Source organism: Planococcus maitriensis (genome assembly GCF_003289925.1).
GTDB lineage: Bacteria > Bacillota > Bacilli > Bacillales_A > Planococcaceae > Planococcus > Planococcus maitriensis.
Genome location: NZ_QLZQ01000005.1, coordinates 1 through 57671, shown reverse-complemented (window position 1 = coordinate 57671; position 57671 = coordinate 1). Strand labels below are relative to the sequence as shown.

General features: G+C 48.8%; 56 protein-coding genes (1 of these 56 running past the window's edge). 12 read left to right on the top strand and 44 right to left on the bottom strand.

All coding sequences use genetic code 11. The annotated features are described in order from the left end of the window. A protein-coding gene (locus DP119_RS11765; protein WP_112233359.1) for a YdgH/BhsA/McbA family protein crosses the window boundary here: on the top strand, positions 1–969 show its 3' portion. Its footprint begins 129 nt before the window's first position; the window shows 969 of its 1098 coding nt (coding positions 130–1098); its start codon lies off the left edge, out of view; it ends in the stop codon at positions 967–969. A gap of 79 nt (positions 970–1048) precedes the next feature. Here the strand turns inward: DP119_RS11765 and DP119_RS11760 are convergent, their stop codons facing one another. The 7 genes from DP119_RS11760 to DP119_RS11730 all read right to left on the bottom strand — a co-directional run bounded on the left by DP119_RS11760 (position 1049) and on the right by DP119_RS11730 (position 8521). Further along, positions 1049–1954: an AEC family transporter gene (locus DP119_RS11760; RefSeq protein ID WP_167399226.1), complete on the bottom strand. Its 906-nt coding sequence runs from the start codon at positions 1952–1954 to the stop codon at positions 1049–1051. A gap of 61 nt (positions 1955–2015) precedes the next feature. Beyond that, positions 2016–3323, bottom strand: coding sequence for a 2-hydroxycarboxylate transporter family protein (locus DP119_RS11755; protein WP_112233357.1), 1308 nt, complete (start codon positions 3321–3323; stop codon positions 2016–2018). A gap of 353 nt (positions 3324–3676) precedes the next feature. Beyond that, positions 3677–4393, bottom strand: coding sequence for a response regulator (locus DP119_RS11750; RefSeq protein WP_101192073.1), 717 nt, complete (start codon positions 4391–4393; stop codon positions 3677–3679). After that, positions 4386–5999, bottom strand: coding sequence for a DcuS/MalK family sensor histidine kinase (dcuS, locus tag DP119_RS11745; protein WP_112233356.1), 1614 nt, complete (start codon positions 5997–5999; stop codon positions 4386–4388). The genes DP119_RS11750 and dcuS overlap by 8 nt, the downstream gene beginning before the upstream one ends. 140 nt (positions 6000–6139) lie before the next feature. Continuing rightward, positions 6140–6757 carry an NAD(P)-dependent oxidoreductase gene (locus tag DP119_RS11740; protein WP_112233355.1) on the bottom strand — a complete coding sequence of 206 codons (618 nt, stop codon included), beginning with the start codon at positions 6755–6757 and terminating at the stop codon, positions 6140–6142. A gap of 42 nt (positions 6758–6799) precedes the next feature. Further along, positions 6800–7765 (bottom strand): nucleoside hydrolase, encoded by a 966-nt coding sequence (locus DP119_RS11735; protein WP_112233354.1) that lies wholly within the window; start codon positions 7763–7765, stop codon positions 6800–6802. 159 nt (positions 7766–7924) lie between these two features. Further along, the gene (locus DP119_RS11730; RefSeq protein WP_112233353.1) at positions 7925–8521 is read right to left on the bottom strand and encodes a DUF4230 domain-containing protein; all 597 of its coding nucleotides are present in this window, start codon (positions 8519–8521) and stop codon (positions 7925–7927) included. A gap of 269 nt (positions 8522–8790) precedes the next feature. Here DP119_RS11730 and DP119_RS11725 point away from each other — a divergent pair, with 269 nt between their 5' ends. Further along, a complete protein-coding gene (locus DP119_RS11725; protein ID WP_112233352.1) occupies positions 8791–9540 on the top strand; it encodes an SDR family NAD(P)-dependent oxidoreductase in 750 nt (249 codons plus the stop codon). A 246-nt stretch (positions 9541–9786) separates the two neighbouring features. Here DP119_RS11725 and DP119_RS11720 read toward each other — a convergent pair whose 3' ends face one another. The 13 genes from DP119_RS11720 to yycF all read right to left on the bottom strand — a co-directional run bounded on the left by DP119_RS11720 (position 9787) and on the right by yycF (position 23121). Further along, positions 9787–11295 carry a DUF1846 domain-containing protein gene (locus tag DP119_RS11720; RefSeq protein ID WP_112233351.1) on the bottom strand — a complete coding sequence of 503 codons (1509 nt, stop codon included), beginning with the start codon at positions 11293–11295 and terminating at the stop codon, positions 9787–9789. A 775-nt stretch (positions 11296–12070) separates the two neighbouring features. Then, a complete protein-coding gene (locus DP119_RS11715) occupies positions 12071–12274 on the bottom strand; it encodes a hypothetical protein (RefSeq protein WP_112233350.1) in 204 nt (67 codons plus the stop codon). Next, on the bottom strand, positions 12274–13227 hold the full coding sequence (locus DP119_RS11710; protein ID WP_112233349.1) for a TIR domain-containing protein: 954 nt from the start codon (positions 13225–13227) through the stop codon (positions 12274–12276). Before DP119_RS11710 ends, DP119_RS11715 begins: the two co-directional genes overlap by 1 nt. A gap of 4 nt (positions 13228–13231) precedes the next feature. Further along, positions 13232–13702, bottom strand: coding sequence for a nucleotide-binding protein (locus tag DP119_RS11705; RefSeq protein ID WP_112233348.1), 471 nt, complete (start codon positions 13700–13702; stop codon positions 13232–13234). A 147-nt stretch (positions 13703–13849) separates the two neighbouring features. Then, positions 13850–14887, bottom strand: a complete 1038-nt coding sequence (locus DP119_RS11700; protein ID WP_112233347.1) for a hypothetical protein — start codon at positions 14885–14887, stop codon at positions 13850–13852. Between the two features lie 41 nt (positions 14888–14928). Beyond that, complete coding sequence (gene rlmH / locus DP119_RS11695) at positions 14929–15408, bottom strand: 23S rRNA (pseudouridine(1915)-N(3))-methyltransferase RlmH (RefSeq protein WP_112233346.1); 480 nt, start codon at positions 15406–15408, stop codon at positions 14929–14931. Between the two features lie 89 nt (positions 15409–15497). Beyond that, a complete protein-coding gene (locus DP119_RS11690; RefSeq protein WP_112233345.1) occupies positions 15498–15662 on the bottom strand; it encodes a CxxH/CxxC protein in 165 nt (54 codons plus the stop codon). A gap of 315 nt (positions 15663–15977) precedes the next feature. Continuing rightward, positions 15978–17180: a S1C family serine protease gene (locus DP119_RS11685; protein WP_112233344.1), complete on the bottom strand. Its 1203-nt coding sequence runs from the start codon at positions 17178–17180 to the stop codon at positions 15978–15980. 493 nt (positions 17181–17673) lie between these two features. Next, positions 17674–18462, bottom strand: a complete 789-nt coding sequence (locus DP119_RS11680) for an MBL fold metallo-hydrolase (protein ID WP_112233343.1) — start codon at positions 18460–18462, stop codon at positions 17674–17676. Positions 18463–18475: 13 nt separating this feature from the next. Next, positions 18476–19279 carry a two-component system regulatory protein YycI gene (locus DP119_RS11675; RefSeq protein WP_112233342.1) on the bottom strand — a complete coding sequence of 268 codons (804 nt, stop codon included), beginning with the start codon at positions 19277–19279 and terminating at the stop codon, positions 18476–18478. After that, positions 19266–20591, bottom strand: a complete 1326-nt coding sequence (locus DP119_RS11670) for a YycH family regulatory protein (RefSeq protein WP_240616429.1) — start codon at positions 20589–20591, stop codon at positions 19266–19268. The genes DP119_RS11675 and DP119_RS11670 overlap by 14 nt, the downstream gene beginning before the upstream one ends. Further along, on the bottom strand, positions 20582–22408 hold the full coding sequence (gene walK, locus DP119_RS11665) for a cell wall metabolism sensor histidine kinase WalK (RefSeq protein WP_112233341.1): 1827 nt from the start codon (positions 22406–22408) through the stop codon (positions 20582–20584). The genes DP119_RS11670 and walK overlap by 10 nt, the downstream gene beginning before the upstream one ends. A 5-nt stretch (positions 22409–22413) precedes the next feature. Next, a complete protein-coding gene (yycF, locus tag DP119_RS11660; protein ID WP_058382289.1) occupies positions 22414–23121 on the bottom strand; it encodes a response regulator YycF in 708 nt (235 codons plus the stop codon). Between the two features lie 550 nt (positions 23122–23671). Here yycF and DP119_RS11655 point away from each other — a divergent pair. Further along, positions 23672–23905 (top strand): hypothetical protein, encoded by a 234-nt coding sequence (locus DP119_RS11655; protein WP_112233340.1) that lies wholly within the window; start codon positions 23672–23674, stop codon positions 23903–23905. Here the strand turns inward: DP119_RS11655 and DP119_RS11650 are convergent. From DP119_RS11650 to rpsF, 9 genes are all read right to left on the bottom strand, one after another. Then, positions 23890–25176 carry a M23 family metallopeptidase gene (locus DP119_RS11650; RefSeq protein WP_112233339.1) on the bottom strand — a complete coding sequence of 429 codons (1287 nt, stop codon included), beginning with the start codon at positions 25174–25176 and terminating at the stop codon, positions 23890–23892. The two genes, DP119_RS11655 and DP119_RS11650, sit on opposite strands and share 16 nt — an antisense overlap. A 354-nt stretch (positions 25177–25530) precedes the next feature. Next, on the bottom strand, positions 25531–26817 hold the full coding sequence (locus DP119_RS11645; protein WP_112233338.1) for an adenylosuccinate synthase: 1287 nt from the start codon (positions 26815–26817) through the stop codon (positions 25531–25533). 144 nt (positions 26818–26961) lie between these two features. Further along, positions 26962–28317 carry a replicative DNA helicase gene (dnaB, locus tag DP119_RS11640; protein WP_112233337.1) on the bottom strand — a complete coding sequence of 452 codons (1356 nt, stop codon included), beginning with the start codon at positions 28315–28317 and terminating at the stop codon, positions 26962–26964. Between the two features lie 11 nt (positions 28318–28328). Continuing rightward, positions 28329–28778, bottom strand: a complete 450-nt coding sequence (rplI, locus tag DP119_RS11635) for a 50S ribosomal protein L9 (RefSeq protein WP_112233336.1) — start codon at positions 28776–28778, stop codon at positions 28329–28331. After that, entirely contained in the window at positions 28775–30751 is a 1977-nt protein-coding gene (locus DP119_RS11630) for a DHH family phosphoesterase (protein WP_112233335.1), read from the bottom strand. The genes rplI and DP119_RS11630 overlap by 4 nt, the downstream gene beginning before the upstream one ends. A 14-nt stretch (positions 30752–30765) precedes the next feature. Then, positions 30766–31719, bottom strand: a complete 954-nt coding sequence (locus tag DP119_RS11625; RefSeq protein WP_112233483.1) for a YybS family protein — start codon at positions 31717–31719, stop codon at positions 30766–30768. Between the two features lie 1064 nt (positions 31720–32783). Further along, positions 32784–33020, bottom strand: coding sequence for a 30S ribosomal protein S18 (rpsR, locus tag DP119_RS11615; protein ID WP_112233333.1), 237 nt, complete (start codon positions 33018–33020; stop codon positions 32784–32786). A gap of 52 nt (positions 33021–33072) precedes the next feature. Further along, on the bottom strand, positions 33073–33567 hold the full coding sequence (gene ssb / locus DP119_RS11610; RefSeq protein ID WP_058382281.1) for a single-stranded DNA-binding protein: 495 nt from the start codon (positions 33565–33567) through the stop codon (positions 33073–33075). Between the two features lie 51 nt (positions 33568–33618). Next, positions 33619–33906: a 30S ribosomal protein S6 gene (rpsF, locus tag DP119_RS11605; RefSeq protein ID WP_058382280.1), complete on the bottom strand. Its 288-nt coding sequence runs from the start codon at positions 33904–33906 to the stop codon at positions 33619–33621. A gap of 165 nt (positions 33907–34071) precedes the next feature. Between rpsF and DP119_RS11600 the strand changes: the two genes are divergently transcribed. Further along, positions 34072–34623, top strand: a complete 552-nt coding sequence (locus DP119_RS11600) for a DUF3267 domain-containing protein (protein WP_112233332.1) — start codon at positions 34072–34074, stop codon at positions 34621–34623. 67 nt (positions 34624–34690) lie between these two features. Here the strand turns inward: DP119_RS11600 and DP119_RS11595 are convergent, their stop codons facing one another. From DP119_RS11595 to rpmH, 15 genes are all read right to left on the bottom strand, one after another. Beyond that, positions 34691–35074, bottom strand: coding sequence for a gamma-glutamylcyclotransferase family protein (locus DP119_RS11595; RefSeq protein WP_112233331.1), 384 nt, complete (start codon positions 35072–35074; stop codon positions 34691–34693). Between the two features lie 128 nt (positions 35075–35202). Then, on the bottom strand, positions 35203–36303 hold the full coding sequence (gene ychF, locus DP119_RS11590; protein ID WP_112233482.1) for a redox-regulated ATPase YchF: 1101 nt from the start codon (positions 36301–36303) through the stop codon (positions 35203–35205). A gap of 80 nt (positions 36304–36383) precedes the next feature. After that, positions 36384–36584, bottom strand: a complete 201-nt coding sequence (locus tag DP119_RS11585; protein ID WP_068871157.1) for a DUF951 domain-containing protein — start codon at positions 36582–36584, stop codon at positions 36384–36386. 15 nt (positions 36585–36599) lie between these two features. Next, positions 36600–37460 (bottom strand): mechanosensitive ion channel family protein, encoded by an 861-nt coding sequence (locus tag DP119_RS11580; protein ID WP_112233481.1) that lies wholly within the window; start codon positions 37458–37460, stop codon positions 36600–36602. Between the two features lie 63 nt (positions 37461–37523). Beyond that, positions 37524–38237, bottom strand: coding sequence for a DUF554 domain-containing protein (locus tag DP119_RS11575; protein ID WP_112233330.1), 714 nt, complete (start codon positions 38235–38237; stop codon positions 37524–37526). A gap of 256 nt (positions 38238–38493) precedes the next feature. Continuing rightward, the gene (locus DP119_RS11570) at positions 38494–39327 is read right to left on the bottom strand and encodes a ParB/RepB/Spo0J family partition protein (RefSeq protein ID WP_112233329.1); all 834 of its coding nucleotides are present in this window, start codon (positions 39325–39327) and stop codon (positions 38494–38496) included. Then, entirely contained in the window at positions 39320–40081 is a 762-nt protein-coding gene (locus DP119_RS11565) for a ParA family protein (RefSeq protein WP_112233480.1), read from the bottom strand. Before DP119_RS11565 ends, DP119_RS11570 begins: the two co-directional genes overlap by 8 nt. A gap of 153 nt (positions 40082–40234) precedes the next feature. Then, on the bottom strand, positions 40235–41101 hold the full coding sequence (gene noc, locus DP119_RS11560; RefSeq protein WP_112233328.1) for a nucleoid occlusion protein: 867 nt from the start codon (positions 41099–41101) through the stop codon (positions 40235–40237). Positions 41102–41186: 85 nt separating this feature from the next. Then, complete coding sequence (rsmG, locus tag DP119_RS11555; protein ID WP_112233327.1) at positions 41187–41900, bottom strand: 16S rRNA (guanine(527)-N(7))-methyltransferase RsmG; 714 nt, start codon at positions 41898–41900, stop codon at positions 41187–41189. Between the two features lie 169 nt (positions 41901–42069). Continuing rightward, positions 42070–43953: a tRNA uridine-5-carboxymethylaminomethyl(34) synthesis enzyme MnmG gene (gene mnmG / locus DP119_RS11550; RefSeq protein WP_112233326.1), complete on the bottom strand. Its 1884-nt coding sequence runs from the start codon at positions 43951–43953 to the stop codon at positions 42070–42072. Between the two features lie 23 nt (positions 43954–43976). Further along, on the bottom strand, positions 43977–45362 hold the full coding sequence (gene mnmE / locus DP119_RS11545; protein WP_112233479.1) for a tRNA uridine-5-carboxymethylaminomethyl(34) synthesis GTPase MnmE: 1386 nt from the start codon (positions 45360–45362) through the stop codon (positions 43977–43979). A gap of 329 nt (positions 45363–45691) precedes the next feature. Then, positions 45692–46495, bottom strand: a complete 804-nt coding sequence (gene jag, locus DP119_RS11540; RefSeq protein ID WP_112233325.1) for an RNA-binding cell elongation regulator Jag/EloR — start codon at positions 46493–46495, stop codon at positions 45692–45694. Further along, a complete protein-coding gene (gene yidC, locus DP119_RS11535; RefSeq protein ID WP_112233324.1) occupies positions 46492–47271 on the bottom strand; it encodes a membrane protein insertase YidC in 780 nt (259 codons plus the stop codon). The genes jag and yidC overlap by 4 nt, the downstream gene beginning before the upstream one ends. A gap of 61 nt (positions 47272–47332) precedes the next feature. After that, positions 47333–47674 (bottom strand): ribonuclease P protein component, encoded by a 342-nt coding sequence (gene rnpA, locus DP119_RS11530; RefSeq protein WP_112233323.1) that lies wholly within the window; start codon positions 47672–47674, stop codon positions 47333–47335. Positions 47675–47763: 89 nt separating this feature from the next. Further along, complete coding sequence (gene rpmH, locus DP119_RS11525) at positions 47764–47901, bottom strand: 50S ribosomal protein L34 (protein ID WP_084632995.1); 138 nt, start codon at positions 47899–47901, stop codon at positions 47764–47766. A 490-nt stretch (positions 47902–48391) separates the two neighbouring features. Between rpmH and dnaA the strand changes: the two genes are divergently transcribed. From dnaA to DP119_RS15945, 8 genes are all read left to right on the top strand, one after another. After that, entirely contained in the window at positions 48392–49735 is a 1344-nt protein-coding gene (dnaA, locus tag DP119_RS11520) for a chromosomal replication initiator protein DnaA (RefSeq protein WP_112233322.1), read from the top strand. 170 nt (positions 49736–49905) lie between these two features. Beyond that, positions 49906–51042 (top strand): DNA polymerase III subunit beta, encoded by a 1137-nt coding sequence (gene dnaN / locus DP119_RS11515; protein WP_112233321.1) that lies wholly within the window; start codon positions 49906–49908, stop codon positions 51040–51042. A gap of 107 nt (positions 51043–51149) precedes the next feature. Continuing rightward, a complete protein-coding gene (gene yaaA, locus DP119_RS11510) occupies positions 51150–51389 on the top strand; it encodes a S4 domain-containing protein YaaA (protein ID WP_058382265.1) in 240 nt (79 codons plus the stop codon). Continuing rightward, positions 51379–52491 (top strand): DNA replication/repair protein RecF, encoded by a 1113-nt coding sequence (gene recF / locus DP119_RS11505; protein WP_112233320.1) that lies wholly within the window; start codon positions 51379–51381, stop codon positions 52489–52491. The genes yaaA and recF overlap by 11 nt, the downstream gene beginning before the upstream one ends. 6 nt (positions 52492–52497) lie before the next feature. Further along, positions 52498–52707, top strand: coding sequence for a hypothetical protein (locus DP119_RS11500; RefSeq protein WP_058382263.1), 210 nt, complete (start codon positions 52498–52500; stop codon positions 52705–52707). Positions 52708–52754: 47 nt separating this feature from the next. After that, positions 52755–54683, top strand: a complete 1929-nt coding sequence (gene gyrB, locus DP119_RS11495) for a DNA topoisomerase (ATP-hydrolyzing) subunit B (RefSeq protein ID WP_112233319.1) — start codon at positions 52755–52757, stop codon at positions 54681–54683. 30 nt (positions 54684–54713) lie between these two features. Then, on the top strand, positions 54714–57308 hold the full coding sequence (gene gyrA / locus DP119_RS11490) for a DNA gyrase subunit A (protein ID WP_112233318.1): 2595 nt from the start codon (positions 54714–54716) through the stop codon (positions 57306–57308). 155 nt (positions 57309–57463) lie between these two features. Further along, a partial coding sequence (locus DP119_RS15945; RefSeq protein ID WP_205853877.1) for a hypothetical protein occupies positions 57464–57671 on the top strand: 208 nt, incomplete at its 3' end.

The window sequence follows — 57671 nt, the reverse complement described above, 5'->3', positions numbered from 1 at the left end:
TCTGAAAAAAGTGGGGAACAGCGCAAAGATGGCTGGACCCATGATATTTATAAAAAAGAAATCGACGAAAACCAATTCGACACACTCGTTTCCAATCCGGAAGCACAAGAACCGGTCAGCGCCAGTTCAACCGATGAAACGAGCATCATCACCTATGAGGACGGCTATGATTCATACAATAATGTTTCCCAGCGCTATAAGCTCTATGGTGACAATTGGCAGCCATTGTATGAAGGCACCTTGCTCGATGGGGGGCATTCCGGGCATGCAGCTTCGACAAATGCGCATCACGTCCTTTTTTGGTCCCATGGCTGGGTCAACGGCGGCGGTGTAAACGACCTCGGTTCGGGCAAGGAAGTCATCGTCTCAACTGTTTCAAATGAAGGCGAAGTTTTGCATGACATCAAACTATCGCAAGCAGATGACCGCGACAGCTGGCCGATGCTTGCCGCTTCCGACGACAATGCGCTGCTCGTTTGGCAGCAATTCAATGACGATGCCAGCGAAGCCTCCCTCCGTTTCGCTGTTTATGATCCGGTTGCAAATGAACTGACTGTCACGCCGTCCGAATTATTGCCGCAAGTGAATTTTTATATCTACAGCGTCTCTTATGTGCCAGCGGCGAGCCAGTATGTCGTCGCGGCCCAGACGAATAGAGGCGGCACCTTGTTATTGCTTTCAAAAGAAGGGGAAGTCATCGACCAAATCGATGCCCCCCGCCTGGTCCGGGAAGCCGCCCCGGCCATAGAAGGAAATACATTGGTCTTCCCGCAGCTGCCCGCGAATTATTTCACCGTCCACGTTTCGGATGACCAGCTCCAGCTGAATTCTTCCGATTCATTGGATATCAGCTGGGGTACATCCGGCACCACCGGCGTGTTCCTCGATGAGCGGCGTGTGTATTTTGCGACTTTGGACAAAGAAGGCTTGCAGGAAGTGACGGTGGAGTTGGACGAAGCAGCTCAATAATTCCACGTACAAAAATAAGGAGCCATCCCTAAGCAACTCAGGGATGACTCCTTTTTATTTTCTCCAGACACTTGCCATTTTAAAGAATCAGCAGCAATGCCGGAATGGTAACGATGCTCGCCAAGGTGCTGACGAACATTGCGCTCGATACCATGTCCGGGTTCATATTGAATTTGATGGCCAAAAGCGTCGTCGTGGCAGCCGCCGGAGTTGCCGCAGAAATGAGCAACACCTTCGCTTCCAGCGACCCTCCCGGATACAGCCAGGCCAGCAGCACGAACGCGATCGCCGGGAACGCAGCCAATTTCAACACAGCCGCCGTCCCGATAAACTTCAGCACGGTCTTGATCTGAATCGATGCCAAGGTGATCCCGAGTAGCGTCAGCAGCACCGGCACCGCCGCCTGCCCGAGCAATCCCGTGGCATTGCCGAGCGCCTCAGGCACCCCGATGCCCGCTATTTTCAGAACCAGCCCGATCGTGATGGCAATAAATCCTGGCATACGGATGATAGTAATGAAAATCGCCTTCTTCGACACATCGTCATGGTTTGATGCATAAAAGATGCCAGCCGAATTCATCAGTAAGGATTGCATGACGACGTAAATAATAGCGATTGCCATCCCCTCGTCCCCGAAAGCGAAAAACACGATCGGCAAGCCGTAATTCCCGGTGTTCGGAAATGCGCTCGCGAGCATCATCGTATTGCGATACGACAGAGTCCACCCAAATACGATTCCAAGAAGCTTAATGAGCACGGCAAAGAGAGCGAATAACAATACGGCAAACAGCACAATTCTTCCTAAATCCCCCAAATCCAGCGAAGACGTCGTGACGGAATGGAAAAATAAGGCCGGGCTGAACACGTAGATGCACAAATCCGATACTGGCTTCTTTTCGATGTCCATGAATCGGCCAACAAAAAAGCCGATGCCGAGCAAAATAAAGACCGGCAAAATGACATTGATGATTTCACTGACAATCACGGCGTTCACTCTCCATCAGAAAGAGGGAAAGGATTTCTCCCCTCCCTCAGATTATAATTAATTAAATGAAAAACGGTATAAATATACTGGCCAATAATAAGATCAAGGCGCCGCCGAGACGGGACGAAATTTGAGCAAACGGCATCAACTCCATGCGTCTTGCCGCAGACAGCACCGCGACATCGCCCGTTCCGCCCATATTCGCCATGCATAGCCCTGCTGTGATGGCCGCTTCGATCGGATAGAAGCCCATGAATTTCCCGACGACTCCTGCTCCAACGACGGCACCGATAACGACTGCCAAGACAATGAGCACATATTGAATGCTCAAGGCATTCAGCACAGCTTCGAGATCCGTATACGCGACCCCAATGCCCACTAGCAAGGCGTTGGTCCAGTTGCGCGCCACGAACTCATACCACTGGCTCGCGCCTTCTACGATAATTTCCGGCATGACGTTGGCAACTTTGAGCGCTGCCACCAAAACGATCATGATCGCGTACGGATGAAGCGGGATAAAATCACCCAATAAGTTCCCTATAATATAGAACGACACCGCAGCCAAGACGCCGATGCCCATTTTCGCCAAATCGTAGCTAGGCGTTTCTTTTTTCTCATAATGAAAATTGCGGATCAGCTGGCCATTCCCCGTCAAACTCGGGTATTTATCGCCGATCAAGTTCAATACACTCGCCAAGATGATGGCGAAGACATTCCCGAGCGCCAAAGCTGGGACGAGTATCGATAAATAATAGCCAGGTTCATTGCCAAGCATTTCCGAATAGACTTGAGACATCGGCACAGCGCCTGCCCCCATACCGCCGCCCATGATCGGCATGGCGATGACAAGCACCGCTTCCTGGATGCTGAAGCCTAATACCATTCCGACTAAGGCAGCCAGTCCAACCGCTCCTGCGACCGCAGCAAGCAATGGCAAGGCGTAGCGGACGCCCGCTTTCACCAGGATCTTCGATTCCATTCCCAAAATACTGCCGGTAATCAAAGCCGCAATATAGAAGTTGAGGAAATCGCCGTCTTTCATGAATTCTGTAATTCCCACCGTCGTGCTTTCAGGCATAAGACCACTATAGACCATATAAGCGGATCCGAAAATAGCGACAATCGCGCCGCCTCCGAGGAACGTGCGGACGATTGGCATATGATTGCCGAACCAGCCCAATAATTCACCGAGCACCATGGTAATTAGCAACGCGCCGATCATGCCGGCCGGCAAGTTTTCGGTATACATCGCATAAATCGCAATAACCGCGAAAACTGCGAACCATAGAAACGGCATGTTAAAAATTGTGAATTTGTCTTTCAAATTTCTCGCCGGCAACTGCGGCGGAACCTTATTTGTTTCCTTCATCGTTGGACACCTCGTTTTCTTGAGCTTGCGCTATTCAGGTAAGCGCTTTCAATGTATTTCATATTTTAGACAAATTTCAGACAACTTCTAGCTTATGAAAGTATTGATTTTATTGTAATTAAAAAAAGCACCCGCATTGGCTGCTTTTTTTGAGTGTCGCGAAACCGTATTTTCCGAAGCTTATTGCTCGCTTTCCACGGGCTCGCGCCCAAGCCTCCTCAGCCGCTTCACTGCTTGCGGGGTCTCGGTCGTCTCGCTATTCCGTTGGAGTCGAGCAAACGCTTCTCCAAACACTCAGACATCTCACTGAACTATTAGATGACGCAATGTTTTCCAAAGCCCCACCTTAACCCTCAAAGATAAGGATCGAGACGATGTGCGTTTTCCGGCGCCACACGGTATTGATAGATAGGCCGGCCGACGCCGTAGGTCAAATCTTCCTGCAAATAGCCGATGGCGCTGAGGAATTTCAGGTATTTCCGGACGGAGACCCTGGAAATGTGGGCTGACTGCGCCAGTTCATCTGTTGAAAACACCGCAGCTTCGTTCGCCAGGATCACTTGCTGGATGGTCTGTAGCGTTCCTTTTGTCAGCCCTTTCGGCAATGATTGCACCGTGGCTGATGTAGAAGTGGCTGGCTGTTTTCTGCCGAGCAGGCTGTCGATTTCCTGCTGGCTGATTTGTTTATTATCGTTCAGTTTATGGAAATGTTTTTGGTATTGCAGCAGCGCTTCCTGGAAACGGCTGAACTCGAAGGGCTTGATCAAATAATCGGAAGCCCCGAGCCTCAAGGCGTGCTGGATTTGCTGGATTTCAGAAGCTGCCGTGATCAAGATGACGTCGAGATCCTGCTGTTGTTCGCGGAGCATCTGCAAAAATTCGATGCCGGTCAAGCCCGGCATGTGGATGTCGAGCAATACCAAATCGATGTCCGACTCCGCGAGGATCGCGATGGCCTGCTGGGCGTTTTCGGCGGCGCCGATCACCTCAAAGCCGTCCATGCGCCCGACAAATTGTCGGTTCAAGGCAGCCACCATTGGGTCATCTTCTACTATCATTACCTTAATCATCTGTTTCACCCCTTGCTTCATACGGCAGCACCAACTCGAATGTCGTACCTTCGTTTTTCTCGGAGGCCACTTCAATCGAACCTTCGAGTTGGTCTACGCTATTTTTCACCAAATGCAATCCGAATCCGCGGTGGTAGCCTTCCTTGCTGGAGACGCCTTTTGAGAACATCGTTTCCTGCAATTCCTCATCGATCCCCGTTCCTGTATCGCTGATCGTGATTGTCAGCAATTCATCGATATAGGAAAATGCGGCGTGCACCCGCTTTTGGTGAGTCGCTTGGACGTTATCGATCGCGTTGTCGACCACATTGCCGATGATCGTAATCAACTCGTGAGTGACCGCGGGGTCGTCCGGTTTTGGGATATCGGTCTCGCAGCTGATCATCAGTTCCACTTGTGCTTCTCTCGCGAAACTGATTTTCCCCAGGATAAAGCCTGCCAGCACCGGATCCTTGATGGAGCGCGTCACATTGCCGACTTCTACAGCCTGGTGGTCGACCAATTTTGCGATAAACTGCGAAACTTGCTCGTATTGCTCCATTTTAATCAAGCCGAGCAAGACATGCAGTTGATTCATGAATTCGTGGGATTGCGCCCGCAACGTTTCCGCATACATCTCGACGCCGGTCAATTGTTCGGCAAGCAAATCGATTTCCGTCTTGTCCCGGAACGTCACCATCGCGCCGATCACTTGACCGTTCACCACTAAAGGCACTTGGTTCGACAAGATCGACAGGCCATTGAGCTCCTGCTCTTCATCCAAAACGGTATGTTTTTCAAGCAATACACGGTGCGTGTTGAGGCCTGGCAGAAAGTCATGGATCTCCTTGCCGATCGGCTCACGGCCCGTGAAGCCCGCTTTTTCGAACAGCTCTCTCGCCGACCGGTTGGCGAGCATGATGCGTGAATGTTGATCGATCGCGATGACGCCTTCGTAAACGGAATGAAGCATCTGGTTGCGTTCTTCATGGATGCGCGCAATTTCGGGAGGTTCCAGGCCGAACAGGCTCTTTTTAATATATCGTGCCAAGTACAATGCGCCGATAATGCCGAACAATAAACCGCTTAACGACCCGATCCAAAGCGTCTTTTGATTTTGCCCGATCGCCGCTTCCACTTCCTCTAAGGAAATACCGACTGCGACCGCGCCGATTTGTTTATCGTCTTGATCAAACACCGGCGTGAACGCTCGGACCGATTGCCCGAGCGTCCCTTCCGCACGCGACGTGTATTCCTCGCCTGCTAGTACACGGCGTTCATCGCCCCCGGCAAACCCCTTGCCGATATTGTCCGGATTCGGATGCGATTTGCGGATGCCGTCCATGTCCATGACGACGACAAACAACACATCTGCGGCTTGTTGCACGGCCAACGCATAATCCTGTATATTCGCTTCCGCCGCTTCCCTCTCCAAGCCTTGGCGAATCACTTGCGACTCTGCGGCGGTCCGGGAAATACTGACGGCTTTATCTTCCAACTGCTGCTCGATCCGGTCGCCCGATGTATCGGCCACCAGCAGATTGGTGATCACGAGCGACACCAACACCACCAATAACACAAACAGGATAATGATCGTACTCAATTTAAATCGCGACAAAAACGCCATGATGCACCTCATTCTTTACTGCGGAAAAGTTCTTGTAAACAGATGTTTCTACTATAAGCCAAATCCGCCCTAAAGAAAATCGGGGGAATGAACCAAAAAACAGCCGCATGAAGAATGCAGCTGCTTGGCGTGTCGATGATTCACGTCGCAATCCCGATCGACTTGTTTTCGTACGCTGCATCTCCCAGCGTTTTCAAAATAAAATGTGCCACGTCTGCGCGCGGAATGGTCTTCGATTTGCTCGGCACGCTTTCTTCAGATTCCCGGTACTGCCCTGTAACATTCTCGTTGGTCAAGCCCATCGGCCGAACGATCGTGTAGTTCAGTCCTGCTTCTTGAATGGCATCGACAGCGGCGCGGTGATCGATTAACACCTGCTTCAGCACGCCCATCATCAACTTTCCGCCAATGCCCGGGAGTTCATCGTTAATTCCGGCAGACGCTGTGTAGACAATGCGTCTAACGCCCTGCTTTTGCATGCCCGCCACGATATTTTTCGCCATCGTTCGCAGATCATCCGACTTTTTCATGCCTTGATTCGAACCCAAACACGACACGACCACGTCTTGTCCGGCGATTGCTGCGGACACTTGTTCCACGTGGAACGCATCTCCCTGCACCACTGTTAGTTTGTCGCCTGTGACTTTTAATTTGTCCGGAGTCCGCACAAACGCCGTCACTTCATAACCGTGCTCCAATGCTTGCTCGACGACCGATCGGCCCACGCCGCCCGTCGCCCCGAATACGATGATTTTCATCACGCTTCACCTTGCTTTCTTATGAGTTGTCGAGCTGTCGAATCAACGAGATTCCACGCGATCCGAAATGACTTTTACGGCTTTCACGAATTCCGCAACGAACGCTTCCCGGTCCACACTATGCAAAACATGGACATTCGGCTTCTCCCCTGTCCGGTTCGTGAAATCCACTACTGTCGCTCCGGCAGTGATGCCTTCGAGCGATGCTTCCACAAAGCAGTCCTGTCCTTCGAACAACTCCGGTTTCAATAAATACATAACCGCACAAACGTCGTGGAAATGCAGCACCTGGTCGTAATTCTCCTCATGAAAAGGAGTTCTCTTGATAACATCCAAATAATGCGTAACGAGGCCATACGCCTTCTCCGCAAATTCCGTGCCGATAGCCAAAATGCCCTGAGCTTCCTCCAGCGTCACGAATGCTTTATGCGTCACATCCAAACCGCTCATGACGATCGGAACGCCCGAGCGGAAGACGATTTCCACCGCATGCGGGTCGACGTAAGCATTGAATTCAGCGGACGGCGACATATTGCCGCCCACTGCCGCTCCACCCATCCACGAAATGCGCTCGATTTTCGGCTTCACTTCCGGATGTGCCAATAATAAGGCCGCCACATTCGTCAAAGGGCCCGTTGCCACGATGGTCACTTTTCTTTCGCTCGCCAGCAAAGTCTCGAGCATCGCGGTCACGGCCGGCCGTTCGCTCACTGGCAAAGTCGGCGGCGGAAACTCAACATTGCCGAACCCGCTCTCCCCGTGGATCTCTTCCGCCATCTCGAGCTCGCGGAACATCGGCTGCTCCAAACCCCGCGCCACTTCTACCTGTGCGCCGATATAACTGAGGAAGGTGCGTGCATTATAATTCGTCTTATCCTGCGAAATATTCCCCGAACACGTCGTCACCAAGCGCACGTCCAACGCGTCATCATGCGCGAACGCCAAAGTGAGCATCATCGCATCGTCAATCCCCGGGTCCGTATCGATAATTATCGGCAATCTGGCCATCCCTGAAAACCACCTTTTCTCATCTATTGGTTTTGATTTTACGCTAGTCGGGGCTTGGAGTGAAATGATAGCGAATGTCTTCATTCGTCACTAAGTTGTGCATAATACAAAAAGAAGCAATCGAAGTTGTTAAACTCGATTGCTTCATGCTTATTTTTATTAATAAAATTCGATGGCGACCTCACTATACCCTTGCGCGTTCAAGAAATCAGTCAACAGTTCTTCTGTTCTCTGATCCGCCTCATCCAGTAAGCCTTGGTCGATTTTTTCTTCCTCAATCTGTTCCTTGTTTTCATTTACTTCATCAAAAACTTTCTGGGTAGGATAGTTTGAGAAGATATTGCCTTTGATATCTTCTACTGTCGTTTTTTCAGTATCTACTACATTATCGAGTATTTTAGCTTTCGGAATCCTGAGGGATATTTTTTCTTCCCCATCATCAGTTTTTATTTCTAGCCCCGAAAGGTCTGACCCTGCTTTCAAATATCCTGTATACTCGATTAACTTTATTGCCTCCACGAAATTGATATCCGTGAACGGAATATTTTTATTTTCACCTGTCCGGCTTACGATTGTGTATTTGTACTCATACTTTACTGTCGTCCATTCCGACAGTTCTACAATTTGCTCTTGGATCAAACCAGTTTGAGAGCTACTGTCGGCAGCGAATCCAAATAAATTTGTTTGCAGGAATGCAAACACCCCAATTGCCCCGATAACCAATCCCAATACTAAAGTTGCTGCTAACTTTTTCATGTTATATCCCCTTTGTTTATTCTCTATATTTAATAGAAAAACACTTTGTACTTACAGAATAATTTCAGAGATTTCAACAATCTCTTACACTATTATACATATTAAAAATTGAATAAATAGAAAAAAATAACATGGTAAATCATTTAATTATGATAAGTAGTTCTCCTTAGCCCTTGAGTAGCGATATCCAAATTTCCTACAGTGATCCGAATGCTATATACTGATTACAAATTCTTTATGACTTTACTATGACGTTTGGAGGAGATCAGATGATGTTCGAAAACAAAGTAGTGGTTGTTAATGGTGGAACGGATGGAATTGGCAAGGAAGTGGTTCGTTTCTTTTGCAAAGAAGGGGCTAGCGTTCATTTTACGGGAAGAGACAGCGGCAAAGGCTCTCAGGTGGGAAAGGAATGCGACGGGAAAGCTCATTTTTACGAAGTCCACAACGAAAACCCGGAAGAAATTGAAAGCTTTTTTAACACACTTGAAGCCGATGGGCGTACTGTCGATATTCTCTTCAACAATGCCGGTGTTCTCTCTATCGGAATGGGCCCATTGTCTCGCGTAAAGTTAGAGGACTGGAATCAGTTGATTGCCGTCAATCAAACGGCGATCTTCCTCTACATGAAATATGCTTTAGCCGTGATGGGCAAGCAAAAAAATGGCGTCGTGATTAATAATGCGGCGATCCTTGGAAACGATAAGGTCAATCCGATGCTGCCAGCTTATAGCGGAACCAAAGCAGCCGTTGTCGCGATGACCCAAAGCACCGCACTGCGCTTTGCCAATCAAGGAATCCGGGTTAACTGCATCTCCCCTGGCCCAACAGAAACCGACCTGGCCATTAAAGCATATGGCGGAAAAGAGAATTATGACAAACAATCACAGGGACACCCGAGAGGAAGCTACGGGAAACCAAGCGAGATCGCAGAAGTCGTGCTATTTTTAGCTTCAGATAAAGCATCTTATATAAACGGCGCGGAAATCGTTGTAGATGGTGGGTATTCTTTAAAATAAATAGATTTAGGAAACAAGATAGGATTAATTTAACCATTTACTGTAGAGAGCTTTATTTTCCTGTCGGATGAAGTAAAGTTGTTTTTTTACAGTCTTTCACAAGTAGCGCTGGATTGATTCAATAAAGCAAAAAGGTTCATTCTTCTCATTAAAAGAAGAATGAACCTTTTCAGTAAATGCTATAAATGAAAATACATCCGTCTCAGGCTTCTATGGAAGGAGAAAAAGGCAGGTGTTTTCTAAAATTTAATTGTAATACAGGTTTTCAGTTGGATATACCGGATCATTGGTGATGTCGATTCCAAGCTTCTTGAAGGTCTGTTCGTTTTCTCTATTCAATATAACCGTGGAATGGGCTTGGGTGTCTTTTAAATGTGGCAATTGCTTATAAGCCAGCTCTGAAGTAGGATTGGTGACCGCACTGATTGCCAGTGCAATGAGCACTTCATTGGCGCTTAATGTCGGGACGCGGCTATTCAAGTCATCGGTTTTCAACCGTTGAATCGTTTGTAGAATCATCGGCGACAACAAATCAATTTCATCGGAAATATTGGTCAATTTCTTCAACCCATTCAGAATCGCGGCTGCCGAAGCGTCCATCAAAGTGGTCGTTCGACCGGTGATCATCTCGCCATTCGGCAGTTCTATCGCAATTACGGCTTGTAAATTCGTGCTGTCAATTTGCGCTTGGATGGCTTTCGCATAATTACGGGCCGGCAATACAGGTGCCCGATCCTCTTTCTTTAAACCGGTCTCTTCCAGAATCACTTGCATGTGGCGTACACTGTCTTCATCGGCAAGCCCTTTTTTATAATCGTTCTCTACGACGAAACTGCGACGAATGATTTCCTGCTTGGCAGCTTCCTGAACCACGCTATCATCCGTGATGCCCGATTTCAGGCGATTAACCCCCATATCAGTCGGTGAGCTGTAAACAGACGCTTTGCCGGTAATCCTCTCAATAATCCGTTTGATGACAGGAAACGTCTCAATATCGCGATTGTAATTGACCGCAACTTTGCCGTATGCTTCATAATGATAATTATCAATCATGTTTACGTCTTTTAAATCGACGGTAGCCGCTTCATAAGCGATATTTACCGGGTGCTTTAACGGCAAGTTCCAAACCGGAAAAGTCTCAAACTTGGCATAGCCGGCTTCATTCCCCAATTTGTTCTCATGGTACATTTGGTTAAGGCAGGTGGCGAGCTTTCCGCTGCCCGGGCCAGGGGCCGTTACTACCACAATCGGCTTTGTCGTTTTAATATAAGGATTTGTCGCAAATCCTTCTTCCCCAAGGACCGCCTCCACGTTTGCCGGATAACCTTCGATTTCGCGGTGAATACAGACGCTAATTCCGCTTCTCTCAAGCTTTGTCATAAATACTTTGACTGTTGGCTGCCCCTGGTAACGGGTGATCAAGACACTGTTGACAGAAATGCCGTATGCCCGGTATTCATCGATTAAGCGCAGGACATCTTGGTCATAAGTGATGCCGTAATCTTCACGGACTTTGTTTCGTTCGATGTCTCCAGCGTAGACACAGATGATGATTTCCGCCTTTTCTTTCAGTGTATGCAATAGTTTGATTTTGGCATCTTCATCAAATCCAGGCAACACACGCTTGGCATGCTTGTCTCCGATCAATTTTCCGCCAAATTCCAAGTAAAGTTTATCGTACTGCTGCACCCGTTCCAGGATGTAGGCTGATTGTTCTTGCAAATATTTCTCCGAATCAAATCCAATTTTTTTCATTAATTTCAGTCCCGCCTTCTATGCTTCAAGTTTTCTCTTATCCAGTATATAAAAACGCATTAAGAGAAAGTACCAATAAAAATCTATCCTTTATCATTATAGATTTTTGAAAAAAAAAGTAAATCGGTCCAATTGCTTCATTGAGCGGCTTATCCTAAAAAGCGCAGTGGCCTCACCGAGGATACATTCAACTAAATTAACAGAACTCAAATCAATGTTAGCATATCCAAACGATGAAATTCCGCTTCTCTTGGATCGTTTCAATAACTGAATTAATTTGATTTATCGGTTTAAAGAAAGCATGACAATTCAGTTTAATAACCGGATTGTCTTTAGCAGTTGGACAAGTCATGTATAAGTTAGACTTTATTTAATAGGATACACCTCATTCACTTATGGTACGGCTCTTCGTAGTGTATCTAAGTGAGGTTTCTAAAGTATCAGTTGAGCAAAGGATTTAAAGACCTCTCAATTTTCTTTCTAATTTTTTTACAGCTCCTGTACTTTACAATTAATATTAATGAAAGACTTTTAAAAGTTATTATTTAAATGTCTTTAAACAGATACTATAAGCTTCCTCACTCACAACATTAAAAAATTAGCGTATCGATATATCCATCAAATAATTTTAAGTACTGTTTGTTGTAACTAAGAATGATATGAGAAATTAAAAAAGACATGAGTTTAGGAACAATACCTAGCTCATGTCCATCGAGCAACACAATTTATCGCATACAATTTAAAATTGTTTTTTTTAAAACTCTTAAGAATATAGTTATATAGTGTACAATTCTAAGTTAGGTTTTTTCGAAGCAACTATTCTTACATTTCCATTTGTATCACAAATAGTCGGTCCATCATATAATTTTACTTCAATTGGAGTATAGTTTACTTTATTACCTCTTGATGAAACTATAATTATGTCAGCATCACTATTAGTTTTCCATAGTTTATTTTTTGATCTCAATTTTCTTTTCATCAAGAACTCCTCCCTTTCAAAAGTAAATTTAAAATTGATATATAACCAGCATTCTTTTTTTCTAATTCTTTTAGTAAGTTTTCAAAATCTTTGCTAGAAATACTTCTTTTAGAATATATGTGTATAGTAAGAACTGAATTAACTCCTACAGAAACACAAAAAATATATTCTACAGATGAGCTTTCGTTTTCCTCTTTTATTCGATCCTTTTTTTCTCCTAAAGTTAATTCTTGTTTTTCGAAGCACTTTACTACAAACTTCTCAGAATCAGAAACCAAAAATCTATGATTGGATTTAATTTTCCCTGCACTTCCAATTTGAACTAACTCTTCGTCATTTAGAGTGAAAAGTGTAGCACCAAGAACCTTCGGATTGTATAGAAAATTATTATTAACATTAAAGCAATTTATTAAACAAGCAAGAAATGGATTATATATGTCTTTAGTACAATTATAGCTGTCAAGAGCTTCTCTTAAAAGATTTTTTTTATTTTCCAATACTAAGTAATCGTTTTCTGTTATTCTCTCATCAAGTTGGTTTACATATATGGAAATTGCGTGAGATGCAGGCCCAACTGAAGCTGTAATGTTTGGATGTGCTAAATCGTATCTTAGAGGTTCAAGACCATATAGATAACTAGAAATAGAGTCTATACTTTCACCTTCGGGCATTAAAATCGTGAACCTGTTTCTTCCTAATTGACCCTTCATAAATCCTATTAAGAAAATTATATCTTTATTAAACTCTTCCAAGTCTTTTTTTGTAAAAACTACTATTCCATATTCTACTTCTTTTAATTTTTCTGAAATAAGGTCTATCTTGTTCTGCATAGGAGAACCAACACATTGATTTTCTATAATTGTATGAGAAGATTCGGACAAAGATACTTGCACCGCATTTGCTAAGTGTTGTCCGTCTTTAGAACATCCAATAAAAATTAAAGGTTTATACATATATTTACCCGGTTTTTCGCTTTCCTAATCTGTCCATCTTGGTTTTTATTTGAGTAGTAGCAGCACCGACAGCCGCTTCAATGTTTGGATGTTCTGCGTCATACTTTGCAGGATTAAATCCAATTAAATCAGTTGGAAGATGAAAGTTCTTTCCTTGAGGAGTGATAAAATAGGTTCTTTCTTTTCCAATCCGTCCTATAAATAGACCCATTTCGAAAATCACATTATCTCTAACTGTTTCTTTAAGTTCTTCTCTCATGTTTAATACATCTTCTGGATTAAACACAAATATAGCAAAATCAAATTGGTCTAAGGCTTTGATTAAATCGTCTAGAGTTGTACTTGATGGTTCAAATATTCCTTGCGTCCAAACAGTGGAATAATAATTATGCTGTAAATTTAACTGAATAGAATTTGCGATTTGCAACCCTTCTACTGAAGAACCTATAAATACTGATGGCTTTTGGCTAGTCATTCTAGTCTCCTTTATATATGAAATTAATAATACTAAATATTAATTAGATAATTCTTTATTATTAGAGTACTATACTTAGATATGTTTATAAATAGAATAATTCAGTAATTTATAAATCGTATATATCTTTCCGAAAAATTTTTATATTCAAGAAATACCTGTACGTTGCAAAGTATTTTTCAGTAATTTCGAAAAGTTTTCAACATTCATTTCTACTCTAATTGTATTTTTATCTTTTTTCCAAAATTTTTTGTAATAGGGATAGTGATCATAAGACTTATAGGGATTTTTACAAAGATATAAGTACTTATTTTCTGTATGATCGATAATGGCAACGATTTCATCTTCTTCGTTGCCATTCTTTGAGACACCCATGAAAATTGTAGCATCAATATTTGGATAATTACTAGACCACAGCAAAAAAGATTCTTCCTCTGCTTGTTTTAGTTTTATAGTAATATCAGATTCAACATGAATATTAAATTCTAGAAGTTCCTTTTCATATTCACTGTTTACAAAATCACATGATTGAATAACTAAATCACACAATAATTTAAACTGTTCAGCCATTACACTTCTCCATATCCACTCTTCTACACGTGAACCATTTAAATAAGAAAGTTCGATTTCCCCTATAAGTAATTGATTTTCTGATAGCTGTCTAAATTCTAAAAAAAATGATTTTATAAATTCAAGAGTTCTATTTATTGCGCCAACTATGGTATGAGAATCTATGGGTTTTGAAATCCCCAAATGAGTTATTTGGTTTCTAAGTTGACCTATGCCAATCAAAGTTTCAAAATACTCTTCTTTCATACCACCAAAAATCACCTTTAGTCTTTTTATTGATTCTGAATAATCTATTGTATAAACTTGTGCGTCTGCTACTGTTAATGCTTCATAAAGTGGTACAACTATTTCATTTTCAAAATTAATATATTCTAATAAATTTGACTTAGAAGATATATCTGAATAAATAAGTAGTTCATTTACATCGCTCAAAGTCTTTTTTGTAAGAATTTCTACCGAATGATGGATATTTAATAAAGCAAGTTTCAAATAACTATTTTCATCAAATTCATATGCCGATGTATCAGTATCGTAATAATAATCTTGAAACTTATTGTAAAAATTGATTCCTATTTTTAATGAATTGATTCCGTTCTCTAAAAGATGGAATTCCACAGAAGTTTCTCCCCCTTTAAATATTCAACAAAAAACCTCACCTACTTATGATAAGGCTCACCCTTCATAATCCGGAAAGCCCGATATACCTGCTCCAGCAAGATCAATTTCATCAATTGATGGGGAAACGTCATCTTGGAGAACGACAATTTCTCATCCGCGCGCTTCAACACTTCGCCGTGGAGGCCGAGCGATCCGCCGATGACGAAGACGACTTTGCTGCGGCCGTAAGTCATGAGCGATTCCATGTCTTTGGCGAGCTGCTCGGAGGTCTTCATCTTGCCGTCGATCGCCAGCGCGATGACGTAGGCGTCCTGAGGGATCTTGGCGAGTATGCGCTCGCCTTCTTTCTTTTTGACGATGGCCATATCCGCTTCGCTCAATTGCTCCGGCGCTTTTTCGTCCGCGACTTCAATCTCCGTAATTTTTGCATAAGCCCCTAAGCGTTTTGCATATTCTGCAATGCCCGCTTTCAAGTATTTCTCTTTCAGTTTTCCGACGGTCACAATGGAAATGTTCACAACTTATCCCCCTTTACACGAAATTTACAAACAAGTTGCCCACAGACTTTATGCACATATCCACAGTCATTTCTACATCTTGTAGAATTTTATTTATCCGCCACAAGATACAACGCCTGTTCTTCACAGTAGTTGCACTTTGTGGATAACTTTTCGCTATCTGATAATTCCGTCAGTATAGGATAGCTTTCCGTTTTGGCAACAAATTCGTCAAGCCCTTGTCCCACATGCGTTTGGCAGCAATACAGCTCCATTTTTACGCCTCCTTCCGATTTCCGAATATTCCACACAGTTATACACATTTCGTTCCCTTTTATCCACAATCCATTTTAACAGATATAAAACACTACGGATAGCGAAGCTTTTATTGCCTGTGGATTGTTGACAATCGATTTTTAACAAAAAAGTTATCCACACGTCTTTTTCCCGAACATTTGCCCCATTCAGGCTAAAAATTCGGGCTCCGAAGTGTATAATATTCAGCTGATTTTTGTTTCTCCCTTTCATTTGCGGAAATGAAAAAAGCAGTTCCAACCGGTGAATAAAACACCGGTTGGAACTGCTGGATCTTACAATGTGGAATTATCGGTGAGTTCAAGCTCGAATTCGAGCAATTCGCCGTTCCGGTATGCTTTTACTTGCAGCATATCCCCGATTTGCTTTTCGTTGTAGAGATGCTTGCGCAATTCGATGATATCCTCGATAGCTTGCCCATCCATCTCGACGATGACATCGTATTGGCGCATGCCCGCTTCATCCGCTGCAGAAGACGGGACTACTGAGCTGACGACGACGCCCGCTGTGATGTCTTCCGTCAAATTCAACGTATCTTCACGGTATGCATTCGGCACTTGCGCCAAATCGATCAGCGTAATGCCCATTGCCGGGCGCACCATTTCACCGGTCGCTTCGAGTTGATTGATGACCGGCAGTGCCGAGTTGATCGGGATCGAGAAGCCGATGCCTTCGACTTGCGAAGTGGCGATTTTCATCGAGTTGATGCCGATCAATTGACCAGCCAAATTGACGAGCGCGCCTCCGCTATTGCCTGGGTTGATCGCCGCATCCGTCTGCAAGACTTCCGCTTGCCAGTCTTCCGTTCCGTCGCCGTCCAGGTCAACCGGCACTGCCCGGTCAGTGCCTGATACGACACCACTCGTCACCGAACCCGAGAATTCAAGGCCGAGCGGGTTGCCGATTGCGATGACCGCTTCGCCGCGCTTCAGCGCATCTGAATCTCCCAGTTCCACGACGTCCTGAACTTTGTCGTTGCTCATTTCAAGGACCGCCAGATCGGTCCAAATATCGCTGCCGACCACTTGCGCCTCGACTTTCGTCCCGTCGGACAATGTCACTTCGATGCCGCTCGCACCGTCGACCACGTGATGGTTGGTCACAATGTACGCGGTATCGCCTTCACTTTTATAAATGACACCGGAACCTGTTCCGACTGCCTGTTCTTGGCTTTGCGAGAAGAAATCCCCGCCTGTCTGGAGATTCGATACGCCAACCACCGCATCCGACGCCTCGTCGACCGCTTTCGTCACGTCGGTCGTGATATCGAGCGACGCGCCTTGCTGCTCCCGGTTTTGCTGCTGGATCTGGGTGCCGGAATCCGTTGAAACCGTCCCCGGCAATAAGCCCGGAGCCTGTGAAAACAACAGCCACATCAATAGCGCCCCGACCAGCACGCCGAAAATCCCTGCAAAGAAACTGCCTGAACGGCTCGGCTTCGGCTGCCTGCCGTTCGGCGTTTGATTGTAATAACCCATAGCCTCCATCCTCTCTTATGTCTCTCTTTTTATCATAAGATGTACCCGCTAAAATGCAAGCAATCCTCCCTGTATGAGTACGCTAGAAGATTGTCATTCAACTTACTTTGTACACTTTTAACTGGGTGATTGGCCGCAGCGTAGTAAGATGATACTTCCTACAATTGTTGCTGCGCTCTCTATATTCATTCCACACTAGCTGAGGGGAATGGAGGCGGCGACTCCTGCGGGAGCAGTGACGGAGCAACGCGACGGAGCGACATGAGCCGAAGACCCTGGACTGAGCGAAGCGAAGGAAGCGGCTGAGGCCATGCCCGCGGAAAGCGTCCGCCGCAATGAGCATCAGCGGCTAAATGCGAGAACGCGCCAGCTGCATGACCCACATCCTGTGGGCCGGAAATCGTCCACTTTCATGGACATCAGCGGCTATAAAAAAAGACTGCCCCACAAGCCGTATCTAAGGCTTCTGGGACAGTCTCTCCTCTACATCTATTCACACCACTACCAAAGGCGTCGCTTCGGTCGGAGACGTATCGAACAAATCGACGTAATCGCCGACGATGATGCCTTTCGTCTGCAGTGTCTGCTCGACGCTCATGCGCGCGAGGTCTTTCATATTGTTGTCTTTGCTCAAATGCGACAAATAGATGCGCGTCGGCTTCTCCGCGAGCACTTCCGACATCGCCACCGCCGCGTCTTCATTCGACACGTGCCCGACATCGCTCAGGATGCGCCGTTTGACCGACCACGGGTAGCGGCCCATCTGCAGCATGCCGATGTCGTGGTTGCTCTCGAACACATAGGCATCGGACGCGCCGATGATGCCTTTCATGCGGTCGCTGACATAGCCCGTATCGGTGATGAGCGCGAGCTTCCGGCCGTTCTCGTGGAACACGTAGAACATCGGGTCCGCCGCATCATGCGACACGCCGAACGATTCGATGTCGAGCCCGCCGAATGATTTCACCGTCTCCATATCGAAATGGAAACGCTGTTCGACCGGGATTTCCCCGACCAGCCCGTCCATCGCCGTCCAGGTTTTGGCATTGGCGTAGATCGGCACTTTATGCCGGCGGGCGGCGATGCCGAGCCCTTTAATGTGATCGCTATGCTCATGTGTGACAAGAATGCCGTCGAGCTTGCCCATATCGCGGCCGATGGAAGCGAATAACGACTCCAATTTCTTGCCGCTGAGACCCGCGTCCACTAAAAACGCATGCTCGTCGTTTTCTATATAGATGGCATTGCCAGTCGAACCGCTGGCCAATACACTGAAGCGCATAGTTAAAATCTCCTTACTCTGCTGTTTCCTCGTTCTGTTTGTTCAATTCAATGACACCATCCTTGATGGCATTGACGAAATGGTCCGCTTCCTCCCCATCGGAGTCCTTGACACGGATGCGCCAGGTCGGGACGAACATCTGCCGGTTCTCCGATACTTGCACATGCGTGGAATAGCCAAGTTCGGCTTCCACGATGCGGCTGTTGGTCGCCAGCAAGCTCTTCTGATACAAAGTGTGGATCGCCTGAAGCGGGGAAATCAATTTCTTCTGCTCTTCATTTTCGATGATATTGTCGAACAAGGTCTGCTCAAATCCGATAATCGCATCATTCTCATCCCAGAACACGGTCAATTGGCCGCCTTTGCTGTGGAATAGCGGGACCCCTGTGATTTGCTGGAAAAAGACGGCCTGGTTCTGGTCTTCATCGATTTTCCAGAGCGTGTATTCCGAGCTTTCCGGAACTTCTTCATCAATGAATGCCTGCAGCGCTTCTTCTTTATCGCCTTCTATGGCGACCGGCTCATCATAAGTGATTTGCAGCATACGTTCCTCCAGGACATTGGCGACACCGTCAATGTCCACTTCGGTTTCGGAGAACGATTTCGATTCGCCGCGTACATAAGGCTTATCTTCCGATGAATCCGGCAAGGCCGAATACGTGATATTATCGCCGCGCAATTTTTCATCGATGGTCGATTCCGGGAGCAGTTCAATCCGTTCCGCTTCCGTATAGCGGTCGATATATAGCGAATACAAGAAGACATTGAGGATCGAAAAGACAATGATGAAAATGGTTTTTGTTTTACTCCAATCCAAGCTTCACGCCTCCTACTGATTCGTCAGATAGCCGTGTCCATTTGCCATTCGTTTTATAATACCAAGCGGGCTGGAACGTAATCAAGGGGTCTTCCTCAGTCAATTCGTAGCCGATGGTCACCGCTTCAATCGTCGACAGGTCCATATCGAGGCGTGCCAAAGCTTCCATGACCGCTTCGCCAGACGCCATCTCGACCGGCCGGGTTTCTGCCACCGAATCGAGCAAGTAGGTCGGGCGGCTGTAGCGGAACGCTTGCTCGACCCCGTTGTCTATGCCCCATTCGACGTCGAGGCTCACCGCCGTCGTATTGCTGAAGACCGGCGAGCCGTCGAAGAACAATTGATAGCTGATTTGCTGGTTGGCCGACTTCATGCCGAAATATACGTATTGATCGGTCCAACCGCCATGTTCATTGACGAAGTTGACCGAGTTGAAGACGAGATCGGACGGAATCGCAGGATCGGAGGTTTCCGCTTTCGGCTGCACATAATTGATGCTTTTCTGGCTCTCCAGCTCGCGCATGATCGCGCCCGAGTCATCCGTAAATTCCTCGCTTTGCAGGTCCCCCGCAAATTCAGCGGTCGGGCTGTCCATGATGGCGTCTGCAAACGTGGATGCCGAAGTTTCTTCGAGCAGGTAATCAAAGCTCGTTTTTTCTAGCGGCTCTTCCGGCACGAATACCGGCAAGGTTCCGATACGCGGATCCGTGACATAATGATCGTACTCTTCTGATTGCTGCACGTAATCGCCGCGGAACGCTATCAGCTCCGTTTCCGCTACTTGCGCTTCATAAATCCGGCCAGAGCCGGTATTGATGAAGTAAATGACGGACTCGGGATCATCTTCTGTTCCCCACTCAATAACGACGCGGTTAAAGGTCGATTCCGGCAGATTATTGTCGGTGATGTCCATAATGACGTCAAATACAGGAAACGGCACGGCACCTGGATAATACAATACGGTGCGCCCCGGTTCTTGTAAGTATTGCTTAAGCACTTCTGTCCCCGCTTCTTCTTCGAATAGCTGGACATCGGAAATCTTCCATTGCTGGATGGTTTCCAGCATCGTCTCGATTTCCGTTTGGGAGAACGTGCCGGTCACTTCATCTTCGTGGTGATACAGTACTTTCACTGGCCGTACGACTTCATCTGCACTGCGCTTATCACCGATCGATACATCCACTTGCGTGGGCGTTTCAATCTCCTCAAGCGACGGGGTGAACGTCCAAATGGTGAAGGTCAGCGCCAGGCTGAGCAAAATCAGGAGAAATAGGGCAACGGATTTTACATGCTCCAAATACTTCAATCCCATTCACCTCCATCATCGATTTCATATGGCAAGGTGAAATAAATCGAAGTCCCTTTGCCGTACTGGCTTTCTGCCCAGATCGTGCCGCCGTGGGCATTGATCATTTCCTTCGAAATCGCAAGCCCAAGGCCCGTGCCGCCCATGGCACGCGAACGCGCCCGGTCCACACGGTAGAAACGGTCGAAAATACGCTCGACGTTTTCTTTCGGGATGCCCATTCCTTCATCGCTGATCGAAACGAGCAATTCGCCTTCTTTCTCGCGGACCGAAAAGCGTATTTTGCCGCCTTCCGGAGAATATTTCAAGGCATTGGAAATGATATTATCGATGACTTGCGTCAATTTATCGGTATCGATTTCCACGAAATACTGTGATTTCGGCACATTGCGTTCGAACGACACGTTCTGGGATTTCGACATCTCAAAACGGTCGATGATGCGGTTGAAGAAGACGCCGAATTCGACCATTTCGCGGCTCAACTCCGCTTCGCTTGAATCCATCTTCGACAATTTCAGCAAATCATTGACCAGGCGGATCATCCGCTCGGTCTCGGTCTGCGTAACGTTGAGGAAATTCGGCGCGAGATCGGGATCCTGCCACGCCCCGTCAGCGAGCGCCTCCAAATAGCTGCGCATCGTCGTGAGCGGCGTCCGCAGTTCATGCGATACGTTTGCCACGAACTCGCGGCGCTCCATATCGATTTTCTCCTGCTCCGTGTTATCGTGCAGGACGGCGATCAATCCGTTGACAAATCCGGTCTCTTTTTGGATGACCGAGAAGGTTGTGCGCAGAAGCGTCGCCTGATCCTGTGAGCTGATATCAAGCGTGATCGCATCGCGCATATCGATCAAGTCTTCGAATGTATAGGATTCATCCAAACCGAGCACCGTAGTGACCGGCCGGTTGATGACTGTTTCACGTGAAACATTCAATAATTGCAATGCCGGTTCATTAATTAAGATGATGCGCCCCCTGCGGTCGGTCGAAAGTACGCCATCCGTCATATTGGCAAGCACCGAGGCCAGTTTGCGCCGCTCGCTTTCCGTCGACTGCTGGGATTCCTGCAGCCGGTTCGTCAAGTGGTTAAAGGCCCGGGCCAGCTGGCCGATTTCATCTTCGCTGTAGACGCGTACTTTACGCGAGAAATTACCTTTTGCCATCGCCTGCGCTTGCCTGCGCATGTCAGCGATCGGCCGTGAAATCGTCTGTGCGACCAATACGCCCAGCACCGCCGTAATGACCAGCGCAATGGCTGTCCCGACCAGCAAAATCGAGTTGATGGAATCCATTTGGTTATAGACATTCTCGACTTCCGCCTTGACATACAGCGTGCCGAGCATCTCGCCCCCCACTGCCGTGATCGGCAAGGTCCGGACCCATACCCGCTCTTCCAGGTTGCCGTCGAGATATGTTTGCTCGAGCAGCGTCTCCCCGATAATGGAGCGGCGGATCTGGTCATCCGTCGAACGCTGGCCGACCAGCGACTGGTTCTCGCCGAGAGACGTCCCTAAAATCCGGTAGCGGTTATCGACCACACGGATTTCATTGATGTCCTGTGAATTAAAATTAGAAAGGACCGACCGGAGGCTCTGCTCGATGGTCAGGTCCTCTTCGGTCCGGTTGCGGATCATTTCCTCCCTCACGCTGAATTCGATGATTTCCATCCGGTCAACAATCGAATCCTCGAAATTCCCGCGCAGCGTTTGTTCGAGCTGCTCGGAAAAATAAAGGCCGATGATCTGCATCGCCAGCAAGATCAGCAAAATATAGATCAGTACAAATTTCACATGGATCGACTTAAAAAAACTAGTTTTCAGCATCCGGCTTACTCCTGTTCAGGGTTCCGCAGGTAGTAGCCGACGCCGCGACGCGTCACGATCCACGCTGGGTGACTCGGATTGTCTTCGATTTTTTCACGCAAGCGGCGAATCGTGACGTCCACTGTCCGCACATCGCCGAAATAATCATAACCCCATACCGTCTGCAATAAATGCTCACGCGTCATCACTTGGCCGATATGCTTCGCCAAATAATGCAAAAGCTCGAATTCACGGTGCGTCAATTCGATCGTTTCTTCGCGCTTCAACACCAAATACGCATCCGGCTGGATAGTCAACGACCCTACTTGGATATCGTTCGAGCCCACGCCTTCCTCTTCTGCCGGCACGACATTCTGGCGCCGCAGATTCGCTTTGACACGCGCAATCAATTCACGTGTCGAAAATGGTTTCGTCACATAATCATCCGCCCCGAGCTCGAGCCCCAACACTTTGTCGATCTCTGAGTCTTTTGCCGTCAGCATGATGATCGGAAAATCGAATTTCTTCCGCACTTCGCGGCATACTTCCATGCCGTCGCGGTTCGGCAGCATGATGTCGAGCAGCATCAAGTCCGGCTGAATTTCTTCCGCCACTTTGATCGCCTCGTCGCCATCATAAGCCACTACCACATTAAAGCCTTCTTTTTTCAAATTAAATTGCAGGATATCCGCAATCGGCTTCTCATCATCCACAACCAATATCGTTTTATTCATCTATCTTCTCCCCCTCTGCTTCCCATTTGTTCCACATGTACCAGCCGTTTTGACAATCTTTGCTATCCCTTACTTTATCATTATTTCAAGCATTTCGCACCTTTGGATGGTCACAGCGGGGTTCAGCGGCGCACGGGTTCTAGAGGCGTAAACGCCTGGTAAGGGTTTGCTTGTGGAAACTGTTTTTGCATTCTATTTGTGCTTCAGCTTCGTAGTCGCCGCCCTGCTTTGGGTTGGCCTCTTGCCATAAGCCAGGAAGAACGCCTGTCTTACGGCGTCGACTCACCCTTGTCGCCGGGCGGCTAAGAGATTGCATGGATCATTTCATGTTTAATGGGATTTGCTTCTTTACCTAGTTGCCGGCTAGTGGGGGAATCGCTTCCTGAGATGCGGCATCTGACAAATAAGTGTTTGAACTGAAATCACACTCTCTTCGATCCAAATGATATGAACTGCAAAATATGATGCATTTCCACACTTCACTTTAAATGAACTGAAGAAACGACCTCCCACTCTAAAACTAGAGACGGAGTGGAAGGGGGGCTGACGCATGTGGGACCAAGCGGGCTGGCGAGACAAACGTGGCGCGCCCTTTGCGGCACGTTGGCTCAACACCCGCCCCACGGCAAGCAGCCCCCTGCAACGCAGTCAAAAAGCGGAAGCTTTTCCACTCACTTCTTTTCACTTCATAAACTCCTGTTCACATCCACAGATTATCCATTTGAAATACAAAAAAAGCTCCCAGCACGCTGGAAGCTTCTTACTAGTTTATTTCTTCACATAATCCAACGGATCGCGGTCTTGGCCTTCGTAGGATAGCTCGAAATGCAGATGGATGCCCGTAGAGCGTCCTGTCGTGCCCATATCGCCGAGTTTCGTGTGCGGGGATACTTTATCGCCGACCTTGACGTCGATCGACGAGAGATGCGCATAGATCGTCTCATAGCCATTCTTATGGTCGACAACGACGCGGTTGCCAAATGTGCCGGCTTTACCGGCCTTGGCCACCGTGCCATGGTCGGCAGAGACGATATCGAGTGTATCGGGCCTTGCGATATCGATGCCTTTATGCGGGCGTCCCCAGCGCTGGCCTTTCTTGCTCGAGACGTAGCCGCCGTCTGCCGGCCACGTGAATTCGCCCGTGCCGATACCCGGCAATTCTTTCTCGCCTTCAAGGACAATTTTGTCCACCGGCTCTTTCAGGATTTTCTCACGTGTTTCGGAACGGCCGACGCGTTCGCCGTTGACTTCGCGTACGGCGTAGCTGACCGCTTTTTCGCCGCGCTTGCCTTTTTGGTCGACTTCCGTTTCGCCGATATAGACATCTTTGCTGTCTTTTTCGACCGTTTCGTAAGGCAGTTTCTTCAAGGCCTTCTCGGCTTTATTGACGAGCACATCCACGCCGAGCTCATCCGTTATGTGCTTCGCGGCTTGTTTCGGCTCCATCACTTGTTTCGGGTCGGTCTGCTTGGATAAGCCGTTGATCGGTTCCGAGAAAGAAATGTCGATGATGCGCGATTCGCCCGCTTTCAATTCAGGCAGTTCCGCTGCGTCTTGCTGCTCTTCGAATTGCTTGAGTTCCTCTTCCGTCAAAGCGGTTTGTTTCATGAGCTGGATGGTCTCTTCATAGGCTTTTCGGTCTTTTACATAGGCTGCCGCTTCGCCGTCGACTTGCAGGGCGAATGCTTCTGCCTTGATTGCCAATTGTTCGTCCAGCTGGCTGATGACCGCTTCGTCATCTTTCGGGCTCGATGCCACGGCTTGCTCGGTTAAGATGTTCAGCCCTTCACTCGGCGCGAGCCGCAAATTATCGTAGTCGCTTGAGGCCGTTTCCAATTTCTCATCGATCAATTCATCAATCGGCGCATCATCCGACACGGCTCCGAGGTAACTGGTGTTGTGATATATATGATAAACCGGCTCCAGGTTTTGCGGCTCATTCGGTTCGGCAAAAATCGTATTGGCGCCGAATGCACTGGCAGCTAAAACGAAGGCGGTGCCTATTTTCCATTTGCGCAGTTTCATCTTGTCTTTGTTCTGGTGATTCGCGTTCATGTTGCGGGTCTGGCTCCTTTCATGCTCCCGTAGAGGGTTCTTCCATTTTTTCAACTTCCCTACTCTACCACATCCGTTTTCAAAGGCTCATCCGATAAACTCATTGTTACAGAAGTGTTATCTAACAGACATTATTATCCAATTAATGGAATTATATTCTTTAATTCTTCAAATGAAGGCAAAAAACTTAGGATTTCCGCCCTTTTTTTCCATTTCGGCCCCGTTTCCTGTGACCTTATTGTCATAAACATCATCTAAGCCCATGAACCAGCTTTTCATTTGTGGCGAATTTGTAGCAAACGCAAAAAAGCCACCGCCCTCTTGAGAAGGAGGCAGTGGCTTTTAGGTATTCGATTAACGCCAAACGCTTTTGACGATATTGGTCTGGTTGCGGTCCGGGCCGACAGAGAAAATGGAAATCTGGACATCGGTCAATTGCGAGATGCGCTCCAAATAATGGCGGGCGTTCTCCGGCAATTCATCCAATGATTTGCAAGATGTCACATCTTCTGTCCAGCCTGGCATTTCTTCATACACCGGTTCGCAGTCGGCAAGCATGCGCAAGTTGGCCGGGTATTCCGTGATCAGCTCGCCTTTATAGCGATAAGCCGTACAGATTTTCACCGTTTCGAGGCCCGTCAACACATCGATCGAGTTGACGGTCAGGTCCGTCAATCCGCTGACGCGGCGTGCATGGCGCACGACGACGCTGTCGAACCAGCCGATGCGGCGCGGGCGTCCTGTTGTCGTGCCGAATTCCTTGCCGACTGTGCGGATCTGGTCGCCCACTTCATCGAACAATTCAGTCGGGAAAGGGCCATCGCCCACGCGTGATGTGTACGCTTTACAGACGCCGATGACATGTGAAATATTCGTCGGGCCTACGCCTGCGCCGATTGTGACGCCGCCCGCTACCGGGTTGGATGACGTGACGAACGGGTAAGTCCCTTGGTCGATATCGAGCATGACGCCCTGCGCGCCTTCGAACAATACGCGGCGGCCAGCGTCGAATGCATCGTTCAGCACTTTCGATGTATCGGTCACGTATTGGGCGATTTCCTGGCCGTATTGGTAATACTCTTCCAGGATCTCTTCGACCGTGAAGCCTTCTGTTTCATAGAATTTCTCGAACATGCGGTTTTTCTCTTTCAAATTCATCCGCAATTTCTCTTCGAACACGACATGGTCCAGAAGGTCCGCGATGCGGATCCCGACACGTGCCGCTTTGTCCATATACGCAGGCCCGATGCCTTTGCCCGTCGTTCCGATCTTGTTGGCGCCGCGGCGCGCTTCTTCCACTTCGTCTTGCTTGATGTGGTAAGGCAAAATGACGTGTGCGCGGTTCGAGATGCGCAAGTTCTCCGTCGTCACCCCACGGTCGTGAAGGCCTTTCAGCTCCTGTACAAGCGCTTTCGGATCGACGACCATGCCGTTGCCGATCACCGATGTCTTGTCTTTATAGAAAATCCCCGATGGAATCAAATGCAATTTATACGTTTCACCGCCGAAAATGATTGTGTGGCCGGCGTTGTTCCCGCCTTGGTAACGCGCGATTACTTCTGCGTGTTCCGACAGAAAATCCGTGATTTTCCCTTTTCCTTCGTCTCCCCATTGCGTTCCTACTACTACGACTGATGTCATCGTCCGCACCTCCGTTAGGCTTGTCGCCCTGTTTCAAACAGTCTTTATTGTATCAATAGAGTGCCTTGGCGTCAATATGAAATCAAAGAAAACACGAACATCGAAATGCATGGATGCATTTAATGTTCGTGTTTAATAGTTGCTTTAGAAATCGCCGCCGCCTTCATGGTCAGCCCAGTCGATGGTGACGAACTTATTGTATTCCTTCACGAACGCCAGCTTAACGGTGCCGGTCGGGCCGTTCCGCTGCTTGGCGATGATGATTTCGATCATGTTCTGGTCTTCGGTTTCTTTGTCGTAATAATCTTCACGGTATAAAAATGACACGATATCGGCATCTTGCTCGATCGAGCCGGATTCACGCAAATCGGACATCATCGGCCGTTTGTCCTGACGCTGCTCTACCCCACGGGACAGCTGAGACAAGGCAATGACCGGGACTTCAAGTTCACGCGCGAGCCCTTTCAGGGAACGGGAAATATCGGATACTTCCTGTTGGCGGTTTTCGCCGGCCTTGCCCGGTCCTTGGATGAGCTGTAAATAATCGATCATGATCATGCCGAGGCCGTATTCCTGTTTCAAGCGGCGGCATTTCGCACGGATATCGTTGACGCGGATACCCGGCGTATCGTCGATGAAAATGCCGGCATTCGATAAACTGCCCATCGCCATCGTCAGCTTGCGCCAGTCTTCATTCTGCAGCGCACCGGTCCGCATGACCTGGGCATCAATATTGCCTTCTGCGCAAAGCATCCGCATGACGAGCTGCTCTGCCCCCATCTCCAAACTGAAAATCGCGACATTCTCATCCGCTTTGGTCGCGACATTTTGCGCGACGTTGAGCGCGAAGGCCGTTTTACCGACGGATGGGCGGGCGGCAACGATGATCAAATCGTTTCGTTGAAAGCCCGCCGTCACTTTGTCCAAATCGCGGAACCCGGTCGGGATGCCCGTGACATCGCCTTTACGCGTATGCAAGAGTTCGATATTGTCGTAAGTTTTCACCAATACATCTTTAATATGGATAAAGTCGCCCGCATTTTTGCGGCTCGACACTTCCATCATCTTCTTCTCCGCTTCGGCAAGCAGCGCCTCCACTTCGTCTTCGCGCGTAAAGCCGTCTTCGACGATCGTGGTGGCCACTCGGATGAGGCGGCGCAATAAGGCTTTCTCTTCCACGATATGGGCATAATGCCCAACGTTCGCGGCTGTCGGCACCGCATTGGCGATCTCGGTCAGATAGGATAAGCCGCCGACATCTTCCAGCTCTTTCTTAACCGATAGCTCTTCTGTCACCGTGACCAAATCAACCGCTTTGCCGCGGTCCGTCAAATCGATCATCGTCTGGAAAATTTTCTGGTGGGCAACGCGGTAGAAATCCTCCGGCATGACGATTTCCGCAACGGAAACCAGTGCCTGTGGCTCCAGGAAAATGGCCCCAATGATGGATTGCTCAGCTTCCTGGTTATGCGGCGGGACGCGGTCTATCGATTCGTTCATATCTATTCTCCTTACGCTTCTTCAGTAACGTGAACGCGAAGTGTCGCGGTTACATCATGATGCAATTTCACCGGCACATTCGTGTAGCCAAGTGCGCGTATTGCATCATCGAGCTCCATTTTGCGCTTGTCGATTTTATGGCCGTGTTTCTTTTCCAGTTCCTTGGCGATTTGTTTCGATGTGATCGATCCGAACAGGCGGCCGCCTTCGCCGGATTTCGCTGTCAATTCGACAGTCAGCGCTTCAAGCTGCTCTTTCAATTGCTTCGCTTCTTCAAGCTCCTGCTCAGCTTCTTTCTCCTGTTTCTTCTGCTGGCCGGCGAGTTTGCTCATCGCCGCCTGGTCAGCTTCTACCGCCAAGTTGTTCTTCAGCAAGTAGTTGTTCGCGTAGCCGTCCGCCACGTTTTTGATATCGCCTTTTTTGCCTACATTTTTTACGTCTTTCAAGAAAATCACTTTCATTCTTCAGATCCCCCTCCATCGTTTTCCGTTAATACGGCCTTCAATTGACCGACCGCTTCTTCAATGCTTGCATCCGGCATTTGCGTGGCCGCATTCGTTAAATGGCCGCCGCCGCCGAGATTTTCCATAATGACCTGCACATTGACTTCGCCGAGCGAGCGTGCGCTGATGCCCACGCCGCCTTCCGTGCGTTCAGCGATGACGAATGACGCATTGACGTCTTTCATCGTCAGCAGGATATCGGCTGTCTGGGCGATCAGCACGGGGCTGTAGATGCGCCCCTCTTCGCCTTTTGCGATGGCGATGCCGTCGCCGACGAATTCCACGCTCTGGACGATTTTCGCCCGCTCGATGTACGTATCGAGGTCTTCTTTCAGCAAACGCTGCACGAGCACCGTATCGGCACCGTTCGAGCGCAGGTAGGATGCCGCTTCGAAGGTCCGGGCGCCGGTGCGCAGCGTAAAGCTTTTCGTGTCGACGATGATCCCGGCAAGCATCGCTGTCGCCTCGAGCATCGTCAATTTTTCGTGTTTCGGCTGGTATTCGATCAATTCGGTCACGAGCTCTGCCGTAGACGATGCGTATGGCTCCATGTAAACGAGCATCGTGTTGGTGATGAATTCCTCGCCTCTTCTGTGATGGTCGATCAGGACGACGCGCTCCATGCGCTGGAGCAGGCGTTCATCGATGACCATCGACGGTTTATGCGTATCGACCACGACGAGCAGCGAATGCTCGGTCATTTCCGATAATGCCTCTTCCGGGGTAATGAAACGCTCGAACAAGTCCGGATCGCTTTCGATTTCTTCCATCAAGCGCATGACGCTGCGGTCGTATTCATCGAAATCGATGACGATGCGCCCTTTGACGCGGTTCATCTCCGCCATTTTGGCAACGCCGACCGCTGCGCCGATCGAGTCCATATCGGGCATTTTATGGCCCATGACAAAGACTTGGTCGCTTTCCTGGATCAAGTCGCGAAGCGCATGCGAAATGACGCGTGCGCGCACCCTCGTGCGTTTTTCGACAGGGTTGGTTTTACCCCCGTAGAACTTGACCTTGCCGCTCGGATGCTTGATCGCCACTTGGTCGCCGCCGCGCCCAAGTACCAAATCGAGCCCCGATTGCGCCATCGCGCCCAGTTCGATCAGGGAAGCGGAACCCGCCCCGACCCCGATGCTCAAGGTCAGCGCCATATTGTCTTTCGCTGTCACTTCACGGATATCGTCGAGCACCGTGAATTTGGTTTCCTCCAATTTCTGAAGGATCGATTCGTTGAACACCGCCATAAAGCGGTCAGAGGAAATCCGTTTCACGAAAATCCCGTTGTCGGTCCCCCATCGATTGATCAATGAGGTCACGAGGCTATTTAAATTACTGCGCACCTGATCGTCCATCCCTTGTGACAATTCATCGTAATTATCGATGAACAGGATGCCGATGACGGTCCGGTCCGCATGATACAAACTTTCAATCTCCACTTGCTCGGTAATATCGAATAAATAGTACAACCGGTCATCCGCACGGTAATAAACCCGATATTTGCGGCCGCCAAGCGACATGACCATTTCATTCGACTCGGGAGATTTGACCAATTGGTTAAATTCTTCCGTCAAGCTATAAACCGATTCACCGATCAGCGTCTCGTAATCGAGCGCCGAAGTGATATAGGGATTGGCCCATTCGATCTGTTGGTTTTCATTGACCAGCAAAATCCCGATCGGCATCTCGAGCAATGCTTCCTCGCCGACTTTCTTCATCCGGTAAGACAGCGTTTCGATATGCTTTTCGGTCTCTTCATAGTTGCGTTTTTCCAGTACCCACGCCGAGGTGATCGCCGCCCCGTACAGGAGGGCGAAAATGCCGGCGCCCCATTCTGACCAAAGGGAGATGAGGATGACCGCGGCCATTCCGAGAGCCAGCAATGCCAGCAATGGGTATCTTAGATTACGTTTCCTGAAAAAAGCCGACATTTCTTTTCAGCTCCTTACTTTCCTTTAAACTCGTGCGCCCGCTTGATCCAGCCCCGGATGTCGAAGCCGAGATCCAAAATCCCGATGATGCTCGTGAACGATTGCAAAGGAAATGCCAGAACCGTCACAAGCACCGTCACCCAGCGGGGCCAGCCCTCTTGGTGGATATAGAAATGATAGAACGATACCCCCTGCAAGAACAGCAGGAACTGCAGCAGCATCGAGGCATTGGCGAAAATCATATACGCCATGGTCCCTTGCTCGAAATCCGACAGCAAAGACACCAAAATGACGATCAAATAATACCACAGCACGCTTTTCGGCAGACGCATCTCGCGGAACGGCGGGAACTTCGGCACTTCGATGCCAAGCCGTTTCAAGATCGGCAACAGGATCAATAACAAGACCCATACCGTCGTAAAGACCGACAAGATCAACAGCGTCGGCAACAAGGTCTCGAACGTCAGCATGAACTGCGCGACAAGCTCCTCGTATTCTTCCGTCGATTCCGATCCAAGGCGCTCAAGCCAAGTACCGGCCTGTTCGTACGAACTGCGCATCGTCACCATGAATTCCTCAAGGAAGTTGATGCCGAAAAAGGCGATCGCTGCCATATACTGCACCATCAATGACAGCAGCAGCACGATGCTTGCGCCCATGAACATGAACAACTTGCTTTTTCTATACTGGATCGACAGCCCAATCATGAGCCCCAGCGGAATGTGGATCAACGTCAAAGGCAAAGACAGCAATCCGCCGATCAGAAAGCTTAACACGACCCCGACTACTGCCACCAGCGCCGACGCCTTTACCGGATACTTGGCGCTATACCAAGCAATCGGCAATGCCAAAAACAAAGTACTGATCAAACTCAGCACCGGTACATATACAGAAATAGCCAATAAGACGGCAAACAGCGCCGTCATCATGGCTCCATTCGTCAATTGACGTGTCTTTTGGTTAGGCATATCTGCGTTTTTCATCTTCTTTCGGGTTTATTTCATCCGTATAATTGTACCATGATTCAAGCCCCCGAACAAAAAAGGGAGGTTGCCTCACTGTACACCTATCGCCCCGTTTCGAGAAGGAAAAGTTTGCGCCCTCCGGTAATGGCCGCCTTTAGAAAATCAGTATCGCTGATTCTCTGATGGATGGAAATAGTAGATGAAAATTAATATGGGGGAGCTGTTTGAGCAGTTGGGGAGATTTGCTAAGAAGTTGGCGAGAGTTTACATGTCGACCTATTCCAGAATTCTATTCGGGCGTCATCTTATTATTCGCTGCCCGACTTTGGGTTGGCCTTTGGCAATAAGCCAAGAAGAACGCTTGTCTTATTGCGTCGGCTCACCCCTTTACGCTGGGCAGCTTGGTGATTTCATTGATTGGGGTGCGTTTAAATAGATCTGCTTATGTACGAGTTGCCGGCTAGCAGGGAAATCGCTTCCCGGGAAAATATATGAAAAGATAGTGAGAGTTTAGGTGTTGAAGTGCTTCAGCATGCTATTCATGCTTCATCTTGTTATTCGCCGCCCTGCTTCGGGTTGGCCTTTGGCGCTCGACGGCTTGGTGATTTCATTGATTGGGGTGCGTTTAATCTGATCTACTTCTGTATTATGTTGCCGGCTAGTGGGGAAATCGCTTCCCGGGATGCAGTGCCTGGCACGTTGATGCTTCAGTCAAAAATTTTGTTGAGGTAGCAGAGCTAACTAGCCACTCTTCACTAAAGATGACTTGAGCTACAAAACATGCAGCATTTCCTCATTTTCTATCGAATGGACAGAAAAGTTTTCTTTCCCTCTAAAACTACAGACGAAGTGGAAGGGGGCTGACGCCTGTGGGACCGCGCGGGCTGGCGAGACAAATGCACGGCGCCCTTTGCCGTACATTGGCTCAACACCCGCCCCACGGCAAGCAGCCCCCTGCAACGCAGTCGAATAGCACAAGCTATTCGACTTATTCAATTAGCTTCACTCTTGTCAATTTCCCAAAGCATATAAAAAAGAGGCCGGGAAACCGGCCTCTTTGGACAATCTTATTTATCTTCCGCTACGAACGGTAGAAGTGCCATGATACGAGCGCGTTTGATCGCAATCGTCAAACGACGTTGCCATTTAGCGCTTGTGCCCGTAACACGACGTGGCAAAATTTTGCCTCGCTCAGAAATGAATTTCTTAAGCAAATCAGTGTCTTTGTAGTCGATGCGTGTAATGTTGTTTGAAGTGAAATAACAAACCTTTTTACGCTTCTTGCCTCCGCGACGTGGTGCCATATCGAATTACCTCCCTCATTTTCAGATTTCTATTCGCTGATGGGCGCCTGGTTTAGAACGGCAGATCGTCGTCCGAAACTTCGATCTTCCCGCTTCCGCTTGAAAACGGATCGTCATCTACACGAGTATTGTTTTGCTGACTTGGACTAGACGGTTGGTTCTGTTGATAAGATGGCTGCTGTCCATACGAGCGATCATTTGAACGATCCCCAGATCCGGAATTGGCGCTTTTCGGTTCAAGGAATTGAACGCTGTCCGCCACCACTTCCGTCGTATAAACGCGCTTGCCATCTTGACCCTCGTAGCTGCCAGTCTGAATGCGGCCTTCGACACCGGCGAGACTTCCTTTTTTGAGGAAATTCGCTGTGTTTTCAGCCTGCTTGCGCCAAACGGTACAATTGATAAAATCTGCTTCGCGTTCACCTTGCGCATTGGAGAATGTCCGGTTTACAGCAAGTGTAAAACGGGCCACCGCCGCCCCGCTTGGTGTGTAGCGAAGATCAGGATCTTTTGTCAGTCTTCCGACCAATACAACCCGGTTGATCATCAGAATTCAACCTCCTTCTTCAAGTCGTGTATTATCTGTATTCCGCTTATCTTATACGTCTAGGCGTACAGCGATGTGGCGGATAATGTCTTCATTGATGTTCGCAAGACGTGTAAACTCGTTGATAGCTTCAGTTCCAGCGTTCGCTTTCACGATCTGGTAGAAACCTTCTTTGAAATCATTGATTTCATAAGCCAAACGGCGTTTACCCCATTCTTTCGACTCGATGATTTCCGCACCGTTTGAAGTCAGGATTTCGCTGAAACGCTCAACTAGCGCTTTCTTAGCGTCCTCTTCAATGTTCGGGCGTACAATGTACATTACTTCGTATTCTCTCATCGTATTGTCACCTCCTTATGGACTTGGGCCCTGCTGTTTCCAGCGGGCAAGGAGCAAGCAATCATAAATATTACTCACATCAACATATTGTAGCATACGCACAGGCTTCCGGCAAGCTGTAATTTAGGCTATACTGGGAGCATCAAAGTTCGGGATGTGTTGCCAATGGAACCTCATAAAGTCATCGATTTGAATATAGAAGAAATCGCACCGAAAGCACTGTGGTTCAATATAGTGCTCGTTGTCGCCTTCGCGCTCGCCTACCAGCTATTCCGCGAGCCTTTGTCTTTTGGCTTTTCGCTGTTCGGCACCCTCTATTTCTTCGGCGGCTACGCATTATTGATCGTACTGCATGAATTATTCCATTTGATCGGCTTCGTCGTCTTTGGAAAAGTGCCCATCTCTTCACTTCAATACGGTCTCAACTTAAAATTGGGCATCGCTTATGCGACCAGCGACCGGCCTGTGAAAAACCGGGCGATGCGGGCTGTCTTGCTGCTGCCCTTTTGGATGACCGCCGTGTTGCCTGCCGCCGCCGGCTTTTGGATCGGCGACCAAGTGCTCGTCCTGCTCGGCGCCATGCTGACGGCCGGGGCATTCGGCGACTTCCTCATGTACCGTGAACTGCGAAAAGAACCCAATGATGCGTGGATACGGGACGACCCGAAACTCCCCCGCCTCCACGTCTATTCCAGCTATCCGCCGCTAGATGAATAAACGGTAGGATCCGTACAAATAAAAAAGAAGGCACAGCAGGTTTCCTGCTGCGCCTTCTTTTTGCTGTTTATTTCACAAATGACCGTTCCACATCCCATACGCCTTCGGGAATATATTCCTTCAACAATCGCTCTGCTTTCGCCGTATAGACAATCGCTTGTTTGGTGCCGCGTTCGGTTTCGACTTCGATTGTCAGACGGTCGTACATATCAGTTTTCGCATTTCCTGAATAATCTTCCAGATCATTGATTGCCGGCCACAACACATCCGGGATATCGTAAAGCTCTCCCTGGATGACATCGTCTCCCCTCAACGCGAGCGCCGGATAGCCGAGCCCTGTGTCGTACAAACTTCCTGAAATCGTTACGTGTTCTGCCACCAAATCCGCTTCTTCCAGATAGAAATGGTATTTGCCGCCTCTTTTCAAGGTTCCATATGCGAATAAATACATTCGTTTCCCTCCTCATAAAAAACCGGATGCTCAAAAAAGCACCCGGTTCGGTATTCTTTTCCAGCCGCCAATCGATTCTTAACTTGTTTCCATGGCTGTGACTGACAATAAACTATTAGGCTGAAGCCTTATACATTGAATCTGAAGAGCATGACATCGCCGTCTTTGACGACGTATTCCTTGCCTTCTTGGCGCACTTTTCCGGCCTCTTTCGCCGCTGCCATCGAACCGGCTTCCACCAATTCGTCATAAGCGACCGTTTCTGCGCGGATAAAGCCGCGTTCGAAGTCGGAGTGGATGATGCCCGCACATTGAGGGGCTTTCATGCCTTTTTTGAACGTCCATGCACGCACTTCCTGCACGCCGGCAGTAAAGTAAGTGGCAAGCCCGAGCAATTGGTAAGCAGCTTTGATCAATTGGTCAAGCCCTGATTCTTCGATGCCGAGCTCTTCAAGGAACATTTCCTTTTCTTCGTCTTCCAGCTCTGCCATTTCCTCTTCGATCTTCGCACAAACAACAATCACATCGGAATCATGCCCTGCTGCGTATTCACGCACTTGCTTGACGTATTCGTTGTTGTCCGCATCGGCGATTTCGTCTTCAGACACGTTCGCCACATACAGCATCGGCTTGAGCGTCAGCAAGTTCAGGCCTTTAGCGATTTTCAGCTCGTCTTCCGTGAAGTCGATCGAGCGGGCCAATTCGCCATTTTCAAATGCCTCGCGCAATTTCGCCAATACCGGCGCTTCCGCTACGGCATCCTTGTCTTTTTGCTTCAATAGTTTTGCATTGCGCGTGATGCGCTTTTCAATGCTTTCCATATCCGCAAGCACAAGTTCCAGGTTGATGACTTCAATGTCCGACACCGGATCCACGCCGCCCGAAACGTGCGTGACGTTTTCATCGGCGAAGCAGCGGACCACTTGGGTGATGGCATCCACTTCACGGATATTGGCGAGGAATTTATTCCCGAGCCCTTCCCCTTTGCTGGCGCCTTTGACGATTCCGGCGATGTCCGTGAATTCGAAAGCTGTCGGGATGGTCTTTTTCGGTTCGACCAGTTCCGTCAGTTTATCGAGGCGCTCGTCAGGCACTTCGACGATGCCGACGTTTGGATCTATCGTACAGAACGGGTAGTTCGCCGCTTCGGCGCCCGCTTTCGTAATAGCGTTGAATAATGTGGATTTCCCTACGTTTGGTAATCCTACAATCCCTGCAGTTAATGCCAAAGGATTCACGACCTTTCTTTTTCGCTCACAAATTTTGCAACCATTCCATTATAGAAAGAGGAGGCGGAAATGTCCATTGTTCATTCCGCCTCGGCCTTCACCAATACTTTTTTCATTTTTTTATTGAACTCGGCCCGCGGCAGCATGACGCTGTGCTGGCAGCCTTCGCATTTGATGCGGATGTCGGCGCCCATGCGGATAATTTTCCAGGCATTCGCCCCGCATGGATGCCCTTTTTTCATCTCGACAATATCATTCAGCCCGAATTCCTTCATTTCCATGGCTGCGTCCCCCCATCATTTATTCGCATTCATTACAGCTGGATCGCCTGGCTCGCGGTGCATGACCACCATGCGGGGATACGGCAATTCGACGCCGCGCTGATCCAGGAATTCCTTCAGGTCGCGGCGCATCCGGCGGGCTACCGCAAAATGCTGCATCGGCAAGGTTTCAGCCGTCAAGCGCATGACCACTTCCGTCGCTGTCATATTCTGCACGCCGAGCAGTTCCGCTGGGCTGACGACTTCTTCATACATCGGCTGCACCGTCTCCAGGAACTCCAGGATGAGCCGTTCCACTTTCACCAGGTCGGAGTCATGGGAAACGCTCAAATCCACGACCGCGATTGAATTATGGAGCGAGAAATTGACGACTTCCGTCACACTGCCGTTCGGGAAAATGAAAATCTCCCCGGTCCATGCCTGTACTTTCGTCGTGCGCAAACCGATTTCCTGGACCGTCCCTTCGGCTTGGTTGATGCGTACATAGTCGCCGACTGAAAATTGGTCTTCAAAAATGATGAAGAAGCCGGTGATGACATCGCGCACCAGGTTCTGCGCGCCGAAACCGACAGCCAGGCCGACCACCCCGGCACCGGCGATGATCCCGCTGATGTTGACCGAGAAAGCCGCCAGGATGGCAACCAGCGCCATGAATCCAATGACATATGTAACGATGTTTTCCAATAACTTCGATAAAGTTTGATGACGCCGCCCATTCGTCTTGATCGGCCCTCTCAAGCGGACCGAAAACGATTTGCGGATGATGACCCGCATGACGCGCGTCAATATATAGGCACCGACAGCAATTAAAATGACACGCAGCGCGGTTCCGGAAATATCGAGCCACATTTGCTCATCCAGCAGCTTTGTTGTCATTTGATTGACAAATCTCTCCACAACGCTTCTTTCAAAAAACACGTCTACACCTTCTTTAATTACTTACATCAGATTGAATTTAAACACGGCCGTGACAAGAAACGCAACTACAATGATCCCCGGCAATAAGTTCGCTACGCGGATCTTCACAATGCCCATCAAATTAAGGCCGATCGCCGCGATCATGACACCACCGGTCGCTGTCATCTCGGTGATGAACAAGTCAAGCGCCGCTTCCGGGATGAGCAGGCTGATCTGTGTGGCAAACAAGGCGATCAATCCCTGGTAAACAAACACAGGGATTGCCGACAGCATGACGCCAATACCGAGCGTCGAGGCAAGAATGATCGACGTAAAGCCGTCAATAATGCCTTTTGACACAAGAACGCCGTGCTCATTGCTGAGGCCGCTCTCCAATGCGCCGATAATGCCCATCGCGCCGATGACAAAAATCAGCGTCGCAGTGACAAATCCCTGCGCCAGGCTCCCCTGGCTTTCTTTCGTGCCAAGCATCCGTTCAATCCAGCGGCCGAATGCATTCAATTTGTCTTCAAGCCTCGCCCATTCGCCGATAACCGCACCGAGCACCAGGCTGATGATAACAATGATGAAATTCTGGCTCTCAAAGCCCATCTGTAAGCCCAAGACGACGACTACCAGCCCAATGACATACATGACCGTCTCTTTCATCCTGTCGGGAATATTGCGCAATGCCCGCCCGATCAGTGTTCCTGCAACAATTAAAACCGCGTTGACCAACGTTCCCCAAAGAACCATATTCGAGCTCCTTCCTCTCCCTGCTTCGGAATGTGCAGAGCGCCCGGCTCTTCTCCCTCTTTTTATCAAGTTCCTAAAGCCTTCTGCTGAGCTGCCATGTCCCCAGCTCCATGTTCTGGTATCCACGGCATTCTCCCGTTTCAAAGAAACGCCTATTTCCCGTCTCCGGAAAATAGGCCGTCTGCATACCGATGTTAACGGTTCATTTGGATAAACCAGCTACGAGCGCAAAAAGCGCCGGTTTCCTGCTGAAGTGTTATTTCAGCAAATCCAGTATCCGTTCCAAATCATCTTCCGAGAAAAACTCGATTTCGATCTTGCCTTTGTTCTTCTGTTTTTTGATCTGGACATTCGTGCCGAAACGGTCACGCAGCTCAGATTGTTTTTCTTCTATAAAGATATCCTTTTTCTTTTCGGGTGTTTCACGTGGAACATTGTCATTCAACCGCTGAATCAGGTTCTCCAGCTGGCGGACATTCAATCCCTCTTTGACTGCCTTTTTTGCAGTTTCGGAAATATCCTTTTTACTGCGCAACCCGAGCAACGTACGCCCGTGCCCCATCGACAGCTTTTTATCCGAAATGAGCTCGCGCACGTCTTTCGGCAAGGTCAATAAGCGGATATGGTTCGTGATATGAGGGCGGCTTTTGCCGAGGCGGAATGCCAATTGCTCCTGTGTCAAATTCAATGTATCCATGAGCTTCTGGTAAGCTTCCGCCTCTTCAATCGGCGTCAAATCTTCCCGTTGCAAGTTCTCGAGAATCGCCAGTTCCATCATCTGCTGTTCATTGAAATCCTTTACGATGGCTGGAACTTCTTTCAATTTGCACAGTTTTGCCGCACGGAAGCGGCGTTCTCCGACGACCAGTTCGAATTTTGCGCCTTTTTTCCGTACCACGACAGGCTGCAGGATGCCGTGCTCGCGAATCGATTCGGCAAGTTCTTCAAGTGCTTGCTGGTCGAATACTTTGCGCGGCTGATGCGGGTTTTCTTTAATATCGGTCAATTTGATCTGCATCACTTTATCCGTTTCGTTGACCGTTTCTCCTGGAAACAATGCGTTGATGCCTTTTCCCAATCCTTTAGCCATTACGAATCACTTCCTTCGCCAATTCTAGATAAACTTCTGCGCCTCTGGACTTCGGATCATAGATGATGATTGGCTCTCCGTGACTCGGAGCCTCGCTCAAGCGGATATTGCGCGGAACCACGGTGTCATACACTTTGTCCTGGAAGTATTTCTTCACTTCTTCGATGACTTGCATGCCCAGATTGGTCCGTGCATCGTACATCGTCAACAGCACGCCATCGATCATCAAATCATGGTTCAAGTGTTTTTGGACCAGCCGAACCGTGCTCAATAATTGGCTTAAACCTTCTAGAGCATAATATTCACATTGTACTGGAATAATAATTCCGTCTGAAGCGGTCAACGAATTCAAAGTCAATAGGCCCAGCGATGGCGGACAGTCGATAATGATGTAATCGTATAAATCCTTTACTTCTGCCAAGGCGTTTTTCAGCCGCGCTTCGCGTGAAATGGTCGAAACCAATTCAATTTCCGCACCGGCCAGTGAAATCGTCGCCGGCACCACATGGAGATTTTCGACTTTCGTCTCCATGATCGTGTCTTTGACATCCACATCGTCAATGAGAATTTCATAGATGCATTGATCGACATCGCCTTTATTGATGCCGACGCCGCTCGTCGCATTGCCTTGTGGATCGATATCTATTAACAGCACTTTCTTACCGAGATAAGCAAGGCAAGCGCTTAAATTAACTGATGAAGTTGTTTTTCCTACACCGCCCTTTTGATTGGCGATGGCAATCGTTCTACCCACACGTGCACCAACTTTCTTCGATACTGTCTTCATTTTACTGCGGAAACGCTCATATGGCTATCCGCGACAGCTTCCATTTCTATATTGTATCAAATTTCCTGTTTCATAGAGACAAATCTGCCAAAAAAAGCCCTTTCCTCAACGGAAAGAGCATTATGGACGGTTTTTCGGGATTTTCACGGTGATTTGGTAATAATCCTCGTGTTCTTCCTCTTCTGTATCGAGCTTGATGCCACTTTTTTTGACCATCGACAAGGACTCTTTGATGGTATTCATCGCAATGCGCATGTCCCGGCTGACAGCTTTCCTGCGTTTTTTGGGCTTTTTTGGGGGGTCTTCCGTCAAGCTTCTGATGCGTTCTTCCAGCTCCTTGACATTGAGCCCTTCCTCCAATAGCTGCTCCAACAATTGCTGCTGGAGTTCAAGGTCTTTTACCGGCAGCAAAGCCCGCGCATGGCGTTCAGTGATGCTCCGTGTGAGCAATGCCTGCTGGGCGGCTTCCGGCAGCTTCAAAAGCCGCAATTTATTGGCGACAGCGGATTGGCTTTTCCCGAGCCGCTGCGCCAAGGCTTCCTGGGTGATCTCCTGGATTTCCAGCAGATTGGAATAGGCATGCGCTTCTTCAATCGCCGTCAATTCCTCGCGCTGGAGGTTCTCGATCAATGCGATTGACGCTGTCTCTTTATCGCTCAATTGGCGCACAATCGCCGGGACTTCCTCCCAGCCGAGTGAAGTCATCGCCCGGAAGCGCCGTTCCCCTGCAATGATTTCATAAAAACCATCCTGCTGTGAATCCCTGACGACGATCGGCTGGATGACACCGTGCACATGGATCGTCCGGGCCAATTCCTCGATCTTTTCCTCGTCAAACACTGTTCGCGGCTGGAATTGGTTGGCATGGATCTTAGCCAGCGGTATTTTCACGACTTCCTCAGAAGCATGGCTCGGAGCTTCTGCTGTTGTTGTTGCATCATTTGCTTTATCTCCGCCTCCGAAAAGACGGGCAAAAGGACTTTTCATGCTCAGGCACCACCTTATTAAAAACTTGCTCTTATTGTTTCATTCCAAGGACGCTAATGTATTCTCGAATGTTCCACGTGAAACATTAGCTGATTGGCGATTTGTTCGGCATGCCCGCTTTTCTCGGGTATTTCTTCGGGGTTGCCTTGAATTTCCGGAACACCTGGATATGGCGTTCGCTTTCTTCCACCGGCAAGAGGAATGAATGCACGGCTTCTTGTTTGACTCCAAGCACTTGAAGCGCCTTTTCAGCATCTTTCAACTCATCCGGGGCAGATGCCGCTTTCATGGCAGCGAATATACCGCTTTGTTTGACGAGCGGCACGCAAAGTTCAGCGAGTACCGATAGTCTAGCCACCGCACGGGCTGTCACGATATCGTAGCTTTCCCGGTGTTTCGACTGGCCGAAGTCTTCCGCACGAGAATGGACGAAAGAAACTTTTTCCAACCCGAGGGCTTCGCTCAAATGATTCAGGAATTGAATGCGTTTGTTCAACGAATCGACGATCGTCACTTCGATATGCGGGAAGCAGATCTTCAGCGGGATGCTCGGGAATCCAGCCCCTGCCCCGACGTCGCATACTGACAGCGGCTTGGTGAAATCCATGTAAAAGGCGGCACTGATGGAGTCGTAGAAATGCTTCAAATAGACATCTTCCTGCTCCGTAATTGCCGTCAAATTCATTTTTTCATTCCATTCGACGAGTTCCTTATAATAGATGCGGAATTGCTCCAGCTGGCGTTCGGAAAGTTCGATGCCCTGTTCTTTCAATGCTTGCGCGAATTGCTGTTCGTTCACTGTATGTCCCCCTCTCACCTGCCTCACCGCAGATCTGCGGGAGCGGGATTAACGTTTTTCTTTATGTAAAAGCAAATGGGCTGGCGGATACCAGCCCATTTCGGGTTCTGTTATGTGCTGGCGGTCATCCCGCCCATTAAAGTGCATCTGGCATGCACGTAAATCCCGTTTAGACTTTTGCGATTCTTCCTTGTTCAATATACACCAATAAAATCGAAATGTCAGCAGGGTTGACGCCGGAAATGCGTGTCGCTTGCGCAATCGACAGCGGCTGCACTTCTTTCAGTTTGCCGCGCGCTTCCGTCGCAAGGCCTGAAATGGCATCGTAGTCGATGTTTTCCGGAATCTTCTTGTTCTCCATTTTCTTCAGCTTGTCTACTTGCAGAAGGGATTTTTCGATATAGCCTTCGTACTTCACATGGATCTCGACTTGCTCTTTCACTTCATCGCTGAGCGCGATGTCGGATTCCGTCAATGACGCGATCATATCGTAGTTCATTTCCGGGCGCTTCAACAGGTCGGCTGCACGGATGCCGTCTTTCAGCTCGCTGCCTCCTGCATTGCGGATGGCTTCCTGCGTTTGTTCGTTCGGCTTGATGATGATGCCGCGCAGGCGCTTGATTTCTTCTTCGATATGGTCTTTTTTCTCAAGAAAGCGTGCATAGCGCTCTTCTGTGATCATGCCGAGCTGATAGCCGAGTTCCGTCAAACGCAAGTCTGCGTTGTCGTGGCGCAGCAATAAGCGGTATTCGGCACGCGATGTCAGCAAGCGGTAAGGCTCGCTTGTGCCTTTCGTGACCAAATCGTCGATCAAGACGCCGATATACGCATCCGAACGGCTGAGGATGACTTCTTCTTTGCCGAGCACTTTCGCCGCGGCGTTGATGCCGGCCATAAGCCCCTGCCCCGCTGCTTCTTCGTAGCCGGACGTACCGTTGATCTGGCCTGCTGTATAAAGGTTGGTGATTTGCTTGGATTCGAGCGTCGGCCATAATTGCGTCGGCACGATGGCATCGTATTCGATGGCATAGCCTGAACGCATCATATCGGCCTTCTCAAGCCCCGGAATCGATTCGAGCAGCTTGCGCTGGACATGTTCCGGCAAACTGGTGGAAAGCCCCTGTACGTAAACCTCACGCGTCGAGCGCCCTTCCGGCTCGAGGAAAATCTGGTGGCGGGGCTTGTCGCTGAAACGGACGATTTTGTCTTCGATCGACGGACAATAACGCGGCCCTGTGCCTTTTGCCATACCGGAATACATCGGCGACAAATGCAAATTCTCATCGATGATCTGATGCGTCTCGCTCGTCGTATACGTCAGCCAGCACGGCATCTGGTCCATGATGAATTCCGTCGTTTCAAAGCTGAACGCGCGCGGAACATCGTCTCCCGGCTGGATTTCCGTTTTCGAGTAGTCGATGCTGTTGCTGTTGATGCGCGGCGGTGTGCCGGTCTTGAAACGGACCGTCTCAAAGCCGAGCTCCTGCAGGTTTTCTGCCAATTTGATGGACGGCTGCTGGTGGTTCGGGCCGCTTGAATAGCGAAGGTCGCCGATGATGATTTCCCCGCGCAAAAATGTGCCCGTCGTGATGACGACCGTTTCCGCACGGTAAATGCCGCCGACTTGTGTGATGAGGCCTTTGACTTCCCCATCTTCAACGATCAACTCTTCCGCGATGCCCTGGTGCAGCGTCAAGTTTTCCTGCTCTTCCATGAGGCGTTTCATTTCCTGCTGGTAGAGCACTTTATCGGCTTGTGCACGCAATGCGCGGACAGCCGGCCCTTTGGCGGTATTGAGCATTCTCATTTGAATATGTGTTTTATCGATGACGCGGCCCATAGCCCCGCCCATTGCATCTATTTCACGTACCACGATGCCTTTTGCCGGACCGCCGATGGACGGGTTGCACGGCATAAAAGCGATCATATCAAGATTCATCGTCAACACAAGCGTTTTAGCGCCCATGCGTGCAGAAGCGAGTGCGGCTTCCGCCCCCGCATGGCCTGCGCCTACGACGATGACATCGAACGTGCCTGCTTCGTATTGTGGCATGTTCGTTCAGTCCCTTCAAAAATTTATTTTCCAAGGCAAAATTGCGAGAATAATTGATTCAATAAGCCGTCATCCGCCGTGTCGCCGATGATCTCACCGAGAATTTCCCACGTGCGTGTCACATCGATTTGGATCATATCGACCGGCACGTCCATTTCGGCGGCTGTTATGGCATCCGAGATGGTTTGATGGGCTTGGTGCAGGAGCGAAATATGGCGTACATTGGAGACATAGGTCATGTCCCCCGCCTCGATTTCCCCTTCAAAGAACAATTCAGCGATCGCTTCCTCGAGCTGGTCGATGCCTTCTTCTTCAATTAAAGAAGTGGTCACGAGGCGTTTGTCGCCGGCCAGTTCCCTGACTTGGCCCAAGTCGATCTGCTGCGGCAAATCGGTCTTGTTGATGACGACAATATAATTCATGTCACGGACGGCTTCAAATAACCGCAGATCTTCTTCTGTCAATGCCTCCGCGTAATTCAATACATAAAGGATCAAATCGGCTTCTTTCAGCACTTTGCGGGAGCGTTCGACGCCAATCCGCTCGACAATGTCTTCCGTTTCCCGGATGCCTGCCGTATCGACAAGGCGCAGCGGGACGCCGCGGACATTGACATATTCTTCGATGATGTCGCGCGTCGTACCGGCGATTTCCGTGACGATGGCTTTGTTTTCCTGGACCAGGCTGTTCAATAACGATGATTTCCCGACATTCGGGCGGCCGACGATAACCGTTGACAAGCCTTCCCGCAGAATCTTGCCTTGCTGGGAGGTCTGGAGCAATTTAGCGATCTCCGATTGCACCCATTGCGCCTTTTCAAGCATCATCGGGCGCGTCATTTCTTCGACATCGTCATATTCCGGATAATCGATGTTCACTTCCATCTGTGCGATCGATTCCAATAATGCCTGGCGCAGCGAGCTGATGAGGCGGGACAAACGCCCTTCCATCTGTGTCAGCGCGACGTCCATGGCACGGTCCGTTTTCGCGCGGATCAAATCCATGACCGCCTCTGCCTGGGACAGGTCGATGCGCCCGTTAAGGAATGCGCGTTTCGTGAATTCACCCGGTTCTGCAAGCCGTGCACCCGCCCTTAAGGCTATAGACAGTACACGATTGACCGATACGATGCCGCCGTGGCAATTGATTTCCACGACATCTTCCCTGGTGAACGTTTTTGGTGCCTTCATCAATGCGACCATTACTTCCTCCGCGGTTTCTTTCGTTGCGGGGTCTTCGATATGGCCATAATGGATGGTATGGCTCGCCTGTTCGGCGAGCTTTTTATTGCCCGGCGCACGGAACAGCCGGTCGGCGATGGACACCGCTTCCGGCCCGCTTAGGCGGACAATGGCAATCGCCCCTTCGCCGCTCGGCGTGGAAATCGCGGCAATCGTATCGAATTCCATCATGATGTTTCTTCCTCCTCTTGCAGTAAACGCTGGGGCGGGATTGATTCCTTTGCCCACAGCTTGATTTATGAGATAAAAAAGTTGTCCACATGTGGACAACCATCAAAATGCACGTGACTATACAACATACTACAATAACACAAAGCGCTTGAAACCGAAAGATGGAGCGCTTGGCTTTGGTAAGTTTTCCATTTCAAGGCCGGAAATTTGATATGCATAAATATACAAGGCTTTTTTGCCATCCCCTTCTTCCTGCTTCAGGGATTTTCTACAAAAAAAGCCGCCCGGCAAGATCTGTTAAGACCTCGCCGGACGGCTTTTCATGCTTATTTATGCGGTTCAATGACCAAATAGCGGTTGGGATCTTTGCCTTCCGAATACGTATCGATGTCCAAGCGCCGTGACAGCGCATGATGGATCACTTTTCGCTCGTAGGACGGCATCGGTTCGAATTGGACCCGTTTGCCGGTGCGGATCGCTTTGTCCGCCATCCGGTCCGCCAATTGCTCCAAAGTTTCCTGGCGGCGCTCCCGGTAATTCTCGGCATCGAGTTCGACGATCATGAACTGTTCGGCGTGGCGATTGGCCACCAATTGCGCCAATTGCTGGAGCGAATTCAAGGTCTGCCCTCTTTTGCCGATGAGCATTGCGACTTTTTCGCTTTCCAGTTTAAAACGCACCGTTTTGCCTTGTTTTTCGTGCGCAACGGTCAAATCGTCGATCTTCATGCCTTTTGCAACATCTCTTAGATAGGTTTTCGTTTCTTCGATCGCTTTGTCATTCGATGGTTTCATTGCAGGTTCTGCAGCAGATCCACCGAAATCCGGTTCTTCTCCCTCTTCTACTGGAGCTGACGGCATCTCTGCCGCAATCTCTTCTTCAGAAGGTTTGGCGCTATCCGCCGGTTGTGGCGTTTTTTCCGTCTGTTGCGGCGCCTTTTCGGCTTCTGGCTCACCTGTTTCCGTCACGGTGACTTCGACTTCCGCGTCTTTTGCACCGAATCCGAAAAACCCCTTTTTTCCTTCTTCGATGACGCGGACCGTCACTTCATCCCGTGATTTTTTCAGTTTTTCCAACGCATTTTCAATCGCTTGTTCGACCGTTTTCCCCGTTTGTGTAAGATGCTTCACTTTTTAGCCCCTCCTGTTTTCGTTTTAACAGGCTGTTGCACTTCCTTCTTTTCCCATGGACGGTAAATGAACATGTTTTGGATAAGCGAGATGATGTTCCCGATTACCCAGTAAAGCGTCAATGCGGATGGCAAGATGATCCCGAATCCGATAATCATGACCGGCATGAAATACATCATCGCCTTCATTTGAGGGTTGTCCATCGCTGGGCCCGTACGCAGGACGATCAATTGCATGACACCTGCCGTGATTGCCAGGATGATGCTTGGTTCCGCCAGCGGAAAGATCAAAAATGTGCCAAGATCGATTTCCGGCGTTGCATTCATGCGGCTGATCGCGTGATAGAAACCGATCAGGATCGGCATCTGGATGACGATCGGCAAACAGCCAGCCATCGGATTGACGCCTTTTTCCTGGAACATCGCCATCATTTCCTGCTGGTATTTCTGCTGGGTGACGGCGTCTTTCGATTTGTATTTCTCTTTTAACTTAGCCAGTTCAGGCTGGATTTCCTGCATACGTTTCGAACTTTTCGTCTGTTTGATCATCAAAGGCAATAGGGCAAGACGGATAAGAATCGTCACTGCGATGATCCCGAAACCATATGTACCGAGGAATTCCTTAAAGAATGTAATGATCGACACTAACGGCCATACGACAAACTCATTCCAAAATCCTTCGCTTTGGTCGCTGATCGGCTGGTCAAACTCCATACAGCCCGACAATAAGAGGGCAACAGCCACCAAGGCGAAGAGTAATCCTGTTCTCTTCTTCACTTTGCTTCCTCCAAACTCTATTCAATTACTTCCTATAGTAACATCCGGATCGATCCGGCATCTACTTCTTCGGCAAAGCGCGCGCAATTTTCAGCACATGCTCCAGGCTTTTCTTGCTTTCATGAAAATCCAATTTGGCCGCCTGTGGTCGGGCGATGATAATGTAATCGGCGTTCGGCAGGAGATCGTCCTTCAATTCGAGAAAGGCTTGGCGGATATAGCGCTTAACGCGGTTTCTAGCGACCGCATTGCCGACTTTCTTGCTGACGGACAGGCCGAGGCGAAATTCTTCCTGCTCGCCTTTCAGCAAATAAACGATGAATTGCCGATTCGCGAACGATTTTCCTTTTTTGAAGACGCGCTGAAACTCCTTATTCTTCTTGATCCGCTGCTGCTTATTCATTTTTTCACCTGCTACTTGCTTATTTTGATGCATTTTCGCTCAAATTCCGCGAAAAAGAAAAAAAAGACCACTGATGCGGTCAGTGGACTTTAAGCTGATAGTACTTTTCTTCCTTTACGGCGACGTGCAGCGATAACGCGGCGTCCGTTCTTCGTGCTCATGCGTGCTCTGAAGCCGTGCACTTTGCTGTGTTTACGTTTATTTGGTTGGTATGTGCGCAATGACATGACCTTACACCTCCTATATAAAAGTTAACTATTTTCTAAAGACAGTCTCGACTATTATAAAGGCGCAATGTTCTTCCTGTCAATGGTTTCTTTTAAATCCAGTGAGCCACCAGAGGAAAAAGAATAGTCAAGTTATACACAGATTTGGAAGATCCGCGGTGCACTTCCTGTGATTCCATTTTTTGCGGAATTGGTTTATCCACATGCCTTATCGACAGCTTTTTCACATAGGAACTGCCTGTGGATATCAAAAATGTGTACAAACGCCGCCATGTGGATAAGTTAAAGAAATGCTTGTAATGTCTATCGTTTTTTGATAACATTGTTTTGTTTTCACTTGTTAACAATTTCTACCCCAAAATAGTTATCCACATATTGTGGGTAAGGTGTGGATAGTTTTCCCCAAGCCTGTTTATAGATCTTATCCACAGGCTGTGGTTTTGTGTATGGTATACTGTAAAAAATCTTTACATATAAAGGAGATACGCTATTGGAACACTTAGACGAAATTTGGTCGAGTGTCTTAGCCCAAGTCGAGAAAAAAATCTCCAAGCCCAGTTTTGAAACTTGGCTCAAATCTACCAAGCTCTTGTCCTATAAAGAAGACACTGTCACCATCTCAGCCCCCAATTCATTTGCGCGCGACTGGCTTGAAAACCATTACGTGCACTTGATCACGGGCATTCTGACAGATCTTACAGGGGATGAAGCGCTTATTAAATTTGTGGTGCCAAAAGATCAGGATATGGATGATTTCCAGCTTCCCGCTCCCCGCATCAAACCGGGGCAGGCGGAACAGCAAGAGTTTTTGCCGGGTATGCTCAACCCGAAATACACCTTTGACACATTCGTCATCGGCTCCGGTAACCGCTTTGCGCACGCTGCATCACTGGCTGTCGCCGAAGCGCCGGCAAAAGCTTATAACCCGCTTTTCATCTATGGAGGCGTAGGACTTGGCAAGACCCACCTTATGCACGCAATCGGACATTATGTCATTGAACACAACCCGGAGGCCAAAGTGGTTTATTTGTCGTCTGAAAAATTCACGAACGAGTTCATCAACTCCATCCGTGATAACCAGACCGTCGATTTCCGCAATAAATACCGCAATGTCGATATTCTGCTCATCGACGACATTCAATTTTTGGCTGGAAAAGAACAGACCCAGGAAGAGTTCTTCCATACATTCAATACGCTGCATGAAGAATCCAAGCAGATCATCATCTCGAGCGACCGGCCGCCAAAAGAGATCCCGACACTCGAAGATCGCTTAAGATCGCGTTTTGAGTGGGGATTGATCACCGATATCACGCCGCCGGACCTGGAAACGCGGATCGCCATCTTGCGCAAAAAAGCCAAAGCGGACGGACTGGACATCCCGAACGATGTCATGACCTATATCGCCAATTCGATCGATTCCAACATCCGCGAGCTCGAAGGCGCCTTGATCCGCGTCGTCGCTTATTCCTCCCTGATCAACCGGGACATGAGCGCCGAGCTCGCTGCAGAAGCCTTGAAAGATATCATGCCGAATTCCAAGCCGAAAGTCATCACGATCTTGGATATCCAAAACGCAGTCGGCGAACAGTTCAACGTCAAGCTCGATGATTTCAAAACGAAGCGGCGCACGAAGGATATTGCGTATCCACGTCAAATCGCGATGTACTTGTCTCGCGAAATGACGGATTTCTCATTGCCAAAAATCGGCGAGGAATTCGGCGGCCGCGATCACACGACGGTCATCCATGCGCACGAGAAAATCGCTACGATGCTGAAAGAGAACCAACAGCTTCAGCAAGATATTAAAGAAATTCGATCCGCACTCGGCAAATAAGGCTGTGGATAACCCGCGATTTTCTTAAGCAGTTTATGCACAGTCTATCTACATGTGGATAAGCTGCTTTTATTGCTCATTTCGGGCTTATCCACATATTCACAGCCCCTACTACTGTTACTGTCTTTAAGTACTAATAACTAAAATATATATATAAGCGAGGTTCGAGAATGAAATTCGAGATAAAACGTGAGCGACTAGTCGAAGGTTTAAACGATGTAATGAAAGCAGTCAGTTCAAAAACAACAATTCCGATTTTGACCGGGATCAAGATGGATGTTTCTACAGAAGGCATGCGTTTGACAGGAAGTGATTCCGATATCACGATCCAAACATTCATCCCTGCAGAAGAGGATGGAAAACAATTGATCGACGTTACTGAAGGCGGAAGTATCGTCCTCCAGGCGAAAGTGTTCGGGGAAATCGTCCGCAAATTGCCGACCAATGAAGTCGAAATCGAAATCAACGGCAATTTCCAGACGCATATCCGTTCAGGAAAATCCGAATTCCACTTGATCGGGCTTGACGCAATGGATTATCCACAATTGCCGGATATCCAAGATGACCGCATTTTCACGATTCCAGCGGATCTGTTGAAAACGATCAATAGAGAAACCGTGTTTGCCGTGTCCAGTTCGGAAACGCGCCCGGTACTGACAGGCGTCCATTGGGAAGTCAAAGACGGGGAGCTCGTTTGCGTCGCCACTGACAGCCACCGTTTGGCACGCCGCAAAACAAAACTCGAAACTTTGCCGGAAGGGGAGTATAGTGTCGTCATTCCAGGGAAAAGCTTGAATGAATTGAACAAAATCCTTGATGACACGTCCGATCCGGTTGAAATCGTCATGACCAACCAGCAAGTGCTGTTCAAATCGAAGCACATCCTGTTCTTCTCCCGTCTATTGGAAGGGAACTACCCGGATACATCACGCCTCATCCCGTCTGAATACAAAACGACGGTAACGGTAAACGGCCGTTCATTGCTTCAAGCGATCGACCGTGCATCACTATTGGCTCGTGAAGAACGCAATAACGTCGTGCGCTTTTCCACAAACGACGGCAGCGAAGTGGAAGTCTCCTCGAATTCCCCGGAAGTCGGGAAAGTCGAAGAACAATTGCAAGCACAAAGCGTTGAGGGGGAAGAGCTGAAGATTTCCTTCAGTGCGAAGTTCATGATGGATGCCTTGAAAGCGATCGATGGACAAGATGTCGTCATCCAATTCACTGGGGCGATGCGCCCGTTCATTTTGAAATCAGCCTTGGATGACTCGATTCTTCAGCTGATTCTTCCTGTCCGGACATATTAATTGGAACCAAAACCTTCAGGATAGCCCATAAAGGCTATCCTTTTTACTTATGGGGGCAAATAGGGTAAAATAAAGGGATAGACTACGAATCGAAGGATGAGGGCATTTTGAAGGAAATCGGTATTGAGACAGAATTTATTACACTTGGACAGCTGCTGAAAATGACAGACACGATCAGTTCAGGCGGAATGGCCAAATGGTTTTTGAGTGAACATGAAGTATTCGTGAACGGAGAAGCGGAAGACCGCAGAGGGCGTAAATTGCGTCCGGAAGATACTGTGAACATACCGGGGACGGGGGAATTCCGCATCGTTGTCGCCGAAGGCATGAGCTTCGATGCGGATTGACAACCTCGAGTTAGTCAATTACCGCAACTATGAAACTCTCAAGCTCGGCTTCTCGCCGGAGATCAACGTCTTTATCGGCGAAAACGCGCAAGGCAAAACCAATATCATGGAATCGCTCTATGTTTTATCGATGGCAAAATCCCACCGGACGAGCAATGACAAAGAATTGATACGCTGGGACGCGGAATATGGTAAAATTAAAGCTGATGTGCTCCGGAAATATGGCAAACTACCGCTTGAAATCAGCTTTTCCAAAAAAGGCAAAAAAGCGAAAGTGAACCACTTGGAGCAGAGGCGGCTGAGCGATTATATCGGCCAATTGAACGTTGTCATGTTTGCTCCTGAGGACTTACATTTAGTCAAAGGCAGCCCGCAAGTCAGGCGCCGCTTCATCGATATGGAAATCGGCCAGATTTCACCGGTTTATCTCCACGATCTCGTCAATTACCAGAAGCTGTTGAAACAGCGCAACCATATATTGAAGCAACATTACGGCAAACAGGCGATCAATGACGTCATGTTCGAGGTTTACACTGAACAATTCATTGAAGCTGCTGTAAAAATTATACAAAAAAGATTCCAGTTCATGGAATTGCTGCAAAAATGGGCAGAGCCGATTCATCACGGCATTTCCCGCGGGCTTGAAAAACTGGAGATCCGCTACCAGCCGATTAGTGGGTTGAAGCCCGAATGGACGCCTGCTGAAATGGCGTCCTTTTTAGAGCACAAGCTCCAAGAAGTGAAAAAGCGGGAACTCGACCGTGGCGTAACGCTGGTCGGCCCGCATCGCGACGATCTGCAGTTCATGGTCAATGGCTACGACGTCCAGACTTATGGCTCCCAAGGGCAGCAGCGCACGACAGCCCTGTCCCTGAAACTCGCGGAAATCGAGCTGATCAAACAGGAAGTCGGCGAAGCACCGGTTCTCTTGCTGGATGACGTGCTTTCCGAACTGGACGATTACCGCCAATCACATTTACTCAACACCATCCGCGGATCCGTGCAGACCTTTGTCACGACCACCAGTGTCGAAGGCATCCAACACGAGACCATTCAAAGCGCCCGCCTTTTCGAAGTATCGAAAGGAACGGTCAAGGAGTGAACATGCATGTATGTCCAGATCGGAGCCTCCCAATTGATTGCCGTCACGGAAATCCTTGCGGTGGTCCATCATGAACACTATGTCCACTCCGCCTTTACGCGGCTTTTAGTCCCGCCTGAAGCAGTGAAATCCTATGTCGTCACCGATGATTTCGTCTACGGGTCACCTTATCGGCCTCAGGCACTTTTGAATAAAATTCAGCAAAACAGGTTATAACCGGTCAATGGAAATAATGAGTTGTCAAGAAAGAGCAGGTGAACGGAATGGCTATGGAAGATACGAATCTTGAGCAATCTTATGGCGCCAATCAGATTCAAGTATTGGAAGGCTTAGAAGCGGTCCGGAAACGGCCGGGCATGTATATCGGTTCTACGGGATCGAGAGGACTGCACCATTTGGTATGGGAAATCGTGGATAACAGCATCGATGAAGCCCTTGCCGGTTATTGCGATGAAATCCGCGTCACGATCGAAAAAGATAATTGGATCCGCGTGGAAGATAACGGCCGCGGGATTCCAGTCGATATGCAGGAAAAAATGGGCCGCCCGGCTGTTGAAGTCATCATGACGGTCCTTCACGCCGGCGGTAAATTCGGCGGCGGCGGCTATAAAGTATCCGGCGGCCTCCACGGCGTCGGCGCCTCTGTCGTCAACGCCTTGTCCGAGACGACGGAAGTTTATGTTCACCGGGACGGCAAGCGCCATTTCATTCAATTTGAGCGCGGTGCAGTCAAAAAAGAACTCGGCGTCATCGGCGAAGCCGACAAGACCGGGACAACGATCCGCTTTAAAGCAGACGAAGAAATCTTTAAAGAAACAACGGTCTACGAATTCGATATCCTGGATCACCGCCTCCGCGAGCTCGCTTATTTGAACCGCGGCTTGAAAATCGTGGTCGCTGACGAACGGGAAGGCTTGGAGCAGGAGAAGAAATACCACTACGAAGGCGGTATCAAATCCTACGTCGAGCATTTGAACAAATCGAAAGACCCGCTTCACGAAGAAGCGATTTTCGTCGAATCGGAGCGGGACGGCATCGACGTCGAAGTTGCGATGCAATACAACGGCGGATTTGCAGCAAATATCTTTTCATTCGCGAACAATATCAGCACCCATGAAGGCGGAACCCACGAATCCGGCTTTAAAACAGCCTTGACGCGCGTCATCAACGATTACGGCCGCAAAAATGGCTTGATAAAAGATGCTGAAGCGAACTTGACTGGTGAAGACGTAAGGGAAGGATTGACGGCGATCATTTCCGTCAAGCACCCAGATCCCCAGTTTGAAGGCCAGACCAAGACAAAGCTCGGCAATACTGAAGTATCGACCATCGTCAATAATTTATTCTCTAACGGATTTGAACGCTTCTTGCTGGAAAATCCATCGACGGCAAAGAAAATCATCGAAAAGGGCATCATGGCTTCCCATGCCCGGATGGCGGCTAAAAAAGCACGCGAATTCACGCGCCGCAAATCGGTCCTTGAAGTCTCAAGTTTGCCAGGTAAACTCGCAGACTGTTCTTCACGCGACCCGAAAATCAGCGAAATTTATATCGTAGAGGGCGATTCGGCGGGCGGATCCGCAAAATCCGGCCGCGACCGCCATTTCCAGGCGATTCTGCCCTTGCGCGGAAAAATCCTCAACGTTGAAAAAGCGCGTTTGGATAAGATTCTGGTCAACGCAGAGATCCGCAACATCATCACGGCACTCGGAACCGGAATTGGGGAAGAGTTCAACCTCGATAAAGCGCGCTACCACAAAGTCGTTATCATGACCGATGCCGATGTCGACGGCGCCCATATCCGGACTTTGCTACTGACTTTCCTGTTCCGCTATATGCGCCCATTGATTGAAGCAGGCTATATTTACATCGCACAGCCGCCATTGTTCCAGATCAAGCAAGGCAAGCATGTCGATTATGTCTATTCGGATGCGCAGCTGAAAGAAGCATTAGCAAAACTTCCAGCAACGCCTAAACCGCATGTCCAGCGCTATAAAGGGCTCGGCGAGATGAATGCCACTCAATTATGGGATACCACGATGGATCCTGATTTCCGGACATTGCTGCAAGTCACGCTCGAAGATGCAATGACAGCGGATGAGACTTTCCACATGCTCATGGGGGACGACGTCGAACCGCGCCGCAATTTCATTGAAGAAAACGCCAGTTATGTGAAGAACTTGGATGTATAACGCAACAAGAGTTGAGAGGAGGCTGCGGATATGGCGGAACGGCCAGGCAGCGGAGTAGAAGAAATAAATATCAGCACGGAGATGCGCACATCATTCCTTGACTACGCGATGAGTGTCATCGTTTCGCGTGCATTGCCCGATGTCCGGGACGGCTTGAAGCCGGTGCATCGGCGTATTTTATATGCCATGCACGACCTCGGGATCACAGCGGATAAAGGTTATAAAAAGTCAGCACGTATTGTCGGGGACGTAATCGGTAAATATCACCCTCACGGTGATAGCGCGGTTTATGAAACGATGGTACGGATGGCTCAGGATTTCAGCTATCGCTACATGCTTGTCGACGGCCACGGGAACTTCGGTTCTGTAGACGGTGACGCAGCAGCGGCAATGCGCTACACAGAATCCAAAATGTCAAAAATTTCCATGGAGCTTTTGCGTGATTTAAACAAGAACACGGTCGATTATAAGGAAAACTATGACGGCCAGGAAAAAGAACCGGTTGTCCTCCCGAGCAGATTCCCGAATTTGCTTGTCAACGGGACTTCCGGAATCGCAGTCGGGATGGCTACCAATATCCCGCCCCATAACTTGGGCGAGACAATCGATGCAGTTCTCGCATTAGCCGAAAATCCCGCCATTACGACAGAAGAATTGCTCGACTTCCTTCCAGGCCCCGATTTCCCGACCGGAGGCATCATCCTCGGACGGAGCGGCATCCGCCGCGCTTACGAAACCGGAAAAGGTTCGGTGTTGATCCGTGCGGTCGTTGAAATCGAAACGAAGCCGAACGGCAAGGAAACGATCCTGATCCACGAACTTCCTTATCAAGTCAATAAAGCGCGCCTGATCGAGAAAATCGCAGAACTGGTACGCGATAAAAAAATCGACGGCATCACCGATTTGCGCGATGAATCCGACCGCAACGGGATGCGCGTCGTCATCGAAGTGCGCAGGGATGCGAGCGCCAATGTCCTGTTGAACAATTTGTACAAACAGACGGCTATGCAGACAAGCTTCGGCATCAATATGCTTGCGCTCGTCGATGGCCAGCCGAAAGTTCTGGGCTTGAAAGACGTTCTTTATCATTATCTGGAGCACCAGAAAGTCATTATCCGCCGCCGGACGGAATTCGACCTGCAAAAAGCGGAAGACCGCGCGCATATTCTTGAAGGCTTGCGCATCGCACTGGATCATATCGATGCCATCATCGCTTTGATCCGCGGTTCGCAAACGACTGAAGAAGCCCGCAACGGGTTGATGAATGATTTCAATTTGTCCGAGCGCCAATCCCAGGCAATCCTGGACATGCGCCTCCAGCGCCTGACAGGTCTTGAACGAGACAAAATTGAAGAGGAATACCAGGGGCTCGTCGCACTCATCAATGAACTGCGCGCAATTCTGGCGGACGAATCGAAGATCCTCGAGATCATCCGTGAAGAAATCCTTGAAATCAAAGAGCGTTTCAATGATCCCCGCAGAACGGAAATCACTGTCGGCGGCTCTGAGATGATCGAAGACGAAGACCTCATCCCGCGTGAAGCTTCGGTATTGACGCTCACGCATAACGGCTACATCAAACGCTTGCCTGCCAATACGTACCGCAGCCAGAAGCGCGGCGGACGCGGCGTACAAGGAATGGGAACCAACGATGACGATTTCGTTGAACATCTTCTATATACATCGACACATGACACAATCCTGTTCTTCACAAGCGAAGGGAAAGTCTACCGCAAGAAAGGCTACCAAGTTCCTGAGTACGGCCGGACTGCGAAAGGCTTGCCGCTCGTCAACTTGCTGGAAATCGGCAAGAACGAAAAAGTTACAGCGGTGATCCGTGTCGAAGAATTCAAAGAAGATGATTTCTTCTTCTTTACAACGCGCGGCGGCCTTAGCAAGCGAACGCCAGTGAGCAGCTATGCCAATATCCGACAGAATGGTTTAATTGCCATCAATTTGCGTGAAGACGACGAATTGATCTCAGTCAAGATGACTGACGGCAACAAAGAAATTGTCATCGGAACACGCGACGGCGCATTGATCCGATTCCCTGAGACGGATATCCGCAGCATGGGACGAGCCGCAAGCGGTGTCCGGGGCATCCGCCTTCGTGAAGGCGACCAAGTCGTCGGGATGGAAACCCTAGAGACAGACGATAAAATCCTGGTCATCACTGAAAATGGATATGGCAAGCGAACGAAAGAATCCGAATACCGCGTCCAATCCAGGGGCGGAATGGGAATCAAGACTTGCCAGATTACCGAAAAGAATGGTCCGCTCGTAGCTGTCCGTGCCGTAAACGGAACAGAAGACATCATGCTGATTACGCAACACGGTGTCCTGATTCGTATGGATGTAGAAGACATTTCAACGACTGGAAGAAACACGCAAGGAGTCCGGTTGATTCGTCTTGGCGACGAAGAGGTCGTGGCGACTGTCACCAAAGTAAAAAAAGATTTGGATGATGCTGAAGCAGCAGAAGTCGATGAAGAGACAGAACAAGCTGGCGAAGACGAAGTGGAAGCACTCATCGAAGAAAGTGCAGAAGCAGATGTCTACACAGAACACGATGCCGTTGTAGATGAAACGGCGGATAGTATAGAAGAAGACCCGGAAGAAGAGTGATTCTGAAAGAGCTTGCCGAACCATCGGTAAGCTCTTTTCTTTCTATTGAGAAAGAAAATTGCAGAAAGGAAAAGTTTTTACTCAAAACTGTTGACGTATATGATGGAGCGTGATATATTTATCAAGTCGCCAAAACAAGGCGCACAACATGAACCTTGAAAACTGAACAGCAAAACGTCAACGAAAGACGTCACGAGCGCCTTGGCGCGCGAACGGCTTTTGCGATGGTCGCCCTTGGGCGATCGGAGCAATCAGCCATTCCAAACTTTGGTGTTCGTGACTTAACTACTGATCAGCTTCGGCAGATCAAAGCGAATCGCGCGTCTTATGACGGCGATACGCCAGCAGTATTGAGCAATCAAC

What these genes read in the sequence shown, in the direction of transcription:
- DP119_RS11755 (WP_112233357.1), bottom strand. Translation starts at nt 3,323, where the DNA reads ATGAAGGAAACAAATAAGGTTCCGCCGCAGTTGCCGGCGAGAAATTTG.
- DP119_RS11750 (WP_101192073.1), bottom strand. Translation starts at nt 4,393, where the DNA reads ATGATTAAGGTAATGATAGTAGAAGATGACCCAATGGTGGCTGCCTTG.
- dcuS (WP_112233356.1), bottom strand. Translation starts at nt 5,999, where the DNA reads ATGGCGTTTTTGTCGCGATTTAAATTGAGTACGATCATTATCCTGTTT.
- DP119_RS11740 (WP_112233355.1), bottom strand. Translation starts at nt 6,757, where the DNA reads ATGAAAATCATCGTATTCGGGGCGACGGGCGGCGTGGGCCGATCGGTC.
- DP119_RS11735 (WP_112233354.1), bottom strand. Translation starts at nt 7,765, where the DNA reads ATGGCCAGATTGCCGATAATTATCGATACGGACCCGGGGATTGACGAT.
- DP119_RS11730 (WP_112233353.1), bottom strand. Translation starts at nt 8,521, where the DNA reads ATGAAAAAGTTAGCAGCAACTTTAGTATTGGGATTGGTTATCGGGGCA.
- DP119_RS11725 (WP_112233352.1), top strand. Translation starts at nt 8,791, where the DNA reads ATGATGTTCGAAAACAAAGTAGTGGTTGTTAATGGTGGAACGGATGGA.
- DP119_RS11720 (WP_112233351.1), bottom strand. Translation starts at nt 11,295, where the DNA reads ATGAAAAAAATTGGATTTGATTCGGAGAAATATTTGCAAGAACAATCA.
- DP119_RS11715 (WP_112233350.1), bottom strand. Translation starts at nt 12,274, where the DNA reads ATGAAAAGAAAATTGAGATCAAAAAATAAACTATGGAAAACTAATAGT.
- DP119_RS11710 (WP_112233349.1), bottom strand. Translation starts at nt 13,227, where the DNA reads ATGTATAAACCTTTAATTTTTATTGGATGTTCTAAAGACGGACAACAC.
- DP119_RS11705 (WP_112233348.1), bottom strand. Translation starts at nt 13,702, where the DNA reads ATGACTAGCCAAAAGCCATCAGTATTTATAGGTTCTTCAGTAGAAGGG.
- DP119_RS11690 (WP_112233345.1), bottom strand. Translation starts at nt 15,662, where the DNA reads ATGGAGCTGTATTGCTGCCAAACGCATGTGGGACAAGGGCTTGACGAA.
- DP119_RS11685 (WP_112233344.1), bottom strand. Translation starts at nt 17,180, where the DNA reads ATGGGTTATTACAATCAAACGCCGAACGGCAGGCAGCCGAAGCCGAGC.
- DP119_RS11680 (WP_112233343.1), bottom strand. Translation starts at nt 18,462, where the DNA reads ATGCGCTTCAGTGTATTGGCCAGCGGTTCGACTGGCAATGCCATCTAT.
- DP119_RS11670 (WP_240616429.1), bottom strand. Translation starts at nt 20,591, where the DNA reads ATGGGATTGAAGTATTTGGAGCATGTAAAATCCGTTGCCCTATTTCTC.
- walK (WP_112233341.1), bottom strand. Translation starts at nt 22,408, where the DNA reads ATGCTGAAAACTAGTTTTTTTAAGTCGATCCATGTGAAATTTGTACTG.
- yycF (WP_058382289.1), bottom strand. Translation starts at nt 23,121, where the DNA reads ATGAATAAAACGATATTGGTTGTGGATGATGAGAAGCCGATTGCGGAT.
- DP119_RS11655 (WP_112233340.1), top strand. Translation starts at nt 23,672, where the DNA reads ATGTGGGACCAAGCGGGCTGGCGAGACAAACGTGGCGCGCCCTTTGCG.
- DP119_RS11650 (WP_112233339.1), bottom strand. Translation starts at nt 25,176, where the DNA reads ATGAACGCGAATCACCAGAACAAAGACAAGATGAAACTGCGCAAATGG.
- DP119_RS11645 (WP_112233338.1), bottom strand. Translation starts at nt 26,817, where the DNA reads ATGACATCAGTCGTAGTAGTAGGAACGCAATGGGGAGACGAAGGAAAA.
- dnaB (WP_112233337.1), bottom strand. Translation starts at nt 28,317, where the DNA reads ATGAACGAATCGATAGACCGCGTCCCGCCGCATAACCAGGAAGCTGAG.
- rplI (WP_112233336.1), bottom strand. Translation starts at nt 28,778, where the DNA reads ATGAAAGTGATTTTCTTGAAAGACGTAAAAAATGTAGGCAAAAAAGGC.
- DP119_RS11630 (WP_112233335.1), bottom strand. Translation starts at nt 30,751, where the DNA reads ATGTCGGCTTTTTTCAGGAAACGTAATCTAAGATACCCATTGCTGGCA.
- DP119_RS11625 (WP_112233483.1), bottom strand. Translation starts at nt 31,719, where the DNA reads ATGCCTAACCAAAAGACACGTCAATTGACGAATGGAGCCATGATGACG.
- rpsR (WP_112233333.1), bottom strand. Translation starts at nt 33,020, where the DNA reads ATGGCACCACGTCGCGGAGGCAAGAAGCGTAAAAAGGTTTGTTATTTC.
- ssb (WP_058382281.1), bottom strand. Translation starts at nt 33,567, where the DNA reads ATGATCAACCGGGTTGTATTGGTCGGAAGACTGACAAAAGATCCTGAT.
- rpsF (WP_058382280.1), bottom strand. Translation starts at nt 33,906, where the DNA reads ATGAGAGAATACGAAGTAATGTACATTGTACGCCCGAACATTGAAGAG.
- DP119_RS11600 (WP_112233332.1), top strand. Translation starts at nt 34,072, where the DNA reads ATGGAACCTCATAAAGTCATCGATTTGAATATAGAAGAAATCGCACCG.
- DP119_RS11595 (WP_112233331.1), bottom strand. Translation starts at nt 35,074, where the DNA reads ATGTATTTATTCGCATATGGAACCTTGAAAAGAGGCGGCAAATACCAT.
- DP119_RS11585 (WP_068871157.1), bottom strand. Translation starts at nt 36,584, where the DNA reads ATGGAAATGAAGGAATTCGGGCTGAATGATATTGTCGAGATGAAAAAA.
- DP119_RS11580 (WP_112233481.1), bottom strand. Translation starts at nt 37,460, where the DNA reads ATGACAACAAAGCTGCTGGATGAGCAAATGTGGCTCGATATTTCCGGA.
- DP119_RS11575 (WP_112233330.1), bottom strand. Translation starts at nt 38,237, where the DNA reads ATGGTTCTTTGGGGAACGTTGGTCAACGCGGTTTTAATTGTTGCAGGA.
- DP119_RS11570 (WP_112233329.1), bottom strand. Translation starts at nt 39,327, where the DNA reads ATGGCTAAAGGATTGGGAAAAGGCATCAACGCATTGTTTCCAGGAGAA.
- noc (WP_112233328.1), bottom strand. Translation starts at nt 41,101, where the DNA reads ATGAAAAGTCCTTTTGCCCGTCTTTTCGGAGGCGGAGATAAAGCAAAT.
- mnmG (WP_112233326.1), bottom strand. Translation starts at nt 43,953, where the DNA reads ATGCCACAATACGAAGCAGGCACGTTCGATGTCATCGTCGTAGGCGCA.
- mnmE (WP_112233479.1), bottom strand. Translation starts at nt 45,362, where the DNA reads ATGGAATTCGATACGATTGCCGCGATTTCCACGCCGAGCGGCGAAGGG.
- rnpA (WP_112233323.1), bottom strand. Translation starts at nt 47,674, where the DNA reads ATGAATAAGCAGCAGCGGATCAAGAAGAATAAGGAGTTTCAGCGCGTC.
- rpmH (WP_084632995.1), bottom strand. Translation starts at nt 47,901, where the DNA reads ATGTCATTGCGCACATACCAACCAAATAAACGTAAACACAGCAAAGTG.
- dnaN (WP_112233321.1), top strand. Translation starts at nt 49,906, where the DNA reads ATGAAATTCGAGATAAAACGTGAGCGACTAGTCGAAGGTTTAAACGAT.
- recF (WP_112233320.1), top strand. Translation starts at nt 51,379, where the DNA reads ATGCGGATTGACAACCTCGAGTTAGTCAATTACCGCAACTATGAAACT.
- DP119_RS11500 (WP_058382263.1), top strand. Translation starts at nt 52,498, where the DNA reads ATGTATGTCCAGATCGGAGCCTCCCAATTGATTGCCGTCACGGAAATC.
- gyrB (WP_112233319.1), top strand. Translation starts at nt 52,755, where the DNA reads ATGGCTATGGAAGATACGAATCTTGAGCAATCTTATGGCGCCAATCAG.
- gyrA (WP_112233318.1), top strand. Translation starts at nt 54,714, where the DNA reads ATGGCGGAACGGCCAGGCAGCGGAGTAGAAGAAATAAATATCAGCACG.